This window comes from Deltaproteobacteria bacterium (genome assembly GCA_009692615.1).
Classification (GTDB): domain Bacteria; phylum Desulfobacterota; class Binatia; order UBA9968; family UBA9968; genus DP-20.
In genome coordinates this window covers 1-56,691 of the sequence record SHYW01000005.1, presented here as the reverse complement: position 1 = coordinate 56,691, position 56,691 = coordinate 1, and the positions used below count along the sequence as shown (strand labels likewise).

The window sequence follows — 56,691 nt, the reverse complement described above, 5'->3', positions numbered from 1 at the left end:
TTTTCGATGGCGCGCAGGACCTGGGCCGAGACCGCTTCGACACCGACGAATAGCGCCGGTGGCGATTTCGGTTCGCTGTCGCGAAACTCACGGTTGAAATCGGTGGTCACCGGGCCGGGGCAAATCACCGAGACATTTACGCCCAGCGGTTTGAGTTCGTGATAGAGACTTTCCGACCAGCCGTTGACGGCGAATTTCGACGCGCAGTAGCCGGCCATGTTGAGGGTGCCGATCTTGCCGGCGCCCGAGGAGATGTTGACGATATGGCCCGAGCCGCGGGCGATCATCGCCGGCAGGACTTCGTGGGTGCAGTAAACCGCGCCGAGAAAATTGGTCCGCAGGATCGCTTCGATGGTTTCCAGCGGCGTGTCGACAAACGGTCGGCGCATGCCGATGCCGGCATTGTTGATCAAGATATCGACGCCGTCGAAGTCAGCGTGGACTTTGCTCATCATGTCATGCACTTGCTCTGCGTCGCCGATGTCGCAGGCGATCATCAATGATTTGGGACTGACTTTGCGAACTTCTTTTAGAGTCTCCACCAGACGCTCGCGCACCCGGCCGCAGCCGACGACGATGGCGCCGCGGACGGCGAGATCGATGGCAAGTTGTCTGCCGATGCCGTTGGATGCACCGGTGATGAAGACGACTCGGTCTCTAAGTTCCATAGATTTTTGCCCGTAAGCTTGGCATAGCGCTTACCGTAGCGGCGGATAGAAACGACGGGATAATTTCTTGGCGACTTTGGGTGAATGATTTTTACCGCGAGCGAATCGACGACTCATAGCGGCATGCAAGTTTGCAGCGCTTCGAGCAGATCGGGATGATGAAACTCGAAGCCGAGTTTTTGCGCGGCGGCGGGGGCCACTCGTTGGCCGGTGAGCAACATCTCCGCCATGTCGCCGAGTTTCATGCGCAGGGCGAAGGCCGGCACGGCAAACCAACTCGGGCGTTTCAAAACCTTGCCCAAGGTTTGGCTGAACTCTTCGTTCTGCACCGGATTGGGCGACGTCGCGTTGATCGCGCCGCTAGCTTGAGGATTGTTTATAACGTGGAGGATCAAGCGCACCTGATCCTCCAAATGAATCCACGACATCCACTGCTTGCCGGTGCCGAGCGGTCCGCCGAGATAAAATCTGAACGGCGCGGTCATCTTTTCCAGCGCGCCGCCGTGGGGGCCGAGCACGATGCCCGTGCGCAAACGCACTACGCGCATGCCGAGATCCTCGGCCCGGATCGCTTCCTCTTCCCAATCGCGGCACAGCAGGCTTAAAAAATCTTCGCCACAGGGTGCTTCTTCGGTCAAAATCTCATCGCCGTGGGCGCCGTAGTAACCGACCGCGGAAGCGTTGATGAGAAATTTCGGTTTGTGCTGCGCCTTGGCGCAGGCCGCGACCAAGACATGGGTGGCGTCGACGCGGCTCTTCTCGAGCCGGCGGCGCTGCGTGTTGGTCCACTTCCGTGCGGCGATGGGCTCGCCGGTGAGATTGATCACGCCGTCGATGCCTTCCAACTCGGTCTCCCAAGAACGCAAGGTGCCCGGCGTCCAGTGCAGCCAGCGCCGGTACGGAGTGTTGGTGTTGGGTGGTGCGCCGCGGCTGAACAGCGTCAGCGAGTGGCCTTGGTCGAGGAGTTGGTCGCAGAGCACCGTGCCGATGAAGCCGGTTGCGCCGGTGACAAGCAATTTCATTCCGACCGATTCTCCAATCTCGATGGCGCGAGAGCGCTAGGAACAAACATATTTCCCTATGAAACATTTTCTGCGCCGAAGAGTCAAGGTGACTTGCCGTGGCGGTGCGCATTCTCGCTTGTTATTGGCACAGAAGCGCATAGAATAGCGCCAACTTTCTACTGAGGAAATTCCCACGATGACCGCGGAGTTCTCCACCGACGAGCAAAAACGGCTGGCGCTTTTTTTCACCAATCTCGAACGCGACACCTTCGGTTTGAAACTACCCCAGGAAGTCGCCGGCGCGCTGTTTTCGCGTTACAGCCGTTCGGCGAAGAGCTTGCGACGGACTTTTCTCGACGAGTTTCTCGGCGATCCCGAGCTGGCTTTGAAAGACTTGCTTGGCGGCCAGATTCCCGCCGCCGACGACAGCGCGGCGCTGAAGAAAGCCCGGGCGTTCTTCGAGCGCGTGCTGGTCGGCTACGGCGACGATTCCGTCGCCCAGTTGGGCGGCGCGCATATCGCCTGCGAGAATATTTCCAACGTCGCGGCGAAGTTATTGGAAGACGCGCGCATCGGCATCGCGCCGCTGGAAAAATCGACGCGCTACGTGCGCTTCGACCAAAAAGATGGTGCCGGCAATTATCTGTTTTACCGCGAGCCCAAGATCATGGCATCGCGCCACCGCGACGCCTATCTCGAAGTGATGAATCTGCTGTTCGAGACCTACTCCAAGCAGATGGAGCCGATGCTCGATCACGTCGCCAAATCGCTGCCCATCGAGCAGCTCGAAGTGCGCGATCCGGTAAGCGGCAAAGGTTTGAGTTACGCCGACGCGGCGAAAGATGAACGCTTGAAGCGCTGGGCCGAGACAGCGTATCGCGCGACCGTGCGGGCGCAAGCTTGCGACGTGCTGCGCAGTTATCTGCCGGCGGCGACGCTGACCAACGTCGGCATGTTCGGCATCGGCCAGGCGTTTGAATATTTGGTCAGCAAGTTGTACTCGCACGAGTTGTCCGAAGCGCAAGCGCTCGGCGCGGCGATTCATGGTGAATTGAATCAGCTGATTCCTTCCTTCGTCAAGCGCGCCCAGCGCAATGACTTTCTCGTCGCGACAACTGCGGCGGCAAAAGCGCTGGCGGCTCGTGCGACGACATCAACTCCAATTGTTACACATGAACCAGTGAATCTGGTCGATTACGATCTTCAAGCGGAAGAAAAAGTCATCGCGGCGATTCTCTACGGTCAGGCGCGCCAGCCGTTGGAACAATTGCGTAAGATCGCCGCAACGCTGAGCCAGTCTGAGCGGCAAACAATTCTCCAAGAATATTTTTCCAAGCGACGCCACCGGCGCGACAAGCTCTCTCGCGCTTTCGAAAACGTCTATTACACCTTCGACATTCTCGGCAATTTGGGTCTCTACCGCGATCTGCACCGCCATCGCATTCTCACCCAAGAGCGCCAGGATTTTACCACGGTGCATGGCTACGACACGCCGCCGGAGATCGAAGAGGGCGGATTCAAAAGCGAGTTCGATCATTGCATGAAACGCACGGCGGAGTTGTACGAACAGATTTATTGCGATCTGCCGTGCGAAGCACAGTACGTCGTCCCGTTCGCCTACAAAATCCGCTGGTACATGAAGATGAACCTGCGCGAAGCCGTGCACATGTGCGAGCTACGCACCATGCCCCAGGGCCATCCCGACTACCGCTTCATCTGCCAAGAGATGTGGCGCAAAATCCAATCCGTTCATCCGGCGTTGGCCGAATCGGGAAAGTTTATGGACTGGCAGAAGTATCGCTTGGGCCGCTTGCAGTCGGAGATGCGGACGGAGTTTAAGAAGTCGGCGTTTGAATGAACTTCAACTGACGTACTTAGATTTCTCGATCAGCGGGTTTTGACGAGAAGGATGGTGAATCCCTCGTTTCGTCCAGCCTCACGCATGCGGATATCGAACGTTACCAATTCTTTGTCCGTAGCGCGCTTTTGACACCACTACAACGCGGCCGCGAGCTGTAAAGCGTCAGCGGCTCGCAGCGAATGCACCGCCAGAAGACGGTCCGCTGTTGCCCGTAGTAAATCGTTCGGCTGAATTTCACTCCAGGTACTCGCAAGCAAGTCTAACAGGTGGTGTGCCTGTCGCTCGCTTTGCGCGGACAAGCCCCCCCGGCGTTGGCGCATGAGGGCCGAGACGCATTCGATTTTGGTTCCCCACCAAACTACGATCGCTGAATCTTTACTTAGGATGGATTTAACGGTTGCCGAAGCGGGCTCAGCAACGCAGAGAGGGACGATTGCTGATGTGTCCCAGAACTTCACCAGCTTTGTTCTCGTTCCTGCATCACAGCCTGAGCCACCAACCCCTTAGAATCTTTGGGCCGAGGTAGTTTCCAAAAGCCTTTCGGCAACTTGCCAGAACCGAGCTTGATGAGACCGTGTTTCTCCATTTCGGTCATACGATCCGCTGAGGCGTCAAGTTTTTTGGTGGGACTGAGTTTGGCGATGGGCCGCCCGCGCTCGGTGATCGTGAACTCTTCGCCCGCCTTGACCGACCGTAGGTAATCATTCAGCGAAGCTTTGAGTTTTAACACGGTGGCGGTTTTCATTGTTTTTGCCCTTTATTCGAACTAGCATCTATTATCGTCGGTTTGGTTTCGTAGTCAACTATTAACGTTCCGGATTGTCGACGATCGCACCGTCCCTCGGATTTAATCCGTTGCCAAGAAGAAGATGTGGCGCACAGTCTAATCCGTCCATCCGGCGCTGGCTGAGTCGGGAAAGTTTATGGACTGGCAGAAGTATCGGTTGGGCCGATTGCAGTCGGAGATGCGGACGGAATTTAAGAAGTCGGCGATAGAGAGTAAAGAATAAAGTAAGTTGAGGCGTATGCGCCGATCAGGGCAACGCTGCGACCGTGTTAACCTTTAGCGGCCGTGATTTTACGGCTCCCGGAACGACTTTGAGATCGTGATTCCGGGAACGCTCTAGGTCGGATACTAAATGTCAAAAAGCAAGACGCGACCCTAGCAACTGGTTCAGGACTGCAGCAATTCGCTTAAGCATGGCGCCGGACTAGCCTTAGCACAGACTTATGGTGCTCCGGCCAATTGTTCAAGCCGCTTTCCTCGGCACCAGCGCGACCACGACTTGGGCGTCGAGGACTTGCGCGATGCGGCGTAACAGCGGCAGCGAATGACTCTTATAGCCCGACTGCTCGACCGCGGAGATTGCCTGCTGGCTACAGCCGACCTTTTTCGCTAAATCTTTTTGACTCCAACCCTTGCTCTCTCGCAAACGCCGAATTTGGAAAGCCACCTCGGCGTCCCCACGTTTCTTATCGAATGCGGCCGCGAAGGTTCGACTAGTGCTCAACCGGTTCAACTGCTTTTGAAAATCGTTCATGTTGATTACCTCCCAACAAACTGCCTCATGCGACGCACGGCGATGCGAGTTTCTGAATCGGGGACTTCCCGGGTCTTCTTTACAAATGCGTGGAGCAAAACAAAAGTTCTCTCCGTACTGAGAAAATAAAGAATACGGAGTTGACGGCGAGTCCTTACGCGCAGCTCCCAAAGCCCTTTCCCCAACGGTGCAACTCAGGGTCGGCCCAACGAGACTCCGTGCGATCGCAGCATGTCGATCACAACCATGGTGTCTGCCTTTTCGTCTGCGGAAAGTGCATCGATAAAAGACTCGACGGGCGATCTCTCGCTATCCTCGCGAAAGTAATTGATGCGCCAATCCACCGCCTCATCGTACTAGATATATCTTGTGAGGGCAATCTTAGAAAAGTACGGGGGCAATCACGAAGTGAGATCGTCCCGAGAGCCCAGGGACGGATAAGGTGTGTTCGGACAGTCTTGCTGTAAGTCGTGAGCAGTAATAAACTTTGACCAATGTCATCGAAGACGACCCGATCGAATGACGGCGAGCTGGAGCACATACTTGCCGAGGCGCGGCAGATGCGAGCGCGGCGGGGGAATGTTTATCGCGATCGAGCGCTCAAGATATGGCCGTGGATATGCGCCTGGTGCGGACGGGAATTTCCCAGCAAGAAACTGCACGAGCTGACGGTGCACCATAAAGACCGCAACCACAATAATAATCCGTCCGACGGCAGCAACTGGGAGCTGCTCTGCATGTACTGCCACGACAGCGAGCACTCACGGTCCTTGGATCGACAGGCAAGCGGCGAGAGCGCGGTGTATGACGATGAAGAGCGTCCGGCGATCTACAATCCGTTCGCCGAACTTAAAAAATTGAAACCCAAAGAGTAGCCAAGGCCTCGCTGTCGCTTCTCATTGACAGAACGCGGCTCTTCGAATACCTTCGCCGACAGACGCTGATCCAAATTTGCAAACCGCAACGTAACATTTTTCGCCGCATAGGAGAAAACAATGGCATACGATCTAGTAATCAAGAACGGTAAGGTGATCGACGGTTCCGGGCTTCCCGGCTTTCATGGCGATGTCGCGGTGAGCGGCGGGCGGATCGTTGAGATCGGCAAGGTCAGCGGCGCGGCGCGCCAGACGCTCAACGCTGAGGGCTTGGTTGTTTCGCCTGGGATCATCGACAACCACACGCACTACGATGCCCAGGTCACATGGGATCCGCTGTGCACTTATTCTTGCTATCACGGCATTACCACTGTCGTCATGGGTAACTGTTCGCTGGCGATGGCGCCGGCGCATCGGGAAGATCGCGCGATGCTGGCCAACGTTCTATCCCATGTTGAAGCGATTCCTTTGGAAGCGATTGAAGCGGGCGTCGACTGGACTTGGGAAACGATCCCTGAGTACTTAAATGCTCTCGACAAAAAGCTCGGCATTAACGTCGCGTCGCTGATCGGCCACTCGGCGGTGCGCCGTTATGTGATGGGAGAAGCTTCGCAGGAGCGCCACGCGACGGATGAAGAAGTTACGGCGATGAAGGCGATCGTGCGCGAGGGATTGGAAGCCGGCGCGGTCGGCGTTTCGTTCGAGCGCAATTTGCGCCACTTCGATTGGCATGGCCGATTGGCGCCGACCAATCTCGCGTCTGAAGAAGAAATTTTCGCCGTGGCGGGCGTGGCCGACGAGATCGGCCGCGGCGTGATTCAGTTTGGCGGCGATCGCGCGATTAGCACGAGGCTCGCTAAAGCGAGCCGGCGGCCGGTTTTCTACGGCAACATCACCCAACAGGCAACGGCACCTGACAAATGGCGCAAGCAGTTGGCCGACGCTGAAAATTTAATGCGCCAAGGCCATCGTGGCTATCAATTCGTCATGCCGCGGCCCGGCGATCTGCGTTATACGCTCAAGACCGCGCAGCACTTCGACGCCATGGCGACCTGGAAAAATGTCATGCTGCTGCCGCTCGAACAGCGGAAAGTTGTTTTCCGCGATCCGGCGACCCGCGCCAAGCTCCATTTCGAAGCGGTGGAAACGCCGCTCAACCCCGATCTCGCCGGCGACTTTACCCGCCGTTGGGATTTGCAGTTCCTCTTCAAGCCGGCGTTGGCGAAGAATGAACATCTCACCGGCAAGAGCGTCGCCGAAATCGCCCGCGAGCAAAACAAAGATGTGCTCGATGCGTTTCTCGACTTGGCGCTGGAAGAAAATTTGGAGACGGAGTTTGAACGGCGCGAAGTCAACAGCGATCAAGCGGCGATGACCGCGCTGCTCACCAGTCCGTATACCGTCATCGGCCAGTCGGACGGCGGCGCCCATGTGGTTTTTCGCACCGACTATAGCTACTCAACTTATTTACTTTCGCACTGGGTGCGCGAGAAACAGATCATGCCGTTGGAGGACGCCATCCGTAAACTCACGTTCATACCGGCGTCGCTGTTCGGCTTCGCCGACCGCGGGCTCGTGCGTCCGGGTATGGCCGCTGACTTGATGATATTCGATCCCAACACCATCGCCCCATTGGAACCCGGCGTCGCGCAGGATCTGCCCGGCGGCGCCAAGCGGCGCAAACAATTGGCGACGGGTATCGAGTGGACCGTGGTCAACGGCCAAGTGCTAATGGAACATGGCCAGCACACCGGCGCTTATCCCGGTAAAGTGGCGCGCAGCGGCGCGGTGCAGTAGTCGTTGTTCGTGGGTTGGATTCGATCAAGGTGATTTTAGAATTGCTGCGCTAGAACGTTTAGCGTCTCGTGTATTCGGATGCCCCTCGCTACGCCCTTGCGGGCTACTCGGGGAATCGGTAGCCAAGCTGGAGATGTCAGTTGGATAGCGGGGCGGCACTGATCGGTCTGAGATTGGTTGCCGCAGATTGCTAGTCAATTGCGCCAGATGAGCGATTCATAGCGAGTCGTTACGCTTAAGCCATCTTAGGTCACTCGGTAAACCCGCAGATCATAACCGACACCCCGAGTAGCGGCCGTCATCGGCCGCGTATCGAGGGGGCTCCCATCGCATAGGATTTCGTAATCCCACATTTTGTCATGCGTTCAGACGATTGAATGTAGGGGCGCGATGAATCGCGCCCCCTACGTCAGTCAGGGTTCATTGGCTGGATTATTGATTACAGCGGTGCAGTAAAAACGTATCCGAACTTTGCGCCCTTTGCGTACTCTGCGGTCAACAGTCCGTTTCCGAACCGGGCCGGTCGCGACCGGCCTCTACTCTAGGGAGACGGTGATCGCTTGCTTGCGGATCTTGTATTTGCCGACTTGCTTCATCACCAGCGGCACGAGGTCGCCGGGGACATCGACGAAAGACTTTTGGTTTTCGATATGGATCTTGCCGATGGCGTTGCCGGGGATATCGGCGTGATAGGCGATGGTGCCGACTAAATCGCTCGGGCCGATGCCGTGTTCTTTGCCGATGTTGAGCGTCAGTCTCACCATGCCACTGTCACGTGAATCTTTGCCGCCGCGCGCTTGCGGCGTGCGCTTGGCGTACTCGCGCGTGAACGACGGCGCCGGCGCTGGCCGGCCGCGTTGCTCGTTGCGATAACTGCCGCGGCGCGGTTCGCGCTGGTAACGATCGTTTCGCGCTTCGCGGAATTCTTCCACTTCGGCCACTGGCGCAATCGTTCGCTGCTTTTCATCGCCACGGGCGAGTTTCAAGGCGGCGGCGGCGACATCCGATGGATCATGGCCTTGAGCGACTAGCTCGTCGACAATCGTCCGTTCGCGATTGATCCGGCCGCGCTTGAGCCAGAGAACGACCTGCTCGGTGAGTTCGACGCTGCGCCGTTTCATGATGTCTTCGACGCTCGGCAACGTGCCGCGGACAAATTTTTGCCGGGTGAAAGTTTCGATGCGGCGCAAATGGGCTTGCTCGACGGGCGCGATCAGCGAGATGGCGATGCCGGTCTTGCTGGCCCGGCCGGTGCGGCCGATGCGATGGACGTAGACTTCCGCTTCAGTAGGCAAGTCATAGTTAAACACATGGGAGATGTCGTCGATGTCGAGACCGCGGGCGGCGACGTCGGTGGCGACTAGGATTTGAATCTTATCGTTGCGAAAGCGATTCAACACCCGCTCGCGCGCTTCCTGGGTAAGATCGCCGTTCAAAGTTTCCGCGGGGAAGCCCTGCTGCGTCAGCGCGTTGGCCAATTCCGCGGTGCCGATGCGTGTGCGCGCGAAGATCAACGCGCGCTTGACGTCTTCATGTTCCAGGATGCGTGTGAGGGCGGCGATCTTGTCGGACTGGCGAACTAGATAATAGCGCTGTTCGATGGCGATGGCGGTGATTTGATTGCGCTGAATCGTCACCGACTGGGGGTCGCGCATGTACTTGTCGGCGAGCCGGCGGATCGGCGCCGGCACGGTGGCGGAAAATAGCGCGGTCTGCCGCGTCGCTGGAGTCTTAGCTAAAATCGATTCGACATCGTCGATGAAACCCATTTTGAGCATCTCGTCCGCTTCATCGAGGACGACGGTTTTGATCGCGCTAAAATCCAAGATCTTGCGCTCGAGCAAGTCGAGTAAACGGCCGGGCGTGCCGACGACGATATCGACGCCGCGGCGTAGCGCCATGATCTGCGGACCGAAACCTTGACCGCCGTAGACCGCCTGCACTTTTGCGCCGAGGTTGCCGCCATAGCCTTGCATCGCTTCGGCGACTTGCAACGCCAGCTCACGGGTGGGCGCGAGGACCAATGCTTGCGGCGTCTTTTGCGCCTTATAGTTATGCAGAATCGGCAGGGCGAAGGCGGCGGTTTTGCCGGTGCCGGTTTGCGCCTGGCCGATGACATCGACGCCGGTGAGCATGAGCGGAATCATGCCCGCTTGAATCGGCGTCGGCGTCGTGTAACCGAGCTCGGTAAGGGTGCGCGTCAAGGTCGGATGCAAATTGAAATCAGAAAACTCTACTGTCATGAGGGTCGCTCCTAAAACTATGTTCAGACGTTCTTATTGCTGCAACGTCGCCGCAGATACCGGTCCTGTTGTGGTTCAACAATCGGACCCAGCACCTACGCGCGAGCCACTCTGTTGTCTGTAAACGCCTGACCCATGGGGCGACAGTTCCTTACGGTACTGCCAAGACGAATTGCCACTAACTGTTGGAAGGTAAGGACAACCTAGCATATTAAATCACCGACTTCGACTGGGTGGCTTTTGGCGGCAAATTCTCCTGCCATCTGCCGGCGCCGGCAAATTCCTTTCACCCTAGCGGTCATTGCCTGGCGCCAGTTGAGCGAGTTGAGCCTTCAGGGCGCGATTCTCGTCTACCAACGGCGCGATCATCGCTTCGACTTCGGTCTGGGAAAAGCGTGGCGTGATATGCTGCGGACAGTTCCAGTCGAAGGCTTCGATGGTGAGGACGACGGCGCGCTCGACGCGAGCGTCATAGCTCGGGTCTTGCAGTTTGGCGATTAGTTCGTGATCTACATTCGGGTCAAGTGCCAGCAGGAGCGCTCCCAGGCGCTCAATCGATTTTTGGCGCGCCGGCTGCTCCTCGACAAGATCGACAGCCAGCAACGCGGCGCCGCCAGCGCCGAGGCCCAGCGCATCGAGAAAATCCGCCGGCAAAAACGCAAACGCTCGCACCGCGCCAAGATGCGCATGCTCGACGACAAGCGCCATCAGTCGCAAAAGAAGGGACGGCGCTTGACGGTGCGTGACGATTGATCGTTGGCTGTCTGGGAGGCTTAGGCGGCGCCTCGTCCTGTGATTGTCATGCTTGTCACAGGGAGCCAGCTTTGACACTGTTGCAGTCGCGCTCCCCACACCTTAACTACTTGAATTGTCTACAGCCCAATTTGGCCTTTGGCTTGCTCGTATGCGCTCTCCGAGAGGGGAGTGCCATGCTCAATGATTTGATCCCGTTAACCTTGGTAGCGATGTCGGTACCGTTGGTGGCACTGGTGGTTTTTCGCCTGCTGGCGAAAACCAATCGCACTCGTAGACCGCTCAATAACTTCCGCATCGGCAACGACCCATCAGCCAAGCCGTCGCGACTGAGCCATTAGGCGGCGGCAACCCCTGGCTCATTTGGATTTCTTGAACTGATCGAGAAGCGTCTGGATCGGTTTGAAATCCATCATTTCGGGCCGGTTGATCAGCAAGTAGTCCTTGTCTTTTCGGCGCCGCGCCAGCGGTGGCAAAATTTCCAGTGGCAAGTCCTCGCGCATGGAGCCAACCCGCAGTTCATCGTTGTTGGCCTGGCTATTCACGGCCAGGGCGTTGGGGCAGAAAAGAAAACACCTGGTGGCAGTTAAAAGACACCGCCCGGAACCATGAAGAGTGAGTCTGTTTGGTTCCTGTCGCTCCGTAATCGCTATCGATTTACGGCTCGCTGCGATCACGCGGCCGTTCAATCCTGTTATACAAGTTTCTCGAGCCGTCCACTCCAGTTCCATTTTGAATTCAAACTTGCTCTAACGTGCCACCAGCCGCGGCCGGCTTTTGTCCAATCCGAAGAGTTCAATAAACTGTCCGAACACCCGGTCGCTCAACTCATGGAGCCTGCCAATATGGCCGGCAGTGTCGCGGTGGATTTGATCCGGATCGATGCCATCATGGAGGCTGGCGATCTCGCGGCGGTTCTCCGGCACCTTGAGCCAGCGCAGGATCATCGCTTCGTCGACTTCGAGATGGAATTGAAAGCCATAAACATTATCGCCGTAGCGAAACGCCTGGTTAGCGCACTGGTGCGAGGTCGCTAGATGGATCGCACCGCTTGGGATGTCAAAGGTATCCCCATGCCATTGAAAGAGCGTTTCGCTGTCGTCGAACTCACCCAACAACGGATCGGCCGCGGCATGGTCGGAGAGCGCGACATCGTACCAGCCAATCTCCTTGATGTGGTTGGCGTAGACCCGAGCGCCCAGGGTGCGGGCGAGCAGCGGAGCGCCCAGGCAGATGCCCAAGACTGGCAGATTGCGCTGCATGGCGTTGTCAATGAGCTTCATCTCCAGTGCTAGATGGGGTAGCCGGAGATCGTCATAGGCTGACATGGGACCGCCAAGAACCACCAGGCCGTCGTAGCCGTCCAGACTCGGTTGGGCGTCGGGATGGCGGCCAAAATTAACATAGCGGATGCGAAAGCCAGCGCGCTTGAGCATCGGATTGAGGGTGCCCAAAACTTCATGGGGCACATGTTGGCAGACTAATAATTTGCGGATGGTCATAGCGGTTCCGAGAGAAGTTATTTTACCATGGCGGTGGGCTCGGCAAAACTGCCGGCTAATTTTCTCGCAGCGCGCCCAGACTCCTGCAATGGGTGATTTGCCGTTCGAGCCTTTGGCTGTATTGCGACATTGGGTAACAAAAAGCGAAGTAGCCCAGGGCGACGAACAGATAGGCCTCGATGCCGAAGCCGCTCCAGGCCGGCTCGGTGAGTGAGATTTTGATCGTCGTCAAGAAATCGAATAGGCCGATGATCACGACCAGGGACGTGTCCTTGAAGAAACCGATGAAGGTGTTGACCAGCGGCGGAATGGCGACCCGCAGGGCCTGGGGCAGGATGACGTAGCGGACACGCTGCCAGTAGCTCAGGCCCAAGGCGAGGGCCGCTTCTTCCTGCTGCACTGGAATCGCTTGCAGGCCGCCACGGATGACTTCAGCCAAATAGGCCGCGGCAAATAGAATCATCGCCAGCTGAGCGCGAAGTAGTTTGTCGACGGACACCCCTTGGGGCAAAAACAGCGGCAGCAGCGCCGAGGCCATGAATAACACCGAGATCAGCGGCACGCCGCGCACCAATTCGATATAGCCGATGGAACTCCAGCGGATGATCGGCATTTTTGAGCGCCGCCCCAGGGCCAGAAGAATCGACAGTGGAAAGGCCAGGGCGATGCCGAAGGTGCTCAGCAGCAAAGTGAGCGTTAGCCCACCCCAGCGCTGGTTTTCCACATAGCTGAGACCTAAGACTCCGCCCCACATCAGAACTCCGATGACGCTTAGCCCAACCAGCCAAAGGGCGCAGAGTTTCTTACCGCGCTGTAGTTGAAAGCCACTAATACCGTAGAGCATTAGCCAGATCGCAATCACCAGGGCCGGTCGCCAATGCTGGTCGGCGGGAAATGTGCCGAATAAAATAAAGCGATACTTAGCCGCCACCAGCGACCAGCAGGCGCCGGCGTCGGCTGCGCGACAAGCGGCACTGGCGTCGGCTGACCAGTGAGCGCGCAGCAACGCCCAATCGATCAGTGGTGGTAGTAGTTTGACGGCGAGAAGTATAATCGCCAGGGTTGTCAGCGCCGAAGGCCAGCTACTGAACAAGCGTGGGCGCGCCCACTGAATAATTGCCTCGCCGCGGTTCATGTGCGCGCTCCGCGCAGGGCGATGCGCCGGTTGTAGGTATTCATCAAAGCCGAGATCCCAAGGCTGATGGTCAAGTAGACCACCATGATCACCGCGATGCCTTCAATGGCCTGGCCGGTTTGATTGATCGTCGTGTTGGAGATGGAAACCAGATCGGGATAGCCGATGGCGACGGCCAGCGAGCTATTCTTGGTGCAGTTCAAGTATTGGCTGGTGACCGGTGGCACCACCACGCGCAGCGCTTGTGGCAAGATGATCGAGCGCATGAGCTGGCTTTTGCTCAGCCCCTGGGACTGCGCCGCTTCATATTGGCCGCGATCGACGGCCAGGATGCCGGCGCGGACGATCTCGCCGATGAACGCCGCAGTGTAAAGCGCCAGGCCGAGCAGCAGGGCAGCGAACTCTGGCGACACCATGACGCCGCCGGAAAAGTCGAATCCCGAGAGGCTCGGATAATCCACCTCAAATGGCAGTAGCGAAACCACGCTCGGCAGCGCTAGACCGCGGTTACTGAGAAACAATCCCGGCAAGGGATGTAGCGCCTGGGCCGGCGCCGGGAAGCTTTCGGTGATCACCGCGTACCAGAAAAATAATTGCACCACCAAGGGCACGTTGCGCAGCACTTCGACATAACCAGAAGCGAGCTTGGCGAGCAGCCAATTGGGCGACAAGCGTGCCAGGCCGACCGCGACGCCGATCAAGGTTGAAAACAGGATGGCCAGCAATGCAACTCGAAAAGTATTGAGCAGACTGACCGCCAGGGCTTTGAAATAACTATCGGCGGCGCTGAACGAGATCAGCGTGGTCTCGCCGATCTCAAAGCCTGCCTCGCGCCAGAGGAAGCCAAAGCCGCTGGCGATACGCCGGGCCGCCAAATTGTCCAGCGCGTTGGCAATGAAATACCAGCCCACCGCGCCCAAGCTGGCGAGCAGTAGAATTTGATAGACGACGGTGCGTTGGCGAGTATCGAATAAGCGAAACATGGAAAATTATTGAGTTAGGATCTCACCGCGCGCGGCCGAATCTCCGACTCCGGACTAATTTCTCTGTGTTCTCCGTGCCCTCTGTTGTGAGAAATCATTGCCCTAATGCTAACGCAGCGGTGGCGCGTACAACAGGCCGCCTTTGTTCCATAGCTTGTTGACGCCGCGGTCGAGACCGAGCGGCGTCAGGTGGCGCTCGAAGCTTTCGCCGTAGTTGCCGACCTGTTTGACGATGTTGTAGGCCCAGCGGTTGTCGATGGCAAGCATTTTGCCGAAGTCGCCGGTGACGCCGACGAAGCGTTGCACCACCGGATTGCCGCTCTGGGCTTGCTGGTCGATATTTTTCGAAGTGAGGCCCAATTCCTCGGCTTCGATCATGGCGAACAGGGTCCATTTCACCAGATCTTGCCAGTGGTCGTCACCATGGCGCACCACCGGACCGAAGGGCTCCTTGGAGATCACTTCCGGCAGGATCACATGATCGGCCGGGTTGGTCGCCCGCGCCGCGCGCACTGCGACCAGTCCGGATACGTCGGTGGTAAAGACATCGCAACGGCCGGTGAAGTAGGCGTTCAACACTTCTTCGAGCTTTTCGATCACCACCGGCTTGAATTTCATTTTGTTGGCGCGGAAGTAGTCGGCCATATTCAGCTCTGTGGTGGTGCCGGGTTGGACGCAGATCGCCGCGCCGTTGAGTTGCTTGGCGCTTTTGATGTTGCGTTTTTTGGGCACCATGAAGCCCTGGCCGTCGTAAAAATTGATGCCGGCGAAATTAATCCCCTGGCCGGCGTCACGGGCGAAGGTCCAGGTGGTGTTGCGCGATAGAATATCGACTTCGCCCGATTGCAGAGCGGTGAAGCGCTGTTGCGCCGTCAAGGGCGTGTAGCGATTCTTTTTCGCGTCGCCCAGTAGCGCGGCCGCCACGGCGCGGCATAGATCGACATCGATACCGCGCCATTCGCCGTTGTTATCGGTCTGGGCGAACCCGGCTAGGCCGGTGTTGACGCCGCATTGAATGAAACCTTTTTTGACCACGCCGTCGGCAGTGGGGCCGGCCTCCGCGCTGGCGCCATTTAACAGGGAGAGCAACAGCACGCTGGCAAAAACTCTTGTTATGACGGTCATGATGATCCTTTCGGGCGCACGGTTTGAGTCCTTGGGACGAACTTAATACACTCGGCCGAGCGTTGACAGCAACCGATGCGCGTTTATAGATATGCTTTACGGTCAAATGCAAGATTTCTTCGGGTTGGAGGAATAAAAATGTCGGACAGCACAGCGGAACGCAGCACCACGGCCCAGAGCGGCTACCAGATCGCGCTCGACCAGGTGCGCCCGCGCCCAAAGTTTCAAGCGCTGCTGATTTGGGTAGTCCATGAGAAACAGCGCGACACGGTTGTCGACTTGCAAGTTGCCGGCGCTGATATACTGCTTGTTACCGCGGAAGTCGGCGAAGGTGATGGTCTGGTCGTCGAGCACTTGCAAAAATCCTTTGGGGCCGCCGCGGTGCTGCACGTAAGGCCAGCCGCCTTGGTTGACCGTGCCCATGTAGAAGCTGTCGCGTTGGGTGATGAACTCGCTCTCCCTAGCGCTCAGGCGGTCGCCGCGCTCAGGATCGAGTTCGAACTTCCGGTATGCCTTGCGGCTACCGTGGCGGCTTTGCAGTTCCTTGACCGAATCGGTAAATGCGATCTCCGCGAATGCTCTGGCCATTTATTTCTCCTCCCAACCAATTGCTGGCGTCGCTGCGGGCTCAAACTACTGGATATGACCGCCAAGAAAATCGCGCATCAGACTGGCGATTTCCTCGCCATGGGTCTCCAGGGCTAAGTGTCCGGTGTCCAATAGGTGCACTTGAGCGTTCGGCAGGTCGCGCTGATAGGGCGCCGCGCCGGCCGCGACAAAGATTGCATCGTTCTTGCCCCAGAGCACGAGCGTCGGCGGCTTACGCTCGCGGAAGTAGGCCTGCCATTGCGGATACAACGGAATGTTGGTGCGGTAGTCGTAGAACAGATCGAGTTGTATCTCGGCATTGCCTGGCGGTCGAGCAGCGCTTGGTCCAAGGTCCAAGTGTCGGGGCTAACCAATGAAAGGTCCTTGACGCCATTGGTGTACTGCCACTGGGTAGCCTTGATCGAGGTCAACCAACGGATCGCTTCGCGTTCAGTCGACCCGCCGGTACGCCAATAGGACTTGATCGGATCCCAGTACTGCTCGATGCCTTCGTTGTAGGCGTTGCCGTTTTGGACGACGATCGCTGGTACTCGCTCAGGATACTTCGACGCCAGGCGAAAGCCGATCGGTGCACCGTAGTCCATCACGTATAAAGCAAAGCGACCGATGCCAAGTTGACCGATCAGCTTGTTAACCACCTGTGCGTAGTTGTCGAAAGTGTAGGTGAACTTTGACCGGTCTGGCATCGCGCTCTGGCCGAAGCCCGGATAGTCGGGCGCTATGACGCGATACTTGTCGGCCAACCGCGGGATCAGATCGCGAAACATATGCGACGATGTCGGAAAACCATGCAGCAGTAGCAAGGCCGGCGCGTCCGCCGGTCCGGCTTCACGGTAGAATATTTCAACCTCGTCGATCTTCGCTGTGCGATAGTTCACCCGTACGTCGGCGATGGTTTCGTCCGTCATTGAGTTGATAGAATTCATGATCGTTCTCCTTTTTGATTGTTTTGTTTATTTCGTTCTAAACGTTTCGTTGCCAACGACGGCAATATGCGTCTTTCCCCGTTGCTTGAGAATATCTATTATGCGCAATTGATTGTTGCGTGGGGTGGAACGTTCGATGGATAGATTGCACTTGATGACTGTTTTCGTCACGGTGGCGGAAGCCAAGAGTTTTGCCGGCGGCGCCCGGCGGCTAGGCATGTCGCCGCCGGCCGTGATGCGGGCGGTTGCCGCACTGGAAAAAAAGCTTGGGATAAAACTGTTGAATCGGTCGACCAGGTTCGTCCGCGCGACTGCCGCGGGGCAGCGCTATCTGGATGACGCGCGCCGCATCATCGCCGAGGTGGACGATGCCGATGAAGCGGCCGCGGGTATTAATGCCGAGCCGCGCGGCCAGGTAGCCGTCACGGCGCCGGTGCTGTTTGGTAAGCTGTTTATCTTGCCTGCCGTGGTTGAATACTTAGAGCGCTATCCGGCGATGGAAGTGTTGGCGCTGTTTCTCGACCGTGTGGTAAACTTGTTAGAAGAAGGACTCGACGTCGGCGTGCGCATCGGCGAACTGCCCGACTCCAGCATGAACGCGCTGCACGTGGGTTCGGTGCGCCGAGTGCTCTGCTCAGCGCCCGACTATCTCGCTAAGCACGGCACTCCAAAAGGCCCAATGAGCTTATCGGCGCACTGCATGATCGCCGCCACTGGCGTCAGCCCCACCAACGAGTGGAAGTTCCGCCAAGGCGGCAAAACGTTGACCGTTCGTGTCAAACCCCGACTGACTGTGTCTAGCAATGACGCGGCGATCGAAGCAACGCTGCGAGGATTCGGCATCGCGCGGCTGCTGTCGTATCAAGTCGCGTCTCAGGTTGCGTCGCGGCAGTTGAAATTTATCTTGCCAGAATACGAACCGGTGCCGATGCCGATCCATGTGCTGCACCGCGAAGGACGTTACGCTTCGGCAAAGATTAGAACCTTTGTCGATTTGGTCGCCGGCAGATTGAGGAAAGACAAAGCGTTGCAATAGCGGTTCTTGGATCTCTAAGCCCGCGGGCGCGAACTGACTTTCTCGCGAATTTTTTTCCTTGCAAAGCTCTCGGGCGCAGGAGTACAAGAAAATCCATCGCAAAGGAGATGTAATGATACGCTTCAATATCTTCGGTGTCCTCGTTGTGATTGTTTTAAACGCGTTGGTGTCGCCGTTTGCGGTCATTGCCGCCGCCGCGCCGCACAAAGTCGTTTTCACCTTCGGCGGACTGAACGAACGGAGCGGCATCCTTTGGGTCGCGCGGGATGCCGGGATATTTCAGAAGCATGGCATCGACCCGACCATCGTCAATGTGCGCAATGCCCAGGTAGGCATGTCGGCGTTGGCCGGTGGCGAGACCCAGTTCCACGTCGGTTCGGCCACCGGGACCTCCATCGGCGCCATGGCGGGAGGGTTGGATCTGGCCTACATCGCCGGGCTGATCAACAAGCTCGACGGCGCCTTCATGGTTAACCCGAGTATCAAAACACCGGCGGATTTGAAGGGCAAAAAGATCGGTGTGCAGAGCATCGGCGGCGGCGTCTGGATGTTTTCCATGCTCGCCTTCGAACATTGGGGTCTCAATGTCGAACGCGACAACATTCAATTCCGCATCATCGGCGATCAGTCGATACTGGCCCAGGCGATCACGCAGAATATTATCGATGGCGGTTATCTGGGCTATGCCTACGGCGCGCAGTTGGAGCGCCAAGGCTATCGTATGCTCGGCGATTTAATGAAGATGGGAATTCCTTACCAAGGGCTCGGCATGATCGCTAAGCGCAGCCTGATCGACCGTACACCGGAAATTCCCGAGCGCACGCTGCGCGCCATGGTGGAAACCATCAGCTATGTCAACAACCCAAACAACAAAGCATCCGTGGTTAGGACCTTGGCCAAAGAGTTGCGCTTAGCCAAGGTCGAAGACGCCCAGGCTGGCTACGAGATGATGCGCACGCTCTACGACAAGAAGATTTATCCCAACGCCGAGGGGCTGCGCAATGTCGTGCGTCTGCTCGGCCGCACCAGCGAGCCCATCCGCAAGCTCAAGGTCGAAGACATCATCGACGATCGGGTGGTGCGGAAGTTGGAGAAGGAAGGGTTGTTCTAACCGTTTCGAGTTTAGGGTTTCGAACAAGGGCGGGTTTGAAACCCGCCCCTACGTCAGAATCTCTGATTCTTGACGCTTCAATGCCGATGGTGGTAGACCATCGGATATAGGCAAAAGCTGAAATTCTCGGAACGAGCCCAAGGAGGGAAATACTATGACTGGTAACGACGCAGGATTTGAAGTTATTATCTCGTCTGATTCTCATGTGATGGAGCCGCCGGATATCATTGCCGAGCGCGCGCCCAAGGCGTTCAGAGACCAGGTGCCGCGTTTCCCCGCGCTCGCCGTGGGTAGCAGCTTTCAGACTCACCCCGGTGGCTCAGACCCAACCCAGCGGATCAAAGAGATGGAGACTGACGGGCTGAGCGCCGAAGTGCTCTATCCGACGTACCTTCTACCGCAGTACGCCATGGACGATGCCAAGCTGCAGGAGGTCACGTTCCAAGCCTACAACGATTGGTTGATCGAGTACTGCAACAGTTCGCCGAAGCGGCTGCTCGGCATCGCCGCCATCGCGGTTTACAACATCGACGAAGCGGTGAAAGAATTGGAACGGTGCGCCAAGGCCGGCATGCGCGGTTCGCTGATCTGGCAAGCGCCCCATCCGGATTTACCGCTGTATTCCGATCACTACAATAAATTTTGGGCAGCCTCTCAGGATCTCAACATGCCGGTGCATCTGCACATCCTGACCGGCCACGGCTACCACAAGACCACCGTCTTCGGGAACAAGCGCACGGGCGTCGAAGCGTACCGCGGCAGCGTCAATTTGAAGCTCAAAGAAGTCATCGACGATGTTTTCGAGCTGATTTTTTACGGCGTCCTCGAACGTTATCCCGGACTCAAAATCGTCAGCGTCGAAAACGAGATCGGCTGGATGCCGTTCATGATGCAGCAGTGGGATTACTATTATAATCGCTTCAAGAAGGAGAACCCGCCGCCGTTCACGAAGAATCCCAGCGAGTATTTCAAGACGCAAATTTATGGCACGTTTTTCCGCGACACTGTGGCGGGCCATAACTTCGAGTGGTGGGGACAGGACAACTGCATGTGGTCCAACGACTATCCGCATGGCAACTCGACCTGGCCGGAATCGAAAAAATACATCGACCGCGACTTGGGCCATCTGCCGGCGGACATTCGCAAGAAGCTGGTCTACACCAACGTGCAAAAGCTCTACAAGATCGATATTCCGCATCCGGTGCAGTAGGCACGCCTAATTGTGGCATGAAGGGCGCGCTAACGGACGAATTCTGGTCTGCTAGCGCGCTCTATTTTTTTCTTCGCTGAGTGAAGGAGAATCCCATGGCCAAGTCGAAAGTCGCTTTTTTAAGTCTGCTCGCGATTTCTTTGTCGATGTTTTCGCAAATCGGCTGGACGCAGAACAAGCCGCTAAAAAAAGTCCGTGTCGGTGTGCCGTCGGTGGGCATGGGCAATATCATCCCCTACATCACCCGCGAAGGTCGGCTCTATGAAAAGCATGGGTTGGACGCCGAAGTTATCACCGTCATGGGTTCGGGCATCGGTTCGAAGGCGTTGATCAGCGGCAATCTAGACATTATTCCCATCGCCACGCCGACGGTGATCGCCGCCAATCTCGCCGGCGCCGATATGGCGATCCTCGCGCACACGATGCCGGGGGTGGTTCATGCGATGATGGTGCGCCCGGAGATCAAGCGGCCGGAGGACCTCAGGGGTAAAAAGATCGGCGTGTCGAGTTTGGGTTCGTTGACCGATTTCCTAGTGCGTTCGATTGCGAAAAAGAAAGGGCTCAATCCGGATCGCGAGTTGACGCTGATCAGCACCGGCGCCAGCGATACCGAGCGGGTCATGGCGCTCAAGGCCGGCGCCGTCGATGCCACGGCGATATCCCATCCGGGTTACGGCCTGGCGCGTAAGATGGGTTACACCATGCTGTGGGATTCCGCCAAGGAGCTCGACTATCCGTGGATGGAAATCACCACGCGCCGCGCGGCGATCAAAAGCGATCGCGAGTTGATTACGCAATATATGAAAGCGCATTTGGAAGGCATCGCGCTGTTCAAGAACAACCGCGACTTCAGCATCAAGGTGATCAAGAAAGTTTTGAAAATACCGGACGACGAGTTGGTCAATGAAACCTATGAAATATTTTCCAAGATGTTCATTCCCGCGCCCTATCCGAATCATCCTGGAATGAAGATCAGCTTCGAGTACGTGTCAGAAACCCGCCCCGATGTCTGGAAACATAAAGCCGAAGAATTCACTGATCCGAGTTTTGTCGCCGAGCTAGATAAGAGCGGGTTTATCAAGTCGCTGTATGGGAAATAGTTTCTAGTTGGCAGTTGTCAGTGAACGGTTGTCAGTTCGCACCGTTCACCTTTTGCTAATTGACAGATCGTTGAAGTCAACCGCGGTTAGGCGATGTGAAAGTTCGTCATGCCGGCGAAGGCCGGCATCCATCTTCGATTTCGGGTCAGCTTCACAAATCGCCTGGATTCCGGCCTCCGCCGGAATGACGGAAAGAGGAGCTGACTTCCGATCAACGCAATAAAAGGAAATCGGCCCGCAAATTGGAATGGGTCAGTACCTTTTGTTTTCAAACACCCAGCGATCCAGATTGTCGAAGTAAGCGCGGCGCAGAACTAAGCTCATCGCGACAGCACGTGCCGCTTTCTCCTGTTTCTCTGCCGTCGTCGCGTACTTTACCAAAATTTCGAACGGGTAGTTGCCGTGTTCTTCTTCGTCTTCGTGGATCTTTTGATACGGCGCGGTGACCCAGCTTGGCACGGTGCCGGACTTTAAACTTTTCGCAATTAGATAATCGGCGACGCCTTCGCCGGCCATGGGGAACGCCGCGATGCGCTCGACTGTGTCGGTGAGTCCTTCGAAGGCGTTGAACATCGCCATCTGCGCCGGCAGCGCTTGGTAATCGTGCGGCGTGGCGCCTTTGCCGCGCAGGGCTTCTTCCAAGAAGGTCGCGTGTTCATATTCTTCGTGGGTCGCGTTGGCGAGGGTTTTCTTGACGTCCAACTCCGGCGTGCTCTTTAACCAGCCGCCGAAGATTTCGCCGGCGCGGATTTCGTTGAACAGCCGGCTCTGCATGACTTTGATGCGCATTTCATCGCTGGTCAGCGGAATGAAACTATAGGCGGGAAGGTTGCCGTCGAGGTTTTTGCAAAACTCGGCGACTTGCTGTTCAAGTGATTTGGCGAACTCGCGGCTATCCATTGCTAATCTCCCGCAATCAATTTGGCTCACGGCTATCAATTCGCCGGCGCGCGGTCAAGCGGCGTCAGCGGCTGGTGATCAACACCACCCCGCCAACCATCAAGATCGCGCCGCAGATAATGCGCAGGCTGACGGTTTCCACTTTGCGCAGGAACAGCGCGCTAAAAAACACCGTGAACAGCGGCGAGGTGTTGAGCAGCGGAATGATCACCGACATTTGTCCGCGCCCCAGAGCGATGAAGTTGGCGACTTGCGCACTGGTAGCGACCAACGCCGCGCCAAGAAAAAATCGAAAGCTCGTAGCGTTCATGCGCAGTTGGTTGGCGCGGCCGGTGGTGAAGGCAAAGACCAATAAAAGAATCAACGAAACGGTGGTGACCATCGCCACGGCGACGAACGGGTCGGGGATAATCTGTAGCGCTTGCTTGCGCAGGGTTTGCGAGATCGCCGAGATCAACGCCGCGCTGATCGGCAGGAGCGCGTCGATGTAGCGCCACCGTTTGTTTTCAACCTGTTCACCGGCGATCAGCCAAAGACTGCCGACGATCAACAGGGTGCCGAGATAAACTTGCAGCCCTGGCTGTTCGTTGAAGACGATCAGCGCGATGGTGGCGGCGAACAGCGGCTCGATTCCTCTAAGCGGACCGGCGCGGGCGACGCCGATTCGAGTGATACCTTCATAGAAAAGCGCGCGAGCAAACAGCGGCTGCAAGCAGCCGCTGACGATGTAATAAATCATCGCCGGCGACTTGAGAAATTCTAGCGATGTTGTGGCGAATAAGTACGTCCAGACGCAGGTAATCGACACCGCGTAGCTCATCAACATGGCGGCGAAGATGTTGGATTGGCGTAGCCCGAAGCGCACCAACACGGAATCGACGGCCCAACCGATGGCGGTAAAGATCGCCACCAGTTCGGCGAAAAGCGATGTCAAAATTGCACTCGATTCATTGCTACATTCAGATAAGCTGACGGTCACGGGATTTGCAATCGCGCCGTGGAGCGGCATAAGATCGCGCGGTGTTGAAACCAAATTAATGGGAGGAATTTATGGCAAAACTAGCTCAGGTGGTGCAACTGAAAACTCAGTTGGTGAAAGAAGGACACACGCGCTTCATGCTCGCGGAAACCGATTTGATGACATTGCGGATTCATTGCTACGCGCCGGGGATCGGCGAAAACGCGCTCCATGCGCACACCAAAGAAGATCATATCTTTGTGGTGTTGGACGGCACCGCGCAGTTCAACACTGGAAAAGATGGCAAGACCGTTGTCAGCGCGACGAAAAACCACGCGGTGGTTTTACCGTCGGGCAGCTATTATCAGTTCTGCAACTCGGGTCAGACGCCGTTGGTGATGGCGCGCATCGGCGCGGGTTCGGATAAAGCGGATCAGCGGCTCAATCCTGACGGTTCAGCAATTCCCGGTCGGACCCAAGAACAAGGCGCGGCGAAACCGGTGCTGATCGAAGGCGCTTTTTTCGAATAGAGTTACGAAACGAATTATCACCCGAAGGGGGAGGGACCAGTCCGCGCCCGTTGGGGGAGTGGCGCGGGCTGGCCAGGGGAGCTTCCCCCTATTGGGGAAGTTCGGGAAACGGTGTTAAGCGATGTCGCGCATATGAGCGAAGGTATATTGCAATTTTCTCAGCTCGGCATTGACCCAGCGTTGGCGCCGGCGGTGGCGCGTTAGATGGGGTTCGAGCAACGACGTGGGATAAATCTTGGCACCGCATTTCGTGCATTCTGCCGCATGCAGATGCTGCCGGTCCAGATTGATGACATTCGATTTTTTGACTAAGCCCGCGTCCATTTCATCCTCCGTGTAAAGATGACTACGCATTGAGCAAGCGATATGCCAGTGTTCTGGCGCTGGCTCCAAGCAGACAATAGCGCGACTTCGTTGGGATTTGTCTTGGCGGGCGATTGCGGCGTTGGCAGTTGTTGCCATGTCTGAAATGACAACGACACGACATCGATGTCAGATGTAAGTTTATGTGACATGGGAAAGTGCTTGGCGTTCTATGCCGCAGAACTCATTGGCGGTGTCGCCGAGTAGGTTGTCGAGGTCGCGGTGGCTCAGCCCTTCCCTGGCTTTGAGCACGGTACCTGCGCCGGATATTCGATGCGCAGCCGTTCCGGTGTCAGCTCTACCAAGCGTGGGCCTTGCTTGCGTACTTGGGATCTAAATCGGCGCAGGCGTCGCAGGGTCTGAAATGGGTGTCGGAATCGATGCGTAGCGATATGGCTTTCCTCGGACAATTCTTATCAACAGCGCAACGCCGCGCGCGCCGCTGCGATGATTCTTTCTTTACTGGGCAGAAAATGTTTTTCCAGCGTCGGTCCGGCGGGCACCGGCGCGAAAGGGGCAGCGACGCGCATGATCGGGCTGTCGAGATAGTAAAAAACTTCCTGCTGCAGGCGCGCGACGATCTCGGCGCCGATGCCGCCTTGCTCGACTGCTTCGTGAACGACAATCGCGCGACCGGTTTTCTTGACCGATTCCGTCATGGTTCCCACATCGAGAGGCGAGACCGTGCGCGGGTCGATGACTTCCACTGAGATGCCTTCCGATTCCAAATCATTCGCAGCGGCTAATGCCGGACCGATCATGCTCGACAGCGCTACAATAGTTAGTTGTTCGCCTTGGCGCAGCACGGATGCTTTGCCGATGGGCACGATGGTGTCGCCCGCGGGAACTTCGCCTTTGGTCCAATAGAGACCGCGATGTTCGATGAAGACCACCGGGTTGTCGTCGCGGATCGCTGATTTCAGCAAACCTTTGGCGTCGGCGGCGTTGGCCGGCATGACTACTTTCAATCCCGGCACATGCGCGAGCCACGCTTCTAAACTTTGCGAATGGTGCGCGCCCATGGCGCCGCTGATGCCGCACTGGACGCGCACCGTCAGCGGAATTTTCAGTTGCCCGCCGGACATGTAATGCAGTTTCGCGGCGTGATTGACCAGCTGATCCATCGCCAGGGTGATGAAGTCGATGAACATGATTTCAATCACCGGCCGCAGTCCCGCGCTGGCGGCGCCGATGGCGATGCCCATGACGGTCGCTTCGCTGATCGGTGTGTTGACCAAGCGGTTGACGCCGAAGGTTTCCGCCAAGCCTTTGGTGACGCCGAAGGGGCCGCCCAGGGCGACGTCTTCACCGAAAATGTAAACCGACGAGTCGCGGCGCAGTTCTTCTTCGAGTCCGGCGCGGATCGCTTCGAGATAGGTTTGTTGGGGCATGGTCGATTTTAAATTCATCGGAGGTCGAAAAATTTTTCGCCCCTACGGTTCATGTCGTTACGTAAACTTGGGTGTCGACTTCGTTGTCCGCCGGCCAGGGTGATGACAAGGAAAATTCCGCCGCCTTTTCGATTCGCGCGCGGGCTTCGTCTTCAATCGCTTGCAGTTCTTTGTCAGTGATCGCTTTCTTGCTTTTCAACACGCGGGCGACGCGGGCGATGGGATCTTTTTTCTTCCACTCGGTGAGCTGGGACAATTCACGATACTTCGCCGGATCGCCTTCGTAGTGGCCACGCAGTCGGTGGGTTAAACATTCGACGAACGCCGGACCTTTGCCGGCGCGGCAGGTGGCGATCGCTTCGGTCATGGCGTCGCGCACGGCGAATAGATCGTTGCCGTCGACGGTGCTTGCGGGAATTTTATATGTCTTGGCATGCTGCGCGAGCCGTTCGATGTTGGTATGCGCCGAGAGCGGCGTGAATTCGGCGTAGCCGTTATTCTCGCAGATAAAAATCACCGGCAGATGCCAGAGGCTGGCGATGTTGAGCGACTCGTGAAATAGCCCGACTTGGCCGGCGCCGTCACCGAAAAAAACCACGGCAAGCTGGCTTTTCTTTCTTTCCTTGGCCGCGAACGCGGCGCCGAGGGCCAGTGGAATTGTCCCACCGACTACGCCGGTGGCGGTGATGAAGCCGCACTCTTTGGCGACGATATGCATCGATCCGCCCTTGCCGCCGCAGTAACCGCTGGCGCGGCCAGCGATCTCGGCCATCAATTTATTCACATCGGCGCCTTTAGCAATGGCGTGGCCGTGAGAACGGTGGCCGCCGTAGACGTAATCGTCAGCACGCAATGAACTCAGCGCACCGACGGCCACCGCTTCCTGGCCGATGCCGAGATGGAGTAAGCCGACCACTTGCCGTTCGGCGTAAAGTGCCGAGAGTTTTTCCTCGAAGGCGCGGATCAGCCACATGCGGCGTAGGAGATCGACGATCTCTTTTGGATTAACTTTCTTAGTGGCCATCAAGACGTTCGCGATGTGTTAGATGAGCAAGAAGCTTTCCACGATAACTAAAAACTAAAAACTCACAACTAAAAACTGAGTCACGCCACCGCCGCGCGCACGGCTTCCATGATGCGCGCTTCGGATGGGCCGATGTGGGCTTCCAACGGCGGGCTGTAGGGCACCGGCACGTCGAGGGTCGAGACCCGGCGGATGCGGGTTTTTAATTTATCGAAGCCGGTTTCGGCGATGCGCGCGGCGATCTCGGCGCCGACGCCGCAGCTTTGATGAGTTTCGTCGGCGATCACCACGCGATGAGTTTTATCCAGCGACGAGAGTATGGTCGCGAGATCGAAGGGCACCAAGGTGCGCGGGTCGACGATTTCGACTTCGATGCCTTCCTTGGCGAGTTTCGCCGCCGCGCCAAGCGCAACTTGGACTGTAAAGGATGTTGCGATTAAAGTGACATCGCCGCCGGTCCGTTTGATATCGGCGACGCCGAACGGAATCGCTTTGTCGTTTTCCGGCACGTCGCCGCGGATGTCGAGCAATCGAGTATGATCGACGAAGATCGTCGGGTTGTCGCTGGCGACGGCGGTTTTCAAAAGACCTTTGACATCGCGCGGCGACGACGGAATAACGATTTCCAATCCCGGCACGTTCCATAACATCGCTTGCGGGCTGCCGGAATGCTGCGCCGCGCCGCCGCCGCGCAAGCCGTGAAACAGATGAAACACCACCGGCACGCGGGTTTGCCCGCCGGACATTGAAAAAGCATTGGCCGCTTCGTTGGCGACCTGGGGCCAAGCTTCGTAGATGAAACTGCCGGTGCTCAGATCGACGATCGGCCGCAGCCCAGCCATCGCCGCGCCGGTGGCGAGGCCGCAAAAACCCAATTCAGAAATCGGCGGGGCGAACATGCGTGCGCTGAATTTCTTTTGCAGGTTTTGATAGACGTGACGGTGCGGACTGAGACTTAGAAACGTGCCGTTGATTAGATGAACGCGCTCGTCGGCGCTCATGATTTCGTCGAGCGCTTCGAATTTGGCTTCGTAGTAGGCAAGCTCTCTCATAGTTAGCTCTTAAGCGAAGTAATGCCTCTCGGCTTCTTCCAGTTTAGGATAGGGACTGTTAACGGCGAACTCGACGGCGGCGGCGATTTCTTTTTTCACTTGCGCTTCGATCGCGGCGATCTCATCTTTGCTCGCTTGGTTGGCGTCGGCCAGTTCGCGAATATAAATCAGCAGCGGATCGCAGGAGCGATACCACTCGCGGGATTTTTCCGGCGCGCTGCTAACATCCCAAGCGAGCATGGTATCGGTCTTTACCGGCACCGTCGGCCAATTGGTCTCGCTGCCGGGAAAGCGCACGGTTTGGGCTTCGACAAACTGCGGCCCCTCGCCGCGGCGAATTTTTTCCACCGCTTGAGAAATCGTCCCGTGTACCAGGCCGGCGTCCATGCCGTCGATCTGCTGGGCGGGAATTTTATACGCCTTGGGTAAATCGGTCAGCGGATAGGCGGCCATGGAACTAGATTGCGCCGCGGCAACGGCGCGGCCCGAGCCGTACTTGCCGTTGTTCTCGCAGAGAAACAGCACGGGCAATTTTAACAATGACGCGATGTTGAACGCCTCCGGCGCCGCGCCCTCTTCCAACGAGCCGTCGCCGAACAGGCAAACCGTCAGGCGGCCGTTTTTTTGCGCCTTGGACGCGTAGGCGGTGCCGGTGGACAGCGGAATGATGCCGGCGACGACGCCCGAGCTGTGCAGAAATCCCAACGAAGGTGCGACCGAATGAAACGAGCCGCCTTTACCCTTATTCAGTCCGTCGACGCGGCCGAGGATTTCGGAGAACAAGCGCTTCGGTTCGACGCCGCGGGCGAGCAGGTGGCCATGGTTTCTGTGCGTGGTGAAGAGATAATCATCGGCGCTGAGACAGGAGAGCGCCGGCACACCGGTGGCTTCTTGGCCGACGTAAAGATGGTAGTGGCCGCCGAACACGCCTTGGTCGTGCAACGCTACTAAGCTCTCTTCGAAGTGACGGATAACGAACATGCGCCGGCACAGTTCCAACAAATTTTCCCGTGGTAATGTGGGTAACATGATGGGTCTGACTTAATTCAATCGCGCGGGGTTTGTCAACGCTGCGGGAGCGCATTGACATATTCTTGTCAGCTGGACTAAATGCCTGTGAAAAGATCGTCCGTGACGGAGGGCTTCGCCGTGAAAAAATCATGCTTGCTGTTTGCCGCTGTGCTGCTCGTCAGTTGGTCGGCGCCGTCGTTACTCGTTGCGCAAACCCGCGCGCTCAGAAAAGTTCAAGTCGGTGTGCCCGCCGTCAGCATGGGCAACATCATTATTTATTTCACCAAAGAGGCGAAGATTTTTGAGAAGTACGGGCTCGACGTCGAGCCGGTGGCCGTGAACGGTTCGGGCATCGCTTCCAAAGCGCTGATCTCCGGCAGCGTGCAGATATCGCCGATCGCCACGCCGACGGTGATCAACTCAGTGTTGTCGGGCTCGGACATGGTGATCTTGGCGCACACGATGCCGGGCGTGATTCAATATTTGATGGCGCGGCCGGACATCAAACGTACCGAGGACATGAAAGGCAAAGCGGTGGGCGTGACGCCTTACGGCGGCCTGAGCGATTTTTTGGTTCGACATCTCGCCCGTATCAAGGGGCTCAATGCGGACAAAGATTTCGCCTTGCTGCAGCTCGGCACGGACACCGACCGGTTCGTCGCGCTACAGCAGGGGCGGATTCCGATGGCGACGCTATCCCATCCCAATTACATCTTCGCCCAGCGCAGCGGCTTTCACATCCTCTGGGATTTTTTCAAAGAGGTCGATTATCCCTGGAGTGAAATCGCCACGACGCGCACGCAGATCAAGCAAGACCGCGATTTCGTCATGCGCTACATGCGCGCGCATATCGAAGGCATCGCGCGCTTCAAGCAGGAACCGGAACTGGGCAAGCGAGTGATCAAGAAAATGCTCCGTTTGAACGATGAGGCGATGGCGCAGGAGTCTTGGGAGCTGTTCGCCAAGCATCGCTTGGCGGCGCCGTATCCCAATCTCAAAGGCATGAAGACCAGCTTCGAATATGTCGCGGCGACCCGCCCCGAGGTAAGCAAATACAAGCCGGAAGATTTTGTCGATTCGAGTTTCGTCGAAGAGCTCGACAAGAGCGGCTTCATCAAGAAGCTTTACGAAAAGTAATTCCAATTTATGAAAGTCCGTATCGGCATCGCGCTCGGTCAATGGCCAAACAAAGATTTATCACCCGGCGCGATTGTCGATCTGGTGGACTTTTTTGAATCCCTCGACGTCGATTCCCTGTGGGTGAGCGATCGATTGGTTTCTTCCGCGTTAACCCTCGAACCGATCGCGTTTCTTTCCTTCATCGCCGGCCGGCTACGCAACATGAAGCTCGGCACCAGCACGCTGGTGTTGCCGACGCGAAATCCGATCGTGCTCGCCAAAGAACTGGCGACGCTCGATTTTCTTTCTCAAGGCCGTTTGTTTCCGGCCATCGGTCTCGGCGGCGATGAGTCGAAAGATTTGCAAGCCGTCGGCATCAGCAAGAAAGAGCGCGCTGGCCGCACCGATGAGATGATCGTACTGATGCGCCGGCTCTGGACGGAAGAAAACGTTACGTTTGCCGGCAAATACTTTTCCGTAGAAGATGTCACGATCACGCCGCGGCCATGGCAGAAAAAAGGGCCGCCAATCTGGATCGGCGGACGCAGCGAAGCGGCGCTTAGAAGAACAGGGCGACTGGGCGACGGCTGGCTAGTGTCCTCGGTTTCTCCAGCTGAAATTGAAATCGGAATTAGTTCAATCCGCAGCTACGCCGCTGAAGCGAACCGCGCAGTTCCCAAAGATCACTACGGTGTGCTGATTCCTTTTTACTTCGCTGATAGTGCTCAGAAGGCGTTCGAGATTGCCGGACGCTTGATTCGCTCGCGAGCCGATTTACCGACCAGTGAATTCACCGCCTTCGGTACTCCCGACCATGTGCGTGCGAAAATTCAAGCCTACATCGCCGCTGGAGCGACCAAGTTCATCATGCGGCCGTCTGGACCGTTCGACGGATGGCGCGAGCAAGTTGGAATTTTGGCGAAGGAAGTAATCAAGCCGCTGCAGACAGCTGACTAAGTCGAATTTATTTTTCGTTCGAGGCGGTGGTTGTCAGCACAGCCGCGCCTTGAATCTTTCCGCTACGCAGCTGAATGAGAGCTTCATTCGCCTCTTCCAGTGAAAACGTCTGGACTTCCGTGCGCACCGGAACTTTCGGCGCGAGCGCCATGAACTCTTCGGCGTCGCGGCGGGTTAAGTTGGCGACGGAGCTGATGGATCGTTCTTCCCAGAGGATTGAATAGGGAAACGACGGGATGTCGCTCATGTGGATGCCGCCGCAGATGACGGCGCCGCCTTTGCCGACCGCTTTCAGGGCTTGCGGAATCAGTTCGCCCGCCGGTGCGAAGATGATCGCGGCATCGAGCTTCACTGGCGGCAATTCATTCGAATCACCGGCCCAAACTGCGCCGAGATTCATGGCGAACTGTTTTGCTGCTTCGTCGCCTGGCCTTGTGAAGGCGTAGACTTCGCAATGTTGGTATTTAGCCACCTGTGCGACGATATGGGCGGCGGAGCCGAAGCCGTAGATGCCGAGGCGTTTGGCGTTGCCGGCTTTGACCAAACTTCGATAGCCGATCAATCCGGCGCAGAGCAGTGGCGCGGCTTCGGCGTCACTGTAAAAATCTGGAATTGGGAAACAGAAACGTTGATCGGCGACGGCGTATTCCGCGTAACCGCCGTCGAGTGTGTAGCCGGTAAACTTCGCTCGATCGCAGAGATTCTCTCGGCCGTTCTGGCAATACACGCATTCGCCACAGGTCCATCCGAGCCACGGCACGCCGACTCGGTCGCCAATTTTAAATCGAGTAACACCTTCGCCTAAAGCGGCGACCTTGCCGACGATTTCATGACCTGGAATGAGCGGCAGTTTAGGTTGGGTCAATTCGCCGTCGATAATATGGAGATCGGTGCGGCAGACCGCGCAGGCGTGGACGCGGATCAATAGTTGCCCAGGGCCGGCCTGCGGCGTGGGCCAATCGACTCGGCGCAGCGGCGGGCGACTTCTTCGAAAATCATCGCGCACATGGGCTTATCTGGTACTTACAGCGCAGGCGGCGGGTGCTTTGCTAACGGTAGGTTAGTCCAGATCGATGTCCTTGAGCGGTTTTTCTAGCGGCTCTTCTTTCGCTTTTTTGAAAAGCTCTTGGAATTTCGCTTCGAGAACTTTGGATTTGTTTTTTTCAGCTTCGGCGATTTGGTGATACTTTTCATCGCGCCGGCCGGCTTCTCCCTTGACTTGATTCACGGCGTCTTGCAAGTTCACCGCCATGTGCGGCTTGACCGGCATTTTGTGGTCGAGAACGACGGCGAGGGTCGGATCGATGGTCAATATGGCGTCGCAGCAAGGGCAGGCGACGTGGATGGTTTTGTTTTCGTTCGTGGACATTTTGAGCCTCCTGGGCAATCGGCATTAGGCAACAGGCAATAGCCAGAAGTAAAGGCCGGCCGTGGTTTCTTTCTAACTATTGCCTGTTGCCTTCTTCAACCTCGCAACTCGATTTGCTCGCCGTCCGGGCCGCCGAAGACGACTCGGCGCCAGCCGTTTTCTCTGGACTCACGCGCGGCGGTGTCGTGCGGCGCGCGCAGTAACTTAACGCCGTCTTTCTTAAGTTGTTCGACAGTCTCGTTGAAATTGTCGGTCTCCAGACAAAAATGAAATCCCTGCATGGCGCCGTCGCTATGATGGGTGAGTTCTAACACGGTATCGCCCAATTTGAGATAGGCGATCCGCAAGCCATTGCCGGAAGCATGCTGAAAGTAGTGTTTAAAGCCGAAATGACGCTCGTAAAACTGCACCGAGCGGTCGAGATCGGCAACATGGACGGCGACGTGGTCGATGCGCTTGAACATGTGGGCTCCTTGATTTACACGATATGCTTTCCGGGAATCGATTTGCAAGCTGGATTTTGGCGTGAAAAATTTCTCCAGGAAGGTTAGAATGAGCGCTCGACGGGTTGCCCCTATGCCGATATTTCGTTTGATCGATGACATGATATTTCCGCCGCCGGATTACGCCGATCCCAGCGGTTTGGTCGCCGTGGGCGGCGATCTGTCGAGCGACCGCTTGTTGGAAGCTTATCGCGTCGGGATTTTTCCATGGTATTCCGACGACCAACCGATTTTCTGGTGGTCGCCCGATCCGCGGTTGGTGCTTGAGTTAAACGATTTCAAACTTTCCCGCAGCCTGCTGAAGACGATCCGCAAAGGCATATTCAAAGTGACCTTCGACCGGGTCTTCGAAGATGTGATCGCGGCTTGCGCCAAGGCGCCGCGGGAAGGGCAGCATGGCACCTGGATCACGGCGGAGATGCAGGAGGGGTACATCAAGCTGCACGGTTTGGGTTACGCGCACTCGGTGGAGACTTGGTTCGAAGGCGAACTGGTCGGCGGGCTCTATGGTGTGTCGTTGGGGAGGGCGTTCTTCGGCGAGTCGATGTTTCATCATAAGACCGACGCGTCGAAGGTAGCGTTGGCGACGTTGGTGGAGAAGCTCAAGACATGGGGTTTTCATTTTATCGATGCGCAGATGACCACCGAGCATATGCTCAGCCTCGGCGGCAAGGAGATTTCGCGCCGCATGTTTCTCAAGCAGCTACGTTCGGCGTTGCATCACCCGACCAAACGGGGCAAATGGCGGATCGAACCTTTGGTCCGGTAGCATCACGCTGGGTTTACGCGATCGTCAATCAATTTTTCGGTGCCGGTTCGGTTTGTCGCAGAAGATTTTCCACCGACCGTGCCGAGGGAAATTCCAGCGCCAGAAGGATCAAGCTCAACAGCGAAAATAGATATTGATCGCCGACAAAGCGGCCGAGAAAGGCCAGCACAAAACCATAAACCGCGAGCGCTTCGATGATCGCGAAGATGACCACTTTTCGAGTCACGAACGTAGCCACGCAATAGGCGGCCTGTTCTTCAACGCTGCCTTGAAATTCTTCTAACGCGCGAAACAGTTTGGTCTGGCGCGCGTCGCGGACGATGGCTTGCGGCGTGAAGTTGCGTTTGCGCCAGTAGGCGTAGTAGCCGAGGTCGATGAGCGCGAGCAGCCAGAAAATGAGTCTGGCCGGCTCCGCGATGTTGCGATTGGCGCCGAGATTGACATTGCTCAAAAGTTTGCGGGCGATGACCAGATAGAGCGGAATCGAAATCGTAAAGACGCTCCACAAAATAATCGCCGCGCCGCGCTGGTCTAGGAGAACTTTTTTAAACTCCGGTCGAATCATTGTGCCTCCCGCTCAGCCAATTTATTACCACACCTGTCTTGCATCTGTCGCGCCGCGTGGCCGAAACGTTTCATCTTGTCGGGTCGGAAGAGCGATGATATAGCGACGGCTGACGTTACAGGTAGGGCACTGCTGTCGCCAGGTGGAAAAGAGATCTTCACCACGAAGGACACGAAGAGCACGAAGTTCGGAGACTAATTTATCCGAAACCTTCGTGACCTTCGTGTCTTCGTGGTGAAGCGCATTTTCTTGCATTGAACGAAGCATCTTCGGCGCACTGACCGTGCAAACTTTGAGATGTCGAAATTATAGGAGAGCATAATGGCTGAGTTCGATATCGTCATCCACGGCGGCAGAGTTATCGATGGCAGCGGCAATCCCTGGTTCTACGGCGACGTGGCGATCTAAGGATGGGCGCATTGCGAGTATCGGCAAGATCAATCCAGAACATGGTGCGCGGGCGATTTCGGCGAAAGGCTACGTGATCACGCCGGGCTTTATCGACATGCACACCCATAGCGATCAGCCCCTCGTCGCCGACGGCAACGCCGAGAGCAAAGTGCGCCAAGGCGTGACCCTCGATATCATCGGCGAAAGCCAAACGGTGGCGCCGTTGGAAGGCGCGATTCTCGAAGAGTACCGCTTGGAACATCGCAAGCGTAATGGCATCGAGACCGATTGGAAAACTTTCACCGGCTATTTCGCTTCACTTATGCGCGGCGGGATTTCGCTCAACGTGGCTTCCGGTGTGTCGCCGCAGCAGGTCAAGCGCGTGGTTTGTGGCTTCGAAGAGCGGCCGGCGAGTGCAACTGAACAAGAAAACATGAATCGCTTGGTCGCCCAAGCGATGGAAGAGGGTGCTCTCGGCCTGACGGCTGCGTGGCACGCCAAGGGACCTGAGAGTCCCGACGAAGTCGTGGAGATGGCCAAGGTCGCCAAACGCTACGGCGGTTACTACGGCGTCCATGTCGGCAGCGAAGGCTTCGACATGATGGAAGAGTTGGCGAAGATGCTGCGGGTCGCCCGCGGCGCCGAGATTCCGGTGCACGTTTATCATTTAAAAATGCGCGCCAAGGCGAACTGGGGACGGATTCGCCAAGTCATCGAACAGCTCGAAGAGGCGCGGCGCGAGGGATTAGAAATTACCGCCAATCAGTATCCCTACACCGCCATGCAGCATCCCTGGCGGCGATTATTTCCGCGCTGGGTGCAGGACGGACCGGTGGGCGAGACTATCTCGCAATTCAAAAACTCGGCGTTTCGCGAACGGGTGATGAACGATCCCGAGTTTTCGCAATATGTCGATGAGCATGGCGGCTGGGAAGGCATCGTTGCGGCACGTTTGGATACCGAAGCATTGAAAAAGTTCGAAGGCATGACCATCGCCGAGATCGCCAAGATTCGCGAGCAGGATCCAACCAGCGCCTGCTTCGATCTGATTTTCGAAGAGGGCGCGTTCATCCACGGTGTGCATCACACCATGAATGAAGACGATGTGAAGTCCGTCATGCGCGTGCCCTGGGTGTCGATCGGTTCAGACGGCAGCGCGCTCAATCTCAAATATCCCGGCAAACCGCACCCGCGCAGCTTCGGCACCAATCCGCGGGTGCTTGGCAAATACACCCGCGACGAAAAAGTGCTGACGCTGGAAGATGCGGTGCGCAAGATGACGTCGATGCCGGCGCAGGTGTTGGGCTTGAAAGATCGCGGTCTGTTGCGCGAAGGTTTTTGCGCCGATGTGGTGCTCTTCGATCCGGACGCGGTGGCGGACCTGGCGACTTACGACAATCCCAAGCAGTATCCCAAGGGCATCGACTATGTTCTGGTCAACGGCACCGTCGTGATAGATAATGGCCATCATTCTGGCGCGCGGCCGGGCCAAGTCGTTTACGGGCCGGGGTGGAGCGGCGCAAATTAAATTACAAATTCAAAATTCCAGATTCCAAATAATTCACGGAGAGTAAATATGGATTACGACTTGTTAATCAAAAATGGTCGCGTGGTGGACGGTTCGGGCCTACCGTCTTTTGTCGCCGATGTTGGCATTAAAGACGGCAAGATCGTTGAGATCGGCCGGCTCCATGGAAGCGCGGCGCGGACGATTGAGGCGGACGGTTTTGTCGTCTCGCCCGGCTTCATCGATCATCATACGCATATGGACGGGCAGATTCTTTGGGATCCGTTCGGTACCTGCGAACCGCAGCATGGCGTGACTTCGATCATCATGGGCAACTGCGGCTTGGCGTTGGCGCCGGTGAAAAATGGCGATGAGGACGCGATTGTGAAAAGTTTCGTCCGCGTCGAGGCGATCCCGCGCATCGCGTTAGAAAAAGGCGTGCCTTGGGGTTGGAAATCCTACGGCGACTACTTGAACAAACTCGAAGGCAACGTGGGCATCAACGTCGGCGGCATCGTCGGCCACATCGCCGTGCGCCAGTTCGTCATGGGCGAAGAATCCACCGAGCGCAAAGCGACGGCCAACGAAGTCGACAAGATGCGTGGGGCGGTGGGCGAGGCGATGCGCGCCGGCGCTTTCGGTTTCTCCACCAATCGCAACGAACGGCATATGCGCGAAGATGGCTTGCCGGTGGCGAGCCGGTTGGCGGACGATGACGAACTGTTCGCGCTGTGCGAAGTGGTCAGCGAATCGAACAACGGCGTGATTCAAATGAACCTGGGGCGCCACTGCGTTGAGCAAATTCCCCAGTACGACGAATTGGCCCGGCGCACGCGGCGGCCGATCGTTTGGCAGAGCGTGCAATATAAAGAAAGCGAGCCGGAACTGTGGCAAAACATGCTGGCCGGCATCGCCAAGACTTTTAACGACGGCTACCAAGCTTACGGTCTCACGCACACGGTGCCGCTAATGCGCCACTTCACCATGAAGGACGCGCAAATCTTCGACGAGTTTCCGCTCTGGAAAAATTTGATGTTCTTGCCCGAACCGGAGCGCAAGCTGGCTTTCGCCGACCCGGAAACGCGGCAGAAGATGCGCGACGATATGGCCGCGCCGCGGCCGGTGTCGTTTCACAAAAATTGGGGCCGGGTGTTCGTCGAGAAGGTTTCACTGGCGGAGAATCAACAGTACGCCGGCAAGAGCGTCGCCGAGGTTGCATCATTGCGTAATCAAGACGCACTCGACGCTTTTCTCGATCTGTCGCTGGCGGAAGATTTAAATACCACTTTCGAAACCACCAACCGCGGTTTCAATCCCGAAGCGATGAGCACGATCATGAAAAGCCCGTATGTGATCATCGGCACCTCGGACGCCGGCGCCCATGTTCAGTTCGGCGCCGACTTCGGCTACTGTACGACGCTGCTCGGCATGTGGGTGCGCGACCGGCAGATGATCAGAATGGAACAAGCGATTCATAAGCTGACATTTCACGTCGCGTCGATTTACGGCATCGAAGGGCGCGGCTTGCTGCGTCCAGGATTCGCCGCCGACGTGACGATCTTCGATCCCGCGACGATTAAAGCCTACCCACCGGAATGGGCCGACGATTATCCGGCGGCGACCAAGCGGCTGATTCAGCGCTCCGAGGGCGTGCATTACACCATCGTCAATGGCAAAGTGATTTTCGATCAAGGAAAACTGAGCGGTGAGATGGCGGGTGCGGTATTGCGCAGTGGGGCATATCAACACGGCTAGCATCGGAGATCTCACCACAGAGCGCACAGAGATCACAGAGTTCGGATTCCGGTCGCAGGGCGGGTTTCAAACCCGCCCTCTTTTTATCTGCTGGCCAAAAAGTTCGGGAGTTTCTATTGGCGGGAAGTAGTTTGTTAGCGCTGCTCGACGACATCGCGTCGATCCTCGACGACGTTGCTATCTTGAGCAAGGTCGCGGCGAAGAAGACCGCGGGTGTGCTCGGCGACGATCTGGCGCTCAATGCTCATCAGGTCTCGGGCGTGCATACCGATCGCGAATTGCCCGTGGTCTGGGCGGTGGCTAAAGGCTCGCTCAAGAACAAAGCGATTCTCGTGCCGGCGGCGCTGGCGATCAGCGGGTTGATGCCGTGGGCGATCATGCCGTTGTTAATGTTGGGCGGTGCTTATCTCTGTTACGAAGGTTTCGAGAAAATCGCTGAAAAGTTGCTACATGCACAGTCGGAGGATGCCCATCACGCCGAGCATCTAAAAGCGCTGGCGAACCCGAACGTTGATTTGCTCGCCGTCGAGAAGGATAAAATTCGCGGCGCCATCCGCACCGATTTCATTCTGTCCGCCGAGATCGTCGTGATCGCCTTGGGCACGGTGGCCCATGCCGCATTCACCAAGCAGGTCGTCGTGTTGTGCGCCATCGCGATCCTTATGACCGTCGGGGTTTACGGCTTCGTTGCCTGTATCGTCAAGCTCGACGACGCCGGACTGCACTTGAGCGAAAAAACCGGCAACAATCTCTGGCGCAAATTCCAACGTTCCTTCGGCGTCATGCTGTTGCATTTGGCGCCATACTTGATGAAAAGTTTATCGATCGTCGGCACCATCGCCATGTTCATGGTTGGCGGCGGCATTCTCACCCATGGAATTCCCGGCGCGCATGAGTGGATTGAGCGATTGGCGCACGGCACGAGTTCGATAGTAGAAACCGTTTTGCCGCCGCTGTTCGATGTGTTGGTCGGCATTCTCACTGGCGCGCTGGTCCTAGTGTTGGTGACGGTCGCGGCGAGAATTCCTCGCATGATTAAAGGTGCCGGCTAATTCGTATTCAACTAATGCTGCAATATTTACTTCCTGCGTTAATCCCTTCCTGGCGTTTCTTCGATTACATCGCGCCGTCGCCGCGGATTGAGTATGCCATCGTTGCCAATGCCGACGATCCGCCAATTCAGTGGCGCGAGTTTCGTTCTCGTCCGGCTCATTTGTCGGTCGCTTCCATGCTGTGTCGGTTATTGTGGAATCCCATCGGCAATGAATCCTTATATATGTCGAGTTGCGCCGAGAAACTCATGGCCGGGCCGTCTTCGCTGCACGAAGACGAAGTCTTGACGCGAATCGCTCATGCGCTTGCCGTTGATGAGACGGGTAAAAAAAGCGCCGGATCGGCTTATTTGCTGTTTCGTGTCGTCGTCATCGAGCGGGAAGGCGCGGCGCTCAGGCGGCGAATCGGTTTTGTTTCCGCGCCGCGCAGGATTGTCACGACATGAATTTAGAAACCGCGGTGCGTTCGAGCGAGATTCTCATGGGTTTGGCTTTTCTCCAGCAAAGCGCTGAGCATTTGCCCGGTTCGGCGCGTGAATGGCTTTTGTTCGTTCCGCGCATGGGGCTGGCGCTGCTGCTCATTGTCGGTGTGCAACCGGCCATCGTCGAAGGGTTGCTGCTTTTTCTCGGTGTGGCGATTCTGCAGCGCTTTCACGGGCCTTATAACGGCGGCAGCGATCGCATGAGTTTGCTGTTACTGTGCGCTTTGTTCATGTCGCATCTGGCGCCGACGCGGTGGTGGCAAGAAATTGTCATCGGGTATCTGGCGGTGCAGCTGTTGTTGTCTTATACAATTTCGGGCTGGATCAAACTGGTCAACCCCGATTGGCGCAGCGGCCAAGCTTTGCAAGATATCTTCGAGTTCTCGGTTTATCCGGTCAGCGAGAGCATCCGCGCATTGGCTCGCGCACCGGTGCTTCTGCTTGGGCTTTCGTGGACTATAATGCTGTTCGAAATACTTTTTCCGCTCGCTTTGCTCGATGGGACTTACTTGAAAACGGCATTGGTTGTTGCCGGGTTATTCCACCTGGTCAACGGCTGCGTCTTCGGCCTCAATCGGTTTCTGTGGATCTGGATCGCGGCTTATCCTTGCCTGCTGTGGTTTCAGCAGCGGGTCGCTGTGTATTCATTTTAGATTCAGCGGCCGAGAAATATCTGGCCAAACTCTTTAGTGATCTGCTCCATAATCGGGCTGATGAACTCGACATCGGCGTGAAAAACTTCTTTGTCCATCAATTCGGGAAAGCGTTGTTTGACACCTTTGCGCGCCGAGACGCGGCCGAATGTTGTGACCGTCGACTGGCCTTCTTCGGACAACGCCCAGTCGATGAACAGAGCCGCGGCGTGGGGATGAGGCGCGTGGCGCGCTAGGACCATCTTATTCGGCTGGGAAAAATAGGGATCGACGATCACTTGATCCACCGGCGCGCCGCGGGCTTTGAGGTCTAGAGTTGTTGGCCCTGAGACGTTGATCGCGATGGCGCGTTCGCCGGCGGCGAGCAGTTGGCTTTGCGCCGTGCGGCCGCGCACCATTCTTAAATCCTGTTTCGCCATGGCGCGCATGTATTGCAAGCCCTTTTCCCGGCCCAAATGTTTGAGCATCACGGCGAACCATTCGTAGGCTTCGTCGTCGAGCATGATGTTGCCTTTCCATTTCGCTTGGGCCAGCTCTTCGTAGTTTTTCGGCGCGTCGGCGCGCTTGACCAAATTCGAATTGTAGCCGAGCACGATCGGCATCACGTAAAAAGACGTGAAGTAGCCGTCTTTGTCCTTGCTCGGTGCGACATAGAAATCCCGCTGCGGCGATTGATAAGGATCGATGATGCCGAGTTTTCTCAGACCCGCGGCCAACTCGGGCGAACCGTTGGCGACATCGACGATGTGGGCGCCAGAGTTGAATTCGCTTTGAATGCGCACCAACTGGCGGTTGCCGGAAACCCGCGTCGGCAGCGCTTTGATGAACGGATAGCGTTTGCGAAATACTTGCAAGAACGGTTCGATTTGTTGGGCTTGCAGTGTGCTGTAAAAATTAACTTCGCCTTCCACCTTGGCTTTCTCCAAAAGCGTCGCTTGGCGTTGCTCCGAAGAAAATTTGCCGAGCCGGGCGAGAATTTGGCCGGCGCTCTCGGGAGCGGCGCCGGCATTGAGCAGCGCAGTGGAGAATGCGACGGCAATCATTGCCGATAAAATTGCGAACGACTTTTTTATCATCATCGACGCTCCAACATGACATATAAATACTGTTTGCCGTAAAATCTGGGCGCGATGAATCGCGCCCCTACGTTTCGGATCTGTAATTATCGTCCCAAGAAAATCTGGCTGAACTCTTTGCCGATCTGATCCATGATCGGGCCGATAAAATCGACGTCGACGAGAAACGATTCTTTTTCCACTAACTCGGAAAATCTTTGTTTGACGCCTTTGCGGGCGATGACGCGGCCGAAGGTGGTAATCATCGCTTGGCCCTCTTCCGAGAGCGCCCAATCGTAGAACAGCGCGGCGGCGTGGGGATGGGGCGCATGGCGCGCCAGCATGAGTTTGTTGGCCTGGGCATAGTAGGGATCGAGAATCACTTGGTCCACCGGCGCGCCGCGCGCTTTCATGTCGAGCACCGTGTGGCCCGAGAGCACGATGGCGATGGGCCGTTCGCCGGCGGCGAGCAGTTGGCTTTGCGCCGTGCGCCCACGCATGAAGCGCAAATCTTGCTTGGCCAGCGCGCGCATATATTGCAGCGCCTTGTCCCGGCCCAGATGTTTTTGCAGCACCGCGGACCACTCATAGGCTTCGTCGTCTAGAAACATGTTGCCCTTCCACCTTGGCTGGAGCAAGTCTTCGTAGGTTTTGGGCGCGTCCTGGCGCTTGACCATGTTGGTGTTGTAGCCGAGCACGATGGGAATCACGTAGAGCGAAGCGAAGTAACCGTCCTTGTCGCGGTTGGGTGGATTGTAGAATTCTCGCTGGGGTGAAAAATAGGGATCGATGGCGCCGATCTTCTTGATCGCCGAAGCCTGCTCGGCGGAACCGTTGGTGACATCGAATAAATGGTTGCCGCCGTTCATCTCGGTTTGAATCTTGATTACCTGGCGATTGCCCGAGACCCGGTAGGGATTCACTTTGATGAACGGATAGCGTTTGCGAAAAAGTTGGATGAACGGATCGATCTGCTGGGCTTGCAGCGAACTGTAAAAAGCCACTTCGCCTTCGGCCTTGGCTTTCTCGATCAAGACTTTCTGCCGTTCGGCGGCGGGCAGCTTATTCACCCGCGCAAGAATTTGCCCGGCGCTTTCCGCCGCGCCGGCGGTGTGGGTCGGCGACCAAGTGGCGCAGATAAAAACCGCCACGGCAAAGATGATGTTAAGAGTTTTCATGTCCGACCCGCCTCCAACGCTGGCGCATTTCTTATTTCAGCGACAGCTGCGTCTGTCAAGGATTCGCGCTCCGGATGAACGTTGGCGAAGTTCATGTTGACACGATATGGCCGATTGGGTAGCTTCACGACGCAGAGGGTTTCTGGACTGGTTGGCCATGGACGGGAACATTTATGGATGAATTGAAGCCGATCAAAAGCGGTAAAGTCAAAGTCGACGACGTCAATCTTTACTATGAAATTTACGGCCAGGGCGAGCCCTTGGTCTTGGTCGCCGGAACTGGCATCAGCTGCGCGCCCTGGCGGGTGTCGCAGGTGCCGGAGTTCGCCCAGCATTATCAAGTCGTCATCTACGATCATCGCGGCCTCGGTCGCAGCGACAAGCCCGATGTGGCGTATTCCACCGAGCTATTCGCCAAGGACTGCGCGGGCTTGATGGACGCTCTCGGGATTAAAAAAGCGCATCTGCTCGGCCACTCCATGGGCGCACGGGTGTTGCAGTGGTTCGCCTTGAAGTATCCGGAAAGAGTCCGCAGCTTAGTATTGTCCGGACCGGGTTCGGGTAAATATGATGAGTCCCTCGATTATCCGCGCGGCGTGCCGATGGATGCGGCGCTGGAGATGATCGAAAAAGGCTACGAGAAATATCAGCGCGATCACTGGGGACCGGGTTTCATGTTCAGCGAGCAGTTCATGAAGGAAAAACCCGAAGTGGTGAAAAAATATCAGGAGCTGATCGTCGACGAAGTGCCGCCGCTCAAATGCTACCTGCGCCACGTGGTGGCGCGCCAGTGTCATGAGACTACCCATCTGATTCACAACATTAAGGCGCCGACTTTGGTGATCGTCGGCAGCAAAGATACTCATGAGGGCGGCACCGGCGATCACGTGGCGTCGGCGCGCGTGCTGGCGGCGAAGATTCCAAACGCGGAGTTGCATCTCGTCGAAGGTGGCCGCCATGGTTACCTGCGAGAAATGCCGGAGAAGGGCCATCCGCCGATCCTCGATTTTCTCCGGCGGCATTAAGAGGAATTGGCTGCAAGAAATGCCAAGGTCGCAAAGAAAGAATTCTGAATTGTCGGGCGGGGTTTAGCCGGCCCGGTTCGGTTAGTTGCGGAAGCGGGTTCCTTGCGGATGTTTAATCTCGATGAGCGCTAACAAAAATCGCATTGGCTATACGAGAAACGATTGCTCCAGAGTGCTGGATCCATTTGCATGTTAGTCAAACATGAATTCTCGTTGACGCGGCGAGGTTTTCTCCGGAGCGTTCTTGCCGCTGGAACCGCCGTGGCTGTCGACAAGCGGTGCGCTTGGGCCGCACCGGCGCCGGCGCGACTGGTGGTTGCCATGAGCGTCGGCATCGACGCGCTCAGCCCCTACGCGCAGACCGACTCACCGCTCTATGGCCTGTGGGGCCATGTGATGGAGTCGCTGGTGGACACCGACTACGATAAGAAGGGTATGGGATTTCGCGGCGAGCTGGCCGAGTCGTGGAGTGCCAAGGGCAACGAGTGGACTTTCAAAATCCGCAAAGGCGTCGTCTTCCACGACGGCTCACCGTTGACCGCGAAAGATGTGGCGTACTCGTTTGACCGGATCGTCAACGACAAAAATAGTTTGCAGCGGCCCAATCTATCGGACTTAAAAGAGATCAAGACAGCCGACGATCACACGCTGGTGCTAGTCACCAAACAGCCCAAGGTCGCGCTCTTGTCGCTGCTCTACAATCGCATGATTCTCAGCCACAAGGCGGCGGAGCGGTTGGGCGATAAGATCGACGATCACGCGATCGGCACCGGCCCGTATCGGTTCGTCTCATGGCAGCGCGGTGCTCATTTCGCAATGCGGCGCAATGACAAATATTGGGGGCGCGCCGCGGCGGTGCAGGAAGTCGTGTGGCGGCCGATCAAAGAATCAGCGGCGCGGGTGGCGGCGATCGAATCGGGCCAGGCCGATATTATCAACCAAGTGCCGGTGCACGAGATCGAGCGGCTCAAACGCAACCCGCGGGTGCGCGTCGAGCTGGTGCGCGGACTGCGCAATCTTTATGTTGCGCTCAATCCGGCGCACAAACCCTTCGACAACAAGTTGGTCCGCCAAGCGTTCAACTACGCCGTCGATCAAGAGTCTATCATCAAACATATTCATGAAAACCAAGTCTACGGCTTGAAGGGGATATTGGCGCCGCAAAACTACGGTTACGATGGCGAGCTAAAAAACTATCCCTACGACCCGGAGAAAGCGAAAAAGCTTTTGGCCGAGGCCGGCTATCCGAACGGCGTCAGCGTCGACTTTTACACCCACTTCGGGCGCTACTCGAAGGACAGAGAAACTTCCGAAGCGATGGTCAGCCAGATGGCCAAGGCGGGCATCAAGGCCGAGATCAAGACGCCTGAGTACGCGATCTACGAAGCCGAGTTCAACGCCGGCAAGTACGGCATGTATCTGTTCGGCCGCGGCTCGATCACCGACCCGGAACCCTTTTACATCCGCTACTTTCGCTCCGGGCGCGGCGAGCGCTTGTCGTATAAGAATAGCGAATTCGACCGGCTCTTCGATCTCCAGTCGGAAACTTTTGACGGCGCCAAACGGGAAGAGATGCTGCGCCAGATGGGCCGCATCTTGCACGAGGATTGTCCGTTGATTCCGCTCTTCAACACCGCCGACGTGTACGCCGTGCGCAGAAACTTGAACTGGAAGCCGCGGCCGGACGAGAAGATTCAGATCACCGACGCGAGATTCTAAACACGGCGCCAGGGAGAATACGTGAATAAAAAAGAGATCCTCGACAAGCAGAAAAAATATCTCTTCTCCTGCGTGTCTACTTACTATGACGAGCCGCTGGTCATCGACCACGCCAAGGATCATTCGGTGTTCGACGCCGACGGCAAAGAATATCTAGATTTTTTCGGTGGGATTCTCACCGTCAGCGTCGGCCATTGCAACGACAAGGTGACCCAGGCGATCGACGCGCAGACGCACAAGGTGCAGCATATGTCGACGCTCTACGCCAACGAGCCGCAGGTCAATTTGGCGGAGAAGCTGGCGCAGATCACTCCCGGCCGTTTGGAGAAATCTTTTTTTACCAACAGCGGCACCGAGGCCAACGAGACCGCGGTGCTTTTGGCGCAGATTTATACCAAGTGCCAGGACGTGATTACTTTGCGCCACAGTTACAGCGGCCGTTCTTACTTGGCGCTGAGCTTGTCGGCGCAATCGAGCTGGCGCTTGACGCCCAACGTGGTTCCCGGCGTGCATCACATCGCCAACGCTTACTGCTATCGCTGTCCGTTCGGCCTGACTTATCCAAGCTGCGAGTTGAAATGCGCCACCGACGCCGAAGAAGCGATTCAGACCATGACCTCCCAGGGAAAAGTCGCGGCGTTTCTCGCCGAGCCGATTCAAGGCGTCGGCGGTTTCATCGTGCCGCCCAAGGAATATTTCAAAGAGATCGTCGGCATCATCCGCAAATATGGCGGCCTGTTCATCGCCGATGAAGTGCAGACCGGCTGGGGCCGCACCGGCGGTAAAATGTTCGGCATCGAACATTGGGGCGTCGACCCCGACATCATGACTTTCGCAAAAGGCATGGCCAACGGCGTGCCCATCGGCGCGACCATCGCTACGCCGGAAGTCGCCGACAGCATGAAGGGCAACACGATTTCGACCTTCGGCGGCAATCCGGTGACTTGTACGGCGGCGAGCGCGACGATCCAAGTTATCGAAGAGGAAAATTTGGTCGAGAACGCGCGTGTCATGGGCAATCGTTTACGCGACGGCTTGAACGCTTTGCAGCAAAAGTATCCGATCATCGGCGACGTGCGCGGCATGGGCTTGATGCAAGGGATGGAGCTGGTCGGCGAAAAAAAGAAGCCCGACGCCGACAGCACCAAGCGGGTGATGGAGCTGACCAAAAATAATGGCCTGTTGCTCGGCAAGGGCGGCACCTATAGCAATGTGCTGCGGGTATCGCCGTCGCTCAACGTCGACAAGGACGAAGTCGATCATGCGCTCAAAGTTTTGGATCAATCATTCGGTCAATTGGGCCAGTAGCCCAGTGAGCCGCGGACGGATACGCAAGCTGGTAAAAAAATGAAAATGCTTCGACAAGCTCAGCATGAACGGATTTAGCCCCATCATTTCAAGTCCCTTTCCGTTCGTCCTGAGCCTGTCGAAGGATTCCGAGAGGGTTTTTCAGCAACCTGCCAGCGCGCTGGCTAACTCATTGCCCACTCACAATTCAAATGAATAGACTTATTCGTCGGCTCGTCGGTGCGATCCCGGTCATCATCGGCATCTCCTTTCTGATTTTTTTGCTGATGCATTTAGCCCCGGGCGATCCGGTGACGCTGATGCTCGGCGACAACGCCACGCCGCAGGATATTGAAAATCTGCGCCGCGAATTGAAACTCGACCAGCCGATCATGACCCAGTACGCCGACTTTATTTCGCGCGCGCTGCGCGGCGATTTTGGCAAGTCGCTGAAGTTCAACGAGCCGGTAATGAAACTCGTCGCCGAACGGCTGCCGGCCACGCTTGAGCTGGCGTTTGCCAGTTTGCTGGTGGCGATTTCCATCGCGGTGCCGCTGGGAGTCTATTCCGCCATCAAACACAACTCGTTGCTCGACCATGTCGGTATGAGCGTGGCGTTGATCGGCGTGTCGCTGCCGAATTTTTGGCTGGGCATCATGCTGATCTATTTTCTCGGCGGCCAACTGAATCTTCTGCCGGTCGCTGGGCGAATCGAGTATGGCGTCGAAATCAAAAGCATCACCGGCCTCTATTTGTTCGATAGTTTGATCACCGGTAATTTCGCCGGTTTCTGGAGCGCCTTCCAACATCTGCTCATGCCGGCGGTGACGCTGGGCTCGGCGCTGGCGGCGATCGTCACGCGCATCTCGCGCTCCAGCGTGCTCGAAGTGATGCGCCAGGATTACGTCGTAACCGCCCGGGCCAAGGGTTTGAGCGAAAAGAGCGTCATCTGGCGCCACATCTTGCGCAACGCTTTGATCACCATCGTGACAATATTAGGTTTACAATTGGGCGCGCTGCTCAGTGGTTCGGTGGTCACCGAAACGGTTTTTTCTTTTCCCGGTATCGGCGATCTGTTGATCCAATCGATCTCGGCGCGGGACTACAAACTGACGCAGGTTTTGATACTGATGTTCGCCGTGACTTATTTCGTCGTCAATTTACTGGTGGATTTTCTTTACAGTTGGATCGACCCGAGGATCAAGTTCTGATGCTGGCGCTGCGTTTTCTTAAAATCTGGGTGGGCGGAGCGATTCTCTCCGTCTTGTTGCTCTGCGGCCTCGCCGCGCCGCTGTTGGCGCCGCGCGATCCTCAAGCGCAAACTTTGGAAGACCGCCTGCGGCCGCCGCGCTGGACGGAGAACGGGTCGGCGGCGTATTTACTTGGCACCGACAATCTTGGCCGCGACATGCTGAGTCGGATCATCTATGGTTCGCGGATTTCTTTACTGGTCGGCGCGGCGACGGTGATCTTTGCCGGCTTGGTCGGCTGCACTCTTGGCGCCGTGGCCGGCTATTTCGGCGGCACCACGGAAGAACTGGTCGGCAAGCTGTCAGAGATTTTTCTGGCCTTTCCATTTTTACTGATCGCCATCGCGATCATGGCATTTCTCGGCCAAGGCGTCGGCAATCTGATCATGGCGCTGATGCTCAGCCGCTGGGTGCAGTATTGCCGCGTGGTGCGCGGCGAAGTGTTGTCGCTCAAAGAGCGCGACTTCGTGACCGCGGCCAAGGCGTTGGGCGGCAAGGATTTTTACGTGCTGTTTCGCCACGTCGTGCCCAACACTTTCGCCAGCGTCACGGTGATCGCGACTTTCGGCATGGCGATCGTGATCATCACCGAAGCGAGCTTAAGTTTTCTCGGTCTCGGCGTGCCGGTGCATATTCCGACCTGGGGATCCATGCTCGCCGAAGGGCGCAGTTATATTAACCGCGCGCCGTGGTTGACGATATTTCCCGGCTTGGCGATCTTTATCACCGTGTTCGGCATCAACTTGCTCGGCGACGGCCTGCGCGACATTTTCGATCCAAAGTTAAGAAGACAGAGATAGAGATTTGAGACAGAGATTCGAGATAGAGAGTTAAGAATTGCAGATCGAGGAGTAATCGCATGGTAAGAAAGAACGCAACGATTAGCCGACGCGCATTTCTAAAACAGGGCGCGGCTTTGGCTGCCGGCGCCGCGGCCTGGCCGCATTATTTGCTCGATGCGCAGGCTGCGTCGCGCGATCGGGTGACGATTTATCACAGCAGTGTCGCCGATTCGATCCATCCCTTCGATCACAGCTCGAGCCCGATCTATGGCAACTGGCAGCATGTCATCGAACCGCTGGTCGAGTACGATGGTGGGCGTAAAGATTACCTACCGGTGCTCGCCGAGTCGTGGCAATTTCAAGGCAACAAATGGATCTTCAAATTGCGCAAGGGCATCAAGTTTCATAACGGCGCGCCGTTCACTTCCAAGGACGTGGTCTTTTCCATCGAAAAAATCCGCGACGAAAAAGGCGGCAGCCTGCAAGCGCCCAACTTCAAAGACGTGACGGAAATTCAGACACCCGACGATCAGACGGTGATCTTCGTCACCAAACAGCCCAACGCGGTGTTTCTCGATCGGCTCGACAACCGTTTCATGTTGAGCAAAGTCGCCGGGGAAAAATACGGCGATAAGCTGTACGAAAATCTGGTCGGCACCGGCCCGTATAAATTCGTCAGCTATCAGCGCGGCGGCAATCTCGTCTTCACCCGCAACGACGACTATTGGGGCGGCAAGGCGAGTATCAAAGATGTCGTTTTCAAAAAGGTTACGGAAGATACCGCGCGGCTGGCGGCTTTGGAATCGGGTCAGGCGGATTTTGTCAACAACGTACCCGACCATGAAGTGGCGCGCCTGCGCAAACATCCGCGCGTCCGTATCGATCAGGTGGAAGGCTTGCGGATGTTTTTTCTCGCCATCAACGTTGCCTTCAAGCCTTGGGACAACAAGCTGGTGCGCCAGGCGGCCAACTACAGCGTCGATGCGCCGTCGATCATCCGCAATATTTTCGACGGCATCGGTTATCCGTGCAACGGTCCGGTGGGCGCCAACGTGCTCGGCGCCGATCCCAAGTTGAAACGCTATCCGTACAATCCGCAAAAAGCGAAAGAGCTGTTGGCGCAAGCCGGCTTCGCCAATGGCTGCGATATTCAGCTCTACTATTCCGCCGGCCGTTATCCTAAAGACCGCGAGGTTTGTCAGGTGGTGGCGGCGCAGATGGTCAAGGGCGGTTTTCGCGTCGAACTGATTTCCCAGGAGTGGGCTTTGTTCTGGGACAAGCAAGGCGTCAACGGCGGCAAGCTGCCATTTTATTACATTGGCCGAGGCGGTTTGGCCGATGCCGATACGCTTTACGATCAGTATTTTCGCACCGGCACGACTAAGCGCACCGGTTATAGCAATCCTGAGTTAGACAAGATCATCGAGGAGCAGCAGAAAACGCCGGATAACAAGAAGCGCGTGCAGCTTTTGCAGCAAGCCGGCAAGATCATCATGGACGAGGCGCCGTTCATTCCGCTGTTCAATCTCGCCGATATCTACGGCGCGGCGAAAAATCTGGCGTGGAAAGTGCGCGCCGATGAAAAAGTCAAAGCCTGGGACATGAGTATAAAATAACTACGGCTGACGGCGTTGCGTCAATTAGCAGCAGCGTCAATGGAGCTTCCATGCGGACAAACAACAAAACCATTGCTCGGCGCGATTTCTTGAAGCAGGGCGCGTTGCTGGGTTTGACTGCGGCGTTGGGCGGTTCGCTGGCGAAAGTGAGTTACGCCGCATCGCGCGATCGGCTGATGATTCTCAGCAGCATCGGTTTGGACTCCCTTCACCCTTACGCTCATAGTTCCGGGCCGCAGTATGGCATCTGGCAACACATGATCGAGCCGCTGGTGGAGATCAACTACGCCCGCAAAGATTATTACGGCGTGCTCGCCGAGTCGTGGAAGTTCCAAGGAAACACTTGGGTATTTCAGCTCAGGAAAGGGATTCGTTTTCACAACGGCGCGCCGTTCACCGCTCACGATGTCGTCCATTCAGTCAATCGAACGAAAAATGACAAGCGCAGTTTGCAGAAATCGAACTTCGACGACCTGACGGAAGTACAAGCTGTGAACGATTACACCGTGATCTTCACAACCACTGTGCCGAACGCGGTTTTTCTCGATCGATTGCAAAACCGGTTTATGGTGAGCAAGAGCGCGGCGGAGAAGTATGGCGAGGACGCCGATCAACACGCCATCGGCACCGGACCTTACAAGTTCGTCAGCTGGCAGCGCGATGGCAATCTGGTCATGACGCGAAACGACGATTACTGGGGAGCGAAGGCCGCCGTCAAAGAAATCGTCTTGAAAAAAGTCGGCGAGGATGCGGCGCGGCTCGCCGGATTGCTCGCTGGGCAAGGCGACGTCGTCAACAATGTCCCGGTGGAGGAGATTGCCCGCTTGGATAAACATCCGCGGGTGCGCGCGGAAAAAGTCGAAGGGCTGAGAATGTATTTTTTAGCGATGAACGTCATGCACAAGCCGTTCGACAACAAGCTGGTGCGCCAGGCGTTCAACCATGCCGTCGACCCGACGGTGGTCATCAAGCATATCTATGAAGGCAATGGTTATGTGATGAACGGGCCGCTCGGCGCCAACGTGATCGGTTACGATCCCAAGACCAAGCGCTATGCGTACGATCCGAAGAAGGCCAAAGAGCTGTTGACTCAAGCCGGCTTTGCCAACGGCTTGGAGGTGAAGCTCTATTTTTCTCCCGATCGCTATCCAAAAGCGCGCGAGGTATGCCAGGTGATTGCCGACCAACTCGCCAAAGCCGGGGTAAAAACCGAGCTGGTCTCGCAAGAGTTCGCGATCTTCTGGGGTTCGGACGGGGTCAACGGCGGCAAAATTCCCTTTTACTATGTGGGCCGGCCGGCGATCGACGCGGACACGGTCTACGATCAGTATTACCGCTCCGGCAGAACCAAGCGAGTCAGTTTTCAAAACGCCGAGGTGGACCGGCTGATTGACGAGGAGCAAAAGACCGGCGATCAGAAGAAACGCGCCGCGTTATTGCAACAAATTGGCCGCATCCTCATGGAGGAGGCGGCGTTAGTCCCCTTGTACACCTTGGCGGAAATCTACGGTGTCGCGCGCAACGTGATCTGGAAAGCCCACCCGGAAGAAAAAATTCTCGCCTTCGATATGAAAATTCGCTGATGGCGGCGAGAGCCATGCATGGTTGTCAATTTGGAGGATCGAATGAGTTCAAAGACTAAGGGCATCGAGCGCAGAGATTTTCTCAAACAAGTAGCACTCGCCGGCCTGGGCACGTTGCTCGGCAATGGCATTGTCCGCACAAGCTACGCGGCGTCGCGCGAGCGGCTGACGGTGCTCGCCGCAGTCGGACTCGACACGCTGCATCCCTACGCGATCAGCGCCAGTCCGCACTACGGCATTTGGCAGCATATGATCGAGCCGTTGATTGAAATCAATTACGCTAAGAAAGAATATCTCGGCGTGCTCGCCGAGTCGTGGAAGTTCGACGGTAAGAAGTGGGAATTCAAACTGCGCAAGAACGTCCGTTTCCACGACGGCAGCCCGTTTACCGCGAAGGATGTAATTCACTCGGTTAACCGGATCAAGAACGACAAGCAAAGTTTGCAGGCGGAAAATTTTCGCGATGTTACCGAGATCCAAGCTTCAGACGATTACACCGTGGTTTTTACCACGGAAGTGCCCAACGCAGTGTTTCTCGACCGGCTTTACAACCGCTACATGATCAGCAAAGCGGCGGCCGAGAAGTACGGCGATCAAGTGGACCAACATCCGCTCGGCACCGGGCCCTATAAGTATGTCAGCTGGCAGCGCGGCGCCAACTTGGTTTTGACCCGCAACGACGACTATTGGAACGGCAAAAAAGACATTAAAGAAATTGTCATCAAGACAGTGAAAGAAGATTCCGGCCGGGTGTCGGGTTTGTTGGCCGGCCAGGGCGATCTGATCAACAACGTGCCGATCGAAGAGCTGTCGCGCTTCGACAAACATGCCAAGGTCCGCGCCGAAAAAGTCGAAGGTCTGCGCATGCATTTTCTCGCCATGAACAATACTCACAAGCCCTTCGATAACAAATTAGTTCGCCAGGCGATCAACTACGCCGTCGATCCGACGCAGATCATTAAACATATCTACGAAGGCAACGGCTATGTGATGAACGGGCCGATGAGTGCCAACGTCATCGGCTTCGATCCCAAGATCAAACGCTATCCCTACGATCCCAAGAAGGCCAAAGAGCTGTTGGTTAAGGCCGGCTTCACCGACGGCTTGGAAGTGAAACTCTATTTCTCGCCGGACCGCTATCCGAAAGCGCGCGAAGTTTGCCAAGTGATCGCCGATCAATTGGCCAAGGCGGGCGTTAAAGCTGAATTGATCTCGCAAGAGTTTGTCATTTTCTGGGGCAAGGAAGGGGTCAATGGCGGCAAGCTGCCCTTCTATTACGTCGGCCGGCCGGCTATCGATGCCGATACGGTTTACGATCAGTATTTTCGCTCCGGTGTGAGCCCGCGCATTCAGTACAAGAACGCCGAGTTCGACAAGTTGATCGACGAAGAACAAAAAACCGGCGATCCGAAAAAGCGCATTGCGTTGCTCCAACAAGCGGGACGTATCTTAATGGACGAAGTGCCCTTCGTGCCGCTTTACACGCTGGCGGAGAACTACGGCGTGGTGCGCAATGTAATTTGGAAACCGCGGCCGGATGAAAAAATCTTGGCCGCGGAGATGAAGATCCGCTAACGATTTTCTCCTTCAGTCGGCGCATTCAGAGTTGCGACAATGGCCGCTTAACCCGCGCCAGCCTGACCGCTCGCCGACCAGTTTGGCGCGGCGGCGGACAAAATTGCGCAGTCGCTTCAAACATTCACGGACATCTTGCGAATCTACCGCATCCCCGCCTGGTATGGACGTTGCTCTAACTTCTTGCCATGACAACCGGCGCGGTAAATCTAGCCGTGGCGCAAAAGAAAATGCGCTATGCGTCGATACTTCGTTGCATCGGCCAGGCGCTCCAAGCGTTGAGCCTCAAGGCGGTGGAAGTAAAGACCCATGGTGAGGCTTTCGTCGTGCAGGCCTGGAACCGGGGAACTTCGATGGCGATGGATGTCGAGAAAATTTACCAGCTCGATGAAATCCGCCGCATGGACGCGGTGGCGCGCGAGCAGCGCAAGCCTTTCGTCGAGCCGCCGGATCTATTGAGTCTATCCCAGGTGTTTCGCCTGGCGGGAAATTATGTCGACCGGTTGCATGGCCGGCTCTTGCGGGTCTCGTGGCAGGATCAGTCGGACAAAATTCAGTCGATCACGGTGCAATGGGAGCCGATGTCGGCGGGGCCGCAGAGCAGTAAGAACAGCGGCACGGCGACCATCGAAGAGCTGTGCATCCACGTCTACAAGCAACGCAAGAAAATCAATCTCTCCTCGGAGCGCGATGCGCACCGCCCCTTCGTTTCCGTCGACCGCATGAATTGATGCGTCGGTGGAAATCCTTCGCGTTTGTGCAATTTGATAATCCAGACCCATCCCCCAGCCTGGATACCGGCCTGCGCCGGTATGACGGAAGGAAGAGTCCGATTCAAGTCGATGGGTTGAGACGCCTTCGGCTTGGGTCTATTCGCTTCGTTCACGCTTGATACTTCACTTCGCCGCCGACCATTGTCATCTCGACGTTTAGTTCTCGGATTTTTTCCGGCGCGATTGCAAACGGATCCTCCGCCAGCACGGCGATGTCGGCGAGCTTGCCGACTTCCAAAGTTCCCTTGTCGTTTTCTTCGAAGCCGACCCAGGACGCGGTGGTGGTGTGCATGGCGAAGGCTTGGGCGACGGTGATCTTTTCCTCGGGAATCCACACTTCGCCCCAACGCATTTTGCGCGACGCCGCGGTGGCGATGTCGCGCAGCGGGTCCACCGGCCAGTAGCCCGGCGAGTCGGAGCCGCCGGACATGATCACGCCGTTTTTCAACAGCGTGTGAAACGGAAATGCTTTGGTCAACCGGCGTTCGCCGACGCAATCGAGAATCGCATCGCCGATGTAATAAGCGAAGGCGATGTTGGGCACCGCGACGATGCCCGAGCGCACCATGCGGCCGATTAATTTTGGCGTGGCGAGCCAGTTGCCCATGTGTTCGATACGATGGCGGTGGTCTTTGCGCGGCGAGTGCTCGATGGCATTCTCATAGGCGTCGAGCGCCATGTCGAAAGCCTTGTCGCCGATGGCGTGCACACAGCAGCGCAGGCCGGCGTCGTGGCAAACTTGCACGGTGTGATTCAATTCGTCTTGCTGGATTCTAATGATGCCGTGGTTATGTTCGTCGTTCTCATACGGCTCATGGAAGCAGGCGTTGCGCCCGGTGATGCCGCCGTCGATGCTCATCTTGACGCCGCCGATACGCAGCCACTCGTTGCCGAAGCCGGTGGTGAGACCCAACTCGGTGAGACTTTTGGTTTCGATCATCGATTCAATAATTCGCGGCAGGATGCTGACGCGAGCGTGCATGCGGCCTTCTTTGTAAAGTTCTTGATAAGCCCGCACCGGTTCGGCGTAGCGCACGATGTCGTGCACGGTGGTGACGCCGCGCTGCAAGCATTGGTTCAACGCGTAGACGATGCCGTCTTTCAACTGCAAATAATTAAATTCCGGCGCGACTTTTCTGAGTATCAGCTGGGCGCGCTCGTGCAATTCCCCGGTGGGTTCGCCGGTTTGCGCGTCGTGTTTGATATGGCCTCCCGCCGGGTGCGGCGTGTCGCGGGTAATTTTTGCTGCCGCCAGCGCCAGGCTGTTGCCAATCGTCACGTGGGCGCCGAAGGAGATCGACACCGGATGATCCGGCACGGCACGGTCGAGATCGTGGCGGTCGGGAAAACGATGATCGGCGATGCGAAAATCTTGCATGGGACTGCCGTGGGAGACCAGCCACGAACCTTTGGGCGCGCTCGCCGCGGCGTTGGCGAGCCGTTGTAAAATATCCGGCACCGAATGGACGTCGACATAAAAGTCGCGGCAGTCGACTAGCTCCATCTCGGCCGTGCCTTTTTCCGAAAGATGCACATGGGTGTCGGTCAAGCCGGGGATCGCCGTGTGTCCCTTGAGATCGATCATCTCGGTGTCCGGTCCGGCGAAGCGGCGAATGTCCTCTAACTTCCCCGCCGCGACGATGCGCGATCCGCTGATCGCCAGCGCTTCGCATGTGGCGCTTTCGCTGGTGAAGGTGCGGATCTTGCCGTTGAATAGAATCGAATTGGGATAGGGCAACGTACGGGTTTTCATGGCGACTTTCTCCTTGTTAGAACCTGCCCCTTACGCTATAGGTTGCTTCGTTATTCGAAGTCAATAGTTTTTGCCGGAGGATCGCAAAATGGCGCAGCAAAAATTTCACTGGCCCAACAACGCTCGCGTGGCGTTCGTGCTCGGCATCGCCTTCGAATGCTGGGACCGCAACAAACCGTCGCGCGGCGGCGCGCTGCAATCGCCGCTGCCGGCCAATGCGCTGTGCAAGCACGACTATTCGACAGAAACCTTTCGCGACTTCGGCGGCAAGATCGGCGTCAAGCGGTTGCTCGATATTTGCGACAAGTACGATTTGAAAGTGAGTTTGCCGATCAATGGACTGACCTGCGAGTATTGGCCGGAGTTAGTCAAGTACGCGCATGGGCGCGGCCACGAGTTGGTCGCCCATGGCTGGGACCAGGGCGAATATCTTTACATGTTGACGCGCGAACAGGAGCGCGAGAATATTTTCAAAACCGTCGAAGCGATCGCGAAATTAACCGGCGAGCGCCCCACCGGTTGGTCGTCGCCGGGCGTGCGTTCCACCGACAACACGCTGGAACTTAATCTCGAAGCCGGGCTCACGTACAACTGCGATTATCACGACGACGAGATGCCTTATCCGATCAAGATCGGCGCCAAGACGCTGATCATGATCCCGCATCAGTACACGATCAACGATCACCGCATGCAGGAAGAGGGCACGCGCCACGAATTTTTCGACAAGTTCAAAGACGAGTTCGACTACCGCTACGACATCGGCGAACGCGACCCGACGATGATGAACGTGATCACCCACGGCTACCTGAGTTCGCGGATTCCCTACATCGACACGTTTGAAAAAATTATCGCCTACGCAAAAAATCACAAAGACATTTGGTTCGCCCGGCGCGGCGATATCGCCGCCTGGGCGCGGAAGTTTTACGACGGAAAATAGTTTTTCTGTGGTAGGGGCGACCGGTGGTAGCCCTGGTTTATGATGACGATCGAAGGGTGACTTGGGCAGGCGCTTATTTCCAAAGTTTCTTCTTAGAACATTGTGATCTAAAAGACTGCCGCCTCGTGGATGATCCTTACGAAGCACCGAAAACACGCGAACAATGCAAACCGATTGTGCTGTCGTAGCAACGTCAATATGTCATGTTAACAGCAACGCGATTATGTCAGGGTAGTGCGTTGGGTTGAGGTCGTAAGTTAGAAACCTGGCCATAGCGGAACCCCACCTTGTTGGAGTTGGTTCGATATAGGCCAAGTGTGTGCGTCGTT

55 protein-coding genes and 1 pseudogene (1 of these 56 only partly in view) are annotated in these 56,691 nt (G+C 56.6%); 28 read left to right on the top strand and 28 right to left on the bottom strand.

Annotated elements, in window-relative coordinates:
- A protein-coding gene (locus tag EXR70_02080) for an SDR family oxidoreductase (protein ID MSP37266.1) crosses the window boundary here: on the bottom strand, positions 1-668 show its 5' portion. It extends 160 nt beyond the left edge of the window; 668 of the gene's 828 nt are visible here — the first part of the coding sequence; the start codon lies at positions 666-668; the stop codon falls past the left edge of the window.
- Positions 669-781: 113 nt separating this feature from the next.
- On the bottom strand, positions 782-1,690 hold the full coding sequence (locus EXR70_02075; protein MSP37265.1) for a TIGR01777 family protein: 909 nt from the start codon (positions 1,688-1,690) through the stop codon (positions 782-784).
- Between the two features lie 178 nt (positions 1,691-1,868).
- Here EXR70_02075 and EXR70_02070 point away from each other — a divergent pair, with 178 nt between their 5' ends.
- The gene (locus EXR70_02070; protein MSP37264.1) at positions 1,869-3,530 is read left to right on the top strand and encodes a thymidylate synthase; all 1,662 of its coding nucleotides are present in this window, start codon (positions 1,869-1,871) and stop codon (positions 3,528-3,530) included.
- A 137-nt stretch (positions 3,531-3,667) separates the two neighbouring features.
- Here EXR70_02070 and EXR70_02065 read toward each other — a convergent pair whose 3' ends face one another.
- The 4 genes from EXR70_02065 to EXR70_02050 all read right to left on the bottom strand — a co-directional run bounded on the left by EXR70_02065 (position 3,668) and on the right by EXR70_02050 (position 5,259).
- Complete coding sequence (locus EXR70_02065) at positions 3,668-3,994, bottom strand: PIN domain-containing protein (GenBank protein ID MSP37263.1); 327 nt, start codon at positions 3,992-3,994, stop codon at positions 3,668-3,670.
- Entirely contained in the window at positions 3,988-4,278 is a 291-nt protein-coding gene (locus EXR70_02060; GenBank protein ID MSP37262.1) for a type II toxin-antitoxin system prevent-host-death family antitoxin, read from the bottom strand. Before EXR70_02060 ends, EXR70_02065 begins: the two co-directional genes overlap by 7 nt.
- Before the next feature lie 505 nt (positions 4,279-4,783).
- Positions 4,784-5,074 carry an XRE family transcriptional regulator gene (locus EXR70_02055; GenBank protein ID MSP37261.1) on the bottom strand — a complete coding sequence of 97 codons (291 nt, stop codon included), beginning with the start codon at positions 5,072-5,074 and terminating at the stop codon, positions 4,784-4,786.
- Positions 5,075-5,079: 5 nt separating this feature from the next.
- Entirely contained in the window at positions 5,080-5,259 is a 180-nt protein-coding gene (locus EXR70_02050; GenBank protein ID MSP37260.1) for a hypothetical protein, read from the bottom strand.
- A gap of 309 nt (positions 5,260-5,568) precedes the next feature.
- Between EXR70_02050 and EXR70_02045 the strand changes: the two genes are divergently transcribed.
- Together EXR70_02045 and EXR70_02040 are read left to right on the top strand one after the other, a co-directional pair.
- On the top strand, positions 5,569-5,949 hold the full coding sequence (locus EXR70_02045) for an HNH nuclease family protein (protein ID MSP37259.1): 381 nt from the start codon (positions 5,569-5,571) through the stop codon (positions 5,947-5,949).
- A gap of 120 nt (positions 5,950-6,069) precedes the next feature.
- Positions 6,070-7,746: a hypothetical protein gene (locus EXR70_02040; GenBank protein ID MSP37258.1), complete on the top strand. Its 1,677-nt coding sequence runs from the start codon at positions 6,070-6,072 to the stop codon at positions 7,744-7,746.
- A gap of 536 nt (positions 7,747-8,282) precedes the next feature.
- Here EXR70_02040 and EXR70_02035 read toward each other — a convergent pair.
- Entirely contained in the window at positions 8,283-9,989 is a 1,707-nt protein-coding gene (locus EXR70_02035) for a DEAD/DEAH box helicase (protein MSP37257.1), read from the bottom strand.
- A gap of 240 nt (positions 9,990-10,229) precedes the next feature.
- Between EXR70_02035 and EXR70_02030 the strand changes: the two genes are divergently transcribed.
- Both EXR70_02030 and EXR70_02025 read left to right on the top strand, forming a co-directional pair.
- Positions 10,230-10,490: a hypothetical protein gene (locus EXR70_02030; GenBank protein MSP37256.1), complete on the top strand. Its 261-nt coding sequence runs from the start codon at positions 10,230-10,232 to the stop codon at positions 10,488-10,490.
- Positions 10,491-10,493: 3 nt separating this feature from the next.
- Positions 10,494-10,742: a hypothetical protein gene (locus tag EXR70_02025; protein MSP37255.1), complete on the top strand. Its 249-nt coding sequence runs from the start codon at positions 10,494-10,496 to the stop codon at positions 10,740-10,742.
- A gap of 359 nt (positions 10,743-11,101) precedes the next feature.
- Here the strand turns inward: EXR70_02025 and EXR70_02020 are convergent, their stop codons facing one another.
- From EXR70_02020 to EXR70_01990, 7 genes and pseudogenes are all read right to left on the bottom strand, one after another.
- Positions 11,102-11,473 (bottom strand): hypothetical protein, encoded by a 372-nt coding sequence (locus EXR70_02020; GenBank protein ID MSP37254.1) that lies wholly within the window; start codon positions 11,471-11,473, stop codon positions 11,102-11,104.
- Between the two features lie 18 nt (positions 11,474-11,491).
- On the bottom strand, positions 11,492-12,244 hold the full coding sequence (locus EXR70_02015) for a type 1 glutamine amidotransferase (protein MSP37253.1): 753 nt from the start codon (positions 12,242-12,244) through the stop codon (positions 11,492-11,494).
- Between the two features lie 55 nt (positions 12,245-12,299).
- Positions 12,300-13,379 carry an amino acid ABC transporter permease gene (locus EXR70_02010; protein ID MSP37252.1) on the bottom strand — a complete coding sequence of 360 codons (1,080 nt, stop codon included), beginning with the start codon at positions 13,377-13,379 and terminating at the stop codon, positions 12,300-12,302.
- On the bottom strand, positions 13,376-14,362 hold the full coding sequence (locus EXR70_02005) for an ABC transporter permease subunit (protein MSP37251.1): 987 nt from the start codon (positions 14,360-14,362) through the stop codon (positions 13,376-13,378). Before EXR70_02005 ends, EXR70_02010 begins: the two co-directional genes overlap by 4 nt.
- A 108-nt stretch (positions 14,363-14,470) precedes the next feature.
- Positions 14,471-15,487 carry an amino acid ABC transporter substrate-binding protein gene (locus EXR70_02000; protein MSP37250.1) on the bottom strand — a complete coding sequence of 339 codons (1,017 nt, stop codon included), beginning with the start codon at positions 15,485-15,487 and terminating at the stop codon, positions 14,471-14,473.
- 102 nt (positions 15,488-15,589) lie between these two features.
- Positions 15,590-16,075 carry a pyridoxamine 5'-phosphate oxidase family protein gene (locus EXR70_01995; protein MSP37249.1) on the bottom strand — a complete coding sequence of 162 codons (486 nt, stop codon included), beginning with the start codon at positions 16,073-16,075 and terminating at the stop codon, positions 15,590-15,592.
- A gap of 45 nt (positions 16,076-16,120) precedes the next feature.
- A pseudogene (locus EXR70_01990) lies at positions 16,121-17,004 on the bottom strand (alpha/beta hydrolase).
- 154 nt (positions 17,005-17,158) lie between these two features.
- Here EXR70_01990 and EXR70_01985 point away from each other — a divergent pair.
- From EXR70_01985 to EXR70_01970, 4 genes are all read left to right on the top strand, one after another.
- On the top strand, positions 17,159-18,058 hold the full coding sequence (locus EXR70_01985; protein ID MSP37248.1) for a LysR family transcriptional regulator: 900 nt from the start codon (positions 17,159-17,161) through the stop codon (positions 18,056-18,058).
- 112 nt (positions 18,059-18,170) lie between these two features.
- Positions 18,171-19,169, top strand: coding sequence for an ABC transporter substrate-binding protein (locus EXR70_01980; GenBank protein ID MSP37247.1), 999 nt, complete (start codon positions 18,171-18,173; stop codon positions 19,167-19,169).
- A 154-nt stretch (positions 19,170-19,323) separates the two neighbouring features.
- Positions 19,324-20,379, top strand: a complete 1,056-nt coding sequence (locus tag EXR70_01975; GenBank protein MSP37246.1) for an amidohydrolase — start codon at positions 19,324-19,326, stop codon at positions 20,377-20,379.
- Between the two features lie 95 nt (positions 20,380-20,474).
- On the top strand, positions 20,475-21,479 hold the full coding sequence (locus tag EXR70_01970; GenBank protein ID MSP37245.1) for an ABC transporter substrate-binding protein: 1,005 nt from the start codon (positions 20,475-20,477) through the stop codon (positions 21,477-21,479).
- A gap of 252 nt (positions 21,480-21,731) precedes the next feature.
- On the opposite strand, the gene EXR70_01965 is transcribed toward EXR70_01970, so the two are convergent.
- Together EXR70_01965 and EXR70_01960 are read right to left on the bottom strand one after the other, a co-directional pair.
- Positions 21,732-22,379, bottom strand: a complete 648-nt coding sequence (locus EXR70_01965) for a hypothetical protein (protein ID MSP37244.1) — start codon at positions 22,377-22,379, stop codon at positions 21,732-21,734.
- A 64-nt stretch (positions 22,380-22,443) separates the two neighbouring features.
- Entirely contained in the window at positions 22,444-23,388 is a 945-nt protein-coding gene (locus tag EXR70_01960) for a DMT family transporter (GenBank protein MSP37243.1), read from the bottom strand.
- A 41-nt stretch (positions 23,389-23,429) separates the two neighbouring features.
- On the opposite strand from EXR70_01960, the gene EXR70_01955 reads away from it, so the two are divergent.
- Entirely contained in the window at positions 23,430-23,867 is a 438-nt protein-coding gene (locus EXR70_01955) for a cupin domain-containing protein (protein MSP37242.1), read from the top strand.
- A 114-nt stretch (positions 23,868-23,981) separates the two neighbouring features.
- Here EXR70_01955 and EXR70_01950 read toward each other — a convergent pair whose 3' ends face one another.
- The 5 genes from EXR70_01950 to EXR70_01930 all read right to left on the bottom strand — a co-directional run bounded on the left by EXR70_01950 (position 23,982) and on the right by EXR70_01930 (position 28,726).
- Positions 23,982-24,191, bottom strand: a complete 210-nt coding sequence (locus tag EXR70_01950; protein ID MSP37241.1) for a hypothetical protein — start codon at positions 24,189-24,191, stop codon at positions 23,982-23,984.
- A gap of 455 nt (positions 24,192-24,646) precedes the next feature.
- A complete protein-coding gene (locus EXR70_01945) occupies positions 24,647-25,621 on the bottom strand; it encodes an alpha-ketoacid dehydrogenase subunit beta (GenBank protein ID MSP37240.1) in 975 nt (324 codons plus the stop codon).
- A 49-nt stretch (positions 25,622-25,670) separates the two neighbouring features.
- Positions 25,671-26,645 carry a thiamine pyrophosphate-dependent dehydrogenase E1 component subunit alpha gene (locus EXR70_01940; protein MSP37239.1) on the bottom strand — a complete coding sequence of 325 codons (975 nt, stop codon included), beginning with the start codon at positions 26,643-26,645 and terminating at the stop codon, positions 25,671-25,673.
- Positions 26,646-26,725: 80 nt separating this feature from the next.
- Positions 26,726-27,697: an alpha-ketoacid dehydrogenase subunit beta gene (locus EXR70_01935; GenBank protein ID MSP37238.1), complete on the bottom strand. Its 972-nt coding sequence runs from the start codon at positions 27,695-27,697 to the stop codon at positions 26,726-26,728.
- 9 nt (positions 27,698-27,706) lie between these two features.
- The gene (locus EXR70_01930) at positions 27,707-28,726 is read right to left on the bottom strand and encodes a pyruvate dehydrogenase (acetyl-transferring) E1 component subunit alpha (GenBank protein MSP37237.1); all 1,020 of its coding nucleotides are present in this window, start codon (positions 28,724-28,726) and stop codon (positions 27,707-27,709) included.
- An 81-nt stretch (positions 28,727-28,807) separates the two neighbouring features.
- On the opposite strand from EXR70_01930, the gene EXR70_01925 reads away from it, so the two are divergent.
- Together EXR70_01925 and EXR70_01920 are read left to right on the top strand one after the other, a co-directional pair.
- Positions 28,808-29,845, top strand: a complete 1,038-nt coding sequence (locus tag EXR70_01925; GenBank protein MSP37236.1) for an ABC transporter substrate-binding protein — start codon at positions 28,808-28,810, stop codon at positions 29,843-29,845.
- Between the two features lie 9 nt (positions 29,846-29,854).
- A complete protein-coding gene (locus EXR70_01920) occupies positions 29,855-30,784 on the top strand; it encodes an LLM class flavin-dependent oxidoreductase (protein MSP37235.1) in 930 nt (309 codons plus the stop codon).
- Positions 30,785-30,791: 7 nt separating this feature from the next.
- Here EXR70_01920 and EXR70_01915 read toward each other — a convergent pair whose 3' ends face one another.
- The 3 genes from EXR70_01915 to EXR70_01905 all read right to left on the bottom strand — a co-directional run bounded on the left by EXR70_01915 (position 30,792) and on the right by EXR70_01905 (position 32,617).
- A complete protein-coding gene (locus tag EXR70_01915; protein MSP37234.1) occupies positions 30,792-31,790 on the bottom strand; it encodes a zinc-binding alcohol dehydrogenase family protein in 999 nt (332 codons plus the stop codon).
- A 54-nt stretch (positions 31,791-31,844) separates the two neighbouring features.
- A complete protein-coding gene (locus EXR70_01910) occupies positions 31,845-32,153 on the bottom strand; it encodes a hypothetical protein (protein MSP37233.1) in 309 nt (102 codons plus the stop codon).
- Positions 32,154-32,248: 95 nt separating this feature from the next.
- On the bottom strand, positions 32,249-32,617 hold the full coding sequence (locus EXR70_01905) for a VOC family protein (GenBank protein ID MSP37232.1): 369 nt from the start codon (positions 32,615-32,617) through the stop codon (positions 32,249-32,251).
- 112 nt (positions 32,618-32,729) lie between these two features.
- On the opposite strand from EXR70_01905, the gene EXR70_01900 reads away from it, so the two are divergent.
- Positions 32,730-33,425, top strand: coding sequence for a leucyl/phenylalanyl-tRNA--protein transferase (locus EXR70_01900; protein ID MSP37231.1), 696 nt, complete (start codon positions 32,730-32,732; stop codon positions 33,423-33,425).
- Between the two features lie 28 nt (positions 33,426-33,453).
- Here EXR70_01900 and EXR70_01895 read toward each other — a convergent pair whose 3' ends face one another.
- Entirely contained in the window at positions 33,454-33,990 is a 537-nt protein-coding gene (locus tag EXR70_01895; protein ID MSP37230.1) for a hypothetical protein, read from the bottom strand.
- A 364-nt stretch (positions 33,991-34,354) separates the two neighbouring features.
- Between EXR70_01895 and EXR70_01890 the strand changes: the two genes are divergently transcribed.
- The 5 genes from EXR70_01890 (at position 34,355) to EXR70_01870 (ending at position 39,829) form a co-directional block, all read left to right on the top strand.
- Positions 34,355-35,908: a D-aminoacylase gene (locus EXR70_01890; GenBank protein MSP37229.1), complete on the top strand. Its 1,554-nt coding sequence runs from the start codon at positions 34,355-34,357 to the stop codon at positions 35,906-35,908.
- A gap of 48 nt (positions 35,909-35,956) precedes the next feature.
- Complete coding sequence (locus EXR70_01885; GenBank protein MSP37228.1) at positions 35,957-37,642, top strand: hypothetical protein; 1,686 nt, start codon at positions 35,957-35,959, stop codon at positions 37,640-37,642.
- A gap of 116 nt (positions 37,643-37,758) precedes the next feature.
- Positions 37,759-38,694, top strand: coding sequence for a DUF808 domain-containing protein (locus EXR70_01880; protein ID MSP37227.1), 936 nt, complete (start codon positions 37,759-37,761; stop codon positions 38,692-38,694).
- A 5-nt stretch (positions 38,695-38,699) separates the two neighbouring features.
- Positions 38,700-39,140, top strand: coding sequence for a hypothetical protein (locus EXR70_01875; GenBank protein ID MSP37226.1), 441 nt, complete (start codon positions 38,700-38,702; stop codon positions 39,138-39,140).
- Entirely contained in the window at positions 39,137-39,829 is a 693-nt protein-coding gene (locus EXR70_01870; protein ID MSP37225.1) for an HTTM domain-containing protein, read from the top strand. Before EXR70_01875 ends, EXR70_01870 begins: the two co-directional genes overlap by 4 nt.
- 2 nt (positions 39,830-39,831) lie before the next feature.
- On the opposite strand, the gene EXR70_01865 is transcribed toward EXR70_01870, so the two are convergent.
- Entirely contained in the window at positions 39,832-40,908 is a 1,077-nt protein-coding gene (locus EXR70_01865; GenBank protein MSP37224.1) for an extracellular solute-binding protein, read from the bottom strand.
- A gap of 83 nt (positions 40,909-40,991) precedes the next feature.
- On the bottom strand, positions 40,992-42,062 hold the full coding sequence (locus EXR70_01860; protein MSP37223.1) for an extracellular solute-binding protein: 1,071 nt from the start codon (positions 42,060-42,062) through the stop codon (positions 40,992-40,994).
- A gap of 173 nt (positions 42,063-42,235) precedes the next feature.
- Here EXR70_01860 and EXR70_01855 point away from each other — a divergent pair, with 173 nt between their 5' ends.
- The 9 genes from EXR70_01855 to EXR70_01815 all read left to right on the top strand — a co-directional run bounded on the left by EXR70_01855 (position 42,236) and on the right by EXR70_01815 (position 53,630).
- Positions 42,236-43,087 (top strand): alpha/beta hydrolase, encoded by an 852-nt coding sequence (locus tag EXR70_01855; GenBank protein MSP37222.1) that lies wholly within the window; start codon positions 42,236-42,238, stop codon positions 43,085-43,087.
- A gap of 189 nt (positions 43,088-43,276) precedes the next feature.
- Positions 43,277-44,806 carry a hypothetical protein gene (locus EXR70_01850; GenBank protein ID MSP37221.1) on the top strand — a complete coding sequence of 510 codons (1,530 nt, stop codon included), beginning with the start codon at positions 43,277-43,279 and terminating at the stop codon, positions 44,804-44,806.
- A gap of 21 nt (positions 44,807-44,827) precedes the next feature.
- Positions 44,828-46,114 (top strand): aspartate aminotransferase family protein, encoded by a 1,287-nt coding sequence (locus EXR70_01845; GenBank protein ID MSP37220.1) that lies wholly within the window; start codon positions 44,828-44,830, stop codon positions 46,112-46,114.
- A 191-nt stretch (positions 46,115-46,305) separates the two neighbouring features.
- Positions 46,306-47,304 carry an ABC transporter permease gene (locus EXR70_01840; protein ID MSP37219.1) on the top strand — a complete coding sequence of 333 codons (999 nt, stop codon included), beginning with the start codon at positions 46,306-46,308 and terminating at the stop codon, positions 47,302-47,304.
- Positions 47,304-48,143, top strand: a complete 840-nt coding sequence (locus EXR70_01835) for an ABC transporter permease (GenBank protein MSP37218.1) — start codon at positions 47,304-47,306, stop codon at positions 48,141-48,143. The genes EXR70_01840 and EXR70_01835 overlap by 1 nt, the downstream gene beginning before the upstream one ends.
- Before the next feature lie 59 nt (positions 48,144-48,202).
- Positions 48,203-49,741: a twin-arginine translocation signal domain-containing protein gene (locus EXR70_01830; GenBank protein ID MSP37217.1), complete on the top strand. Its 1,539-nt coding sequence runs from the start codon at positions 48,203-48,205 to the stop codon at positions 49,739-49,741.
- 50 nt (positions 49,742-49,791) lie between these two features.
- Positions 49,792-51,324 (top strand): hypothetical protein, encoded by a 1,533-nt coding sequence (locus EXR70_01825; protein ID MSP37216.1) that lies wholly within the window; start codon positions 49,792-49,794, stop codon positions 51,322-51,324.
- 18 nt (positions 51,325-51,342) lie between these two features.
- Entirely contained in the window at positions 51,343-52,899 is a 1,557-nt protein-coding gene (locus tag EXR70_01820; protein MSP37215.1) for a twin-arginine translocation signal domain-containing protein, read from the top strand.
- 188 nt (positions 52,900-53,087) lie between these two features.
- Positions 53,088-53,630 carry a hypothetical protein gene (locus tag EXR70_01815; protein MSP37214.1) on the top strand — a complete coding sequence of 181 codons (543 nt, stop codon included), beginning with the start codon at positions 53,088-53,090 and terminating at the stop codon, positions 53,628-53,630.
- Positions 53,631-53,781: 151 nt separating this feature from the next.
- On the opposite strand, the gene EXR70_01810 is transcribed toward EXR70_01815, so the two are convergent.
- Positions 53,782-55,425 carry an amidohydrolase gene (locus EXR70_01810; protein MSP37213.1) on the bottom strand — a complete coding sequence of 548 codons (1,644 nt, stop codon included), beginning with the start codon at positions 55,423-55,425 and terminating at the stop codon, positions 53,782-53,784.
- Between the two features lie 88 nt (positions 55,426-55,513).
- On the opposite strand from EXR70_01810, the gene EXR70_01805 reads away from it, so the two are divergent.
- On the top strand, positions 55,514-56,362 hold the full coding sequence (locus tag EXR70_01805; GenBank protein ID MSP37212.1) for a hypothetical protein: 849 nt from the start codon (positions 55,514-55,516) through the stop codon (positions 56,360-56,362).
- Positions 56,363-56,691: the final 329 nt, after the last annotated feature.

Bases quoted from the DNA above. Each gene is read 5' to 3' on its own strand.
- EXR70_02075 (MSP37265.1), bottom strand. From the start codon at position 1,690: ATGAAATTGCTTGTCACCGGCGCAACCGGCTTCATCGGCACGGTGCTC.
- EXR70_02070 (MSP37264.1), top strand. From the start codon at position 1,869: ATGACCGCGGAGTTCTCCACCGACGAGCAAAAACGGCTGGCGCTTTTT.
- EXR70_02060 (MSP37262.1), bottom strand. From the start codon at position 4,278: ATGAAAACCGCCACCGTGTTAAAACTCAAAGCTTCGCTGAATGATTAC.
- EXR70_02055 (MSP37261.1), bottom strand. From the start codon at position 5,074: ATGAACGATTTTCAAAAGCAGTTGAACCGGTTGAGCACTAGTCGAACC.
- EXR70_02045 (MSP37259.1), top strand. From the start codon at position 5,569: ATGTCATCGAAGACGACCCGATCGAATGACGGCGAGCTGGAGCACATA.
- EXR70_02040 (MSP37258.1), top strand. From the start codon at position 6,070: ATGGCATACGATCTAGTAATCAAGAACGGTAAGGTGATCGACGGTTCC.
- EXR70_02035 (MSP37257.1), bottom strand. From the start codon at position 9,989: ATGACAGTAGAGTTTTCTGATTTCAATTTGCATCCGACCTTGACGCGC.
- EXR70_02020 (MSP37254.1), bottom strand. From the start codon at position 11,473: ATGGAACTGGAGTGGACGGCTCGAGAAACTTGTATAACAGGATTGAAC.
- EXR70_02015 (MSP37253.1), bottom strand. From the start codon at position 12,244: ATGACCATCCGCAAATTATTAGTCTGCCAACATGTGCCCCATGAAGTT.
- EXR70_02010 (MSP37252.1), bottom strand. From the start codon at position 13,379: ATGAACCGCGGCGAGGCAATTATTCAGTGGGCGCGCCCACGCTTGTTC.
- EXR70_02005 (MSP37251.1), bottom strand. From the start codon at position 14,362: ATGTTTCGCTTATTCGATACTCGCCAACGCACCGTCGTCTATCAAATT.
- EXR70_02000 (MSP37250.1), bottom strand. From the start codon at position 15,487: ATGACCGTCATAACAAGAGTTTTTGCCAGCGTGCTGTTGCTCTCCCTG.
- EXR70_01995 (MSP37249.1), bottom strand. From the start codon at position 16,075: ATGGCCAGAGCATTCGCGGAGATCGCATTTACCGATTCGGTCAAGGAA.
- EXR70_01985 (MSP37248.1), top strand. From the start codon at position 17,159: ATGGATAGATTGCACTTGATGACTGTTTTCGTCACGGTGGCGGAAGCC.
- EXR70_01980 (MSP37247.1), top strand. From the start codon at position 18,171: ATGATACGCTTCAATATCTTCGGTGTCCTCGTTGTGATTGTTTTAAAC.
- EXR70_01975 (MSP37246.1), top strand. From the start codon at position 19,324: ATGACTGGTAACGACGCAGGATTTGAAGTTATTATCTCGTCTGATTCT.
- EXR70_01970 (MSP37245.1), top strand. From the start codon at position 20,475: ATGGCCAAGTCGAAAGTCGCTTTTTTAAGTCTGCTCGCGATTTCTTTG.
- EXR70_01965 (MSP37244.1), bottom strand. From the start codon at position 22,379: ATGGATAGCCGCGAGTTCGCCAAATCACTTGAACAGCAAGTCGCCGAG.
- EXR70_01960 (MSP37243.1), bottom strand. From the start codon at position 23,388: ATGCCGCTCCACGGCGCGATTGCAAATCCCGTGACCGTCAGCTTATCT.
- EXR70_01955 (MSP37242.1), top strand. From the start codon at position 23,430: ATGGCAAAACTAGCTCAGGTGGTGCAACTGAAAACTCAGTTGGTGAAA.
- EXR70_01950 (MSP37241.1), bottom strand. From the start codon at position 24,191: ATGGACGCGGGCTTAGTCAAAAAATCGAATGTCATCAATCTGGACCGG.
- EXR70_01945 (MSP37240.1), bottom strand. From the start codon at position 25,621: ATGCCCCAACAAACCTATCTCGAAGCGATCCGCGCCGGACTCGAAGAA.
- EXR70_01940 (MSP37239.1), bottom strand. From the start codon at position 26,645: ATGGCCACTAAGAAAGTTAATCCAAAAGAGATCGTCGATCTCCTACGC.
- EXR70_01935 (MSP37238.1), bottom strand. From the start codon at position 27,697: ATGAGAGAGCTTGCCTACTACGAAGCCAAATTCGAAGCGCTCGACGAA.
- EXR70_01930 (MSP37237.1), bottom strand. From the start codon at position 28,726: ATGTTACCCACATTACCACGGGAAAATTTGTTGGAACTGTGCCGGCGC.
- EXR70_01925 (MSP37236.1), top strand. From the start codon at position 28,808: ATGCCTGTGAAAAGATCGTCCGTGACGGAGGGCTTCGCCGTGAAAAAA.
- EXR70_01920 (MSP37235.1), top strand. From the start codon at position 29,855: ATGAAAGTCCGTATCGGCATCGCGCTCGGTCAATGGCCAAACAAAGAT.
- EXR70_01910 (MSP37233.1), bottom strand. From the start codon at position 32,153: ATGTCCACGAACGAAAACAAAACCATCCACGTCGCCTGCCCTTGCTGC.
- EXR70_01905 (MSP37232.1), bottom strand. From the start codon at position 32,617: ATGTTCAAGCGCATCGACCACGTCGCCGTCCATGTTGCCGATCTCGAC.
- EXR70_01900 (MSP37231.1), top strand. From the start codon at position 32,730: ATGCCGATATTTCGTTTGATCGATGACATGATATTTCCGCCGCCGGAT.
- EXR70_01895 (MSP37230.1), bottom strand. From the start codon at position 33,990: ATGATTCGACCGGAGTTTAAAAAAGTTCTCCTAGACCAGCGCGGCGCG.
- EXR70_01890 (MSP37229.1), top strand. From the start codon at position 34,355: ATGGCAGCGGCAATCCCTGGTTCTACGGCGACGTGGCGATCTAAGGAT.
- EXR70_01885 (MSP37228.1), top strand. From the start codon at position 35,957: ATGGATTACGACTTGTTAATCAAAAATGGTCGCGTGGTGGACGGTTCG.
- EXR70_01870 (MSP37225.1), top strand. From the start codon at position 39,137: ATGAATTTAGAAACCGCGGTGCGTTCGAGCGAGATTCTCATGGGTTTG.
- EXR70_01865 (MSP37224.1), bottom strand. From the start codon at position 40,908: ATGATGATAAAAAAGTCGTTCGCAATTTTATCGGCAATGATTGCCGTC.
- EXR70_01860 (MSP37223.1), bottom strand. From the start codon at position 42,062: ATGAAAACTCTTAACATCATCTTTGCCGTGGCGGTTTTTATCTGCGCC.
- EXR70_01855 (MSP37222.1), top strand. From the start codon at position 42,236: ATGGATGAATTGAAGCCGATCAAAAGCGGTAAAGTCAAAGTCGACGAC.
- EXR70_01850 (MSP37221.1), top strand. From the start codon at position 43,277: ATGTTAGTCAAACATGAATTCTCGTTGACGCGGCGAGGTTTTCTCCGG.
- EXR70_01840 (MSP37219.1), top strand. From the start codon at position 46,306: ATGAATAGACTTATTCGTCGGCTCGTCGGTGCGATCCCGGTCATCATC.
- EXR70_01835 (MSP37218.1), top strand. From the start codon at position 47,304: ATGCTGGCGCTGCGTTTTCTTAAAATCTGGGTGGGCGGAGCGATTCTC.
- EXR70_01830 (MSP37217.1), top strand. From the start codon at position 48,203: ATGGTAAGAAAGAACGCAACGATTAGCCGACGCGCATTTCTAAAACAG.
- EXR70_01825 (MSP37216.1), top strand. From the start codon at position 49,792: ATGCGGACAAACAACAAAACCATTGCTCGGCGCGATTTCTTGAAGCAG.
- EXR70_01820 (MSP37215.1), top strand. From the start codon at position 51,343: ATGGTTGTCAATTTGGAGGATCGAATGAGTTCAAAGACTAAGGGCATC.
- EXR70_01815 (MSP37214.1), top strand. From the start codon at position 53,088: ATGACAACCGGCGCGGTAAATCTAGCCGTGGCGCAAAAGAAAATGCGC.
- EXR70_01810 (MSP37213.1), bottom strand. From the start codon at position 55,425: ATGAAAACCCGTACGTTGCCCTATCCCAATTCGATTCTATTCAACGGC.
- EXR70_01805 (MSP37212.1), top strand. From the start codon at position 55,514: ATGGCGCAGCAAAAATTTCACTGGCCCAACAACGCTCGCGTGGCGTTC.